This window comes from Nocardia spongicola (assembly GCF_047200775.1).
Lineage (GTDB): Bacteria > Actinomycetota > Actinomycetes > Mycobacteriales > Mycobacteriaceae > Nocardia.
In genome coordinates this window covers 922,339-980,009 of sequence record NZ_JBJZOO010000001.1, presented here as the reverse complement: position 1 = coordinate 980,009, position 57,671 = coordinate 922,339, and the positions used below count along the sequence as shown (strand labels likewise).

Genomic DNA, 57,671 nt, shown 5'->3' with positions numbered 1-57,671 from the left:
GTGCGTGGGGTGAACTCATCGGTATTCACGATGATGGTGGCGCCGTGCGGGAGATCGTCCAGGTTCGCCTCCAGCGCGGCCGGGTTCATCGCGATCAGCACATCGGGCTGGTCGCCCGCGGTGAGAACGTCGTAGTCGGCGATCTGGATCTGGAACGACGAGACACCGGGCAAGGTGCCTTGCGGCGCTCTGATTTCGGCTGGGAAGTCGGGTTGAGTAGCCAGATCATTGCCGAAGGCAGCGGCCTCATGGGTGAAGCGATCGCCGGTCAGTTGCATACCATCGCCGGAATCCCCGGCGAACCGGATGACGACCTTCTCCAGTTTCGCTGTGGCGACATCATCGTGGTGTGAAACCATATGTTTGCTTCACTTCCTCGTTGTGGTGAGGTGTCATCGCCAAACTACTCCGTCGGCCGTGGTATGTCCGTGGAGAAGGTGACCCGCTGCGATTCGGTGGCCGCAGCGGAGTGACCGGATACGCCGATTGCGGATTCCGGCAGCTGTTACGCGATCTGTCTGGCGCCCAGCGGATCCAGCCGGGCGGGATCGTCGAAGAAAGCGACCAGGTCACGAACGGTCTCATCGAGTGGTCGCGGTCGGTAGCCGAGTTCGCGCTCGGCCTTGCCGTGGTCGACGACGGGTGCGGAGATCAGCGCGCCGAGCGCGGCCTTGGAAACGATATCGGAGTTGAAGAGTTTACCGATCGGCGCGAGTATCGGGATCATGCCGGATACCAGCTTCGGTGGTACGGCGAACTTCGGGCCCCGTTTGCCACCGTGAGCGGCGGCCACCCGGCACAGTTCGAGCATCGAAATCATGGATCCGCCGAGCAGGTAGTTCTCCCCGGTCCGGCCCCGTTCCCCGGCCGAGAGCAGACCTTCGGCCACATCGCGTACGTCGACGAGGTCGAAGCCGCCGCCGATCATGGCGGGGATCCGCCCCAGCGCCGCATCCTTGAGCGTCCGGTTGATGCGGGACAGCGGCTTGCTGTAATCCAGTGGCCCGAACACACCGGTGGGATTGCACAGCACCGCGTCGAGGCCCTGGTCGATCACGGTGCGCAAGGCCACCTCGCCCGCCCATTTCGAACGGTCGTAGACCGGTAGCTCTGGATTGGTCGAGCGCGGGGCGCTCTCATCGATCCGGCCGCCACAGTTGTACTGGTCGAAGGCGTGGATGGAGCTGGTGTGCACCATACGACGGGCGCCGACGGCCAATGCCGCCTCGGCGACCACCCGCACGCCTTCGGTGTTCACCCGCCAGGCGAGATCGTTCTTTTCGGCGAGCGTGATCACCGCGACCAGGTGGTATACCACTTCGGCGCCGGCAAGTGCGGTGCGCATCGATAGCGGATCGAGGACATCGCCGTGTACCCAGGTGACGTTCGGTGCTGATCTCTCGTCGGGAAAGGCCCGATCGATGGCGGTCACCTGGTGGCCACGCTCGGCGAGGAGACGGAGCAGATTCGTGCCAAGGTAGCCGGCTGCGCCGGTCACTGCGACCTTCATAACAGAAAGAATATAGAACCTGTTCTAATTTGCAACATGTTCTAACGTGGTTCGCGATATGTTCTGATCGGCGCGGAGCCCGTTGTCCCCCGATGCGCTCGGGTCGAAACAGGACGGTGTCGTCCGCTATATTGAGCGCAGCCGTTGCGGCCCTTGTCGATTGAGCAGGGAACGGGTAGTCGCGACGGCATGTACGGACAGATGTTCATGACGCAGATGCTCATGACGCAGACGTTCACGACACAGACGTTCACAACGATTCGGGGGGAGACTCGATGAAAGATCTCTCGGTAGAGACCGAAGCGGTCCGGGAGTTCGCCGCCACGAACGCGGGTATCGCCGGTGATCTCGCGGGGGCGGGCAATATCGACGCGATGCAGCAAGTGTCCGCCATGGTGCCGGTATTCGGTTTGATCGGCGCCGACTACTTGGCGATGTTCGCCGCGGCCCAGGTACTGCAGGCCAAGGACATCAACGATCTGTCGGCGAAGTACGCCCAGCTCTCGACCGCGGCGTTCAGCGCGGCCGCGGCTTATGACGCCGTCGACGCGACCAACGCGGGCGACCTCGGGGCAGCCGCGGGCCAGATCGGAGGTGCGCTATGAGGCATATGGACAGCGGTGTCATCGCGCCGATGGAGCAGGTGGCTGTCGCCGGGCCGGAGGAGGTCATCGACCGGCCGACGGTGCTGGATGCGCTGCAGAACTCGCCGGTAGGGGCGGTACTCGACCTGCCGTTGCCGCAGCTTCCGGAGGGAATGCCGCCGTTCGAGCCGCCCGCGTTCCTGTTGTCCCGCAAGATTTCCGAGGATCAGCAGTCGACCGGTGCGATGCCCGCGGGCTTGCCAGGACTGAACGGCACACCGAGTGCGGGAGACCCGACCGGCCTGCCGCATGAGGTATCGCCGTTACTCGGCGAGGTGAACACAATGGCCGACCAGGTCGTCGCGCCGATGGCCACGGCGTTCGATCAGGCCGGTGCGGCATTCGCTCAGGCCGGTGCGGCAGCTGGTGCGGCGTTCGACCAGGCCGGTGCGGCATTCGCTCAGGCCGGTGCGGCAGCTGGTGCGGCGTTCGACCAGGCCGGTGCGGCAGCTGGTGCGGTGTTCGACCAGGCGGGTGCCGCTCTCGGTGATGCGTTCGCCACCGCCTCTGATGCGCTGTCCACCGCGATGCGCCCGGCGTCCGGTGCGGCGGCGTTGCCGTCGTTACCGCCGTTGCCCGCCGATCCGGTCGCCGCGTTGCTGAACGGGATCGCCTTGCCCGCGCTGCCAGGGGTGGACCTACTGATAAAGCCGATCCTTGACCTGCTCGGCAGCTTCGGTAGCGGCATCATCGGCGCGTTCGACCCGACCGCGATCCTCAACAAGTCCTCGCAGATCATCGAGATCGCCATGCAGGTGGGCCGGGGCAGCATGGCAACTGTCGACGAGCTGTGGCAGAGTCAGGCCGCTCGCAATGCCCAGGCCGCGAGCAGGCAGGCGAATATCGAGGGGCAGGAGACCGGTCAGCGCGGCATCGATATCTCCGAGCTGACTCAGCGCGCCGCCGCGGTAGTACAGCAGGGCAACGCGCAGCTGCTCGGCATCGCTACCTCGTTCGCCACCGAGGCGACCGCGCTCGCCCCCGCGATCATGACTCCGCCCGCGCAAGCGGCGCTGATCGCCTCGGCCACCCAGCATCTCGGTCGAGCGGTCAGCGTGGTCAACGCGACCCGTGGGGATCTGGCCGGAAAGACCGCCGAGCTCAGCGGCATGGTGCAACAACTGGTAGCACCGGGTGGCGGGCCCGCACCGCATGAAGTCGCCCAGACCTTGGCGCGCAATATCGGCCAGCCGATCCTGGACCAGGTGCAGTCGGGCGCGGCAGAGGCCACGACCAAGGCGGCGAGCCTGGACTCCTCCCTACCAGGGGCGTCGAGCCAAGCGACAGCCCCTGCCTCGGTGCAGACCGCGCAGGTTCCGGGCACGAACTACGGCGCGTCGTCCGGAATCCCGGTAGGCCCCGGCGGGTCGGGTGTCCCTGGCGGGTCCGGTGCCCCCGGTACTTCGGGCGCTCTCGGTGCTTCGGGCCGACCGGGGGCTCCCGGCGCGTTCGCGGGTCCCAAACTCCCGGGTATGCCCGGAGCCGCTGTGGTTCCGCCGGTCCGTCCGTTCGCGGGCATCCCCGGTACGCCACTGGGTGCCGGTGCCGCACCGTACGGTGCGAGTACCTCGTTCGGTACCGCTACGCCGGGCACCACCTCATCCGGTGGTAACGGCTTCATGGGTGGTCCTGGTGGGGCAGCGGGGCATCGGAATAACGACGAAGAACACTCACGTTCGGTGCAGCCCTACTCGAGTCCGCACGGCAGCAACGCCGATCTCACCGGCCCGTTGGGGGAGTCGACGCCGGATGTCATCGGTGTGACGCATCCCGATGAGATCATCAGTTCGGACTACGAACAGGATCAGTTCTAGTCCGGAGCAAGGGTTTCGACTGTCATCTGGTGCGTACGACTACGGCTGTGCGCACCAGATGACAGCTGAGCTGCCGGAGGTCGCCGGTGCGCGGTCCTTCAAGGCGGTGGTACGGCCGGATGTGGGAGCCCGCGCGGCCGTACCGGTCGGAATCTCCTGTCTGTAGACGTCTACAGACAGGAGCGGATGTCACCGCAATGCGGGTGGGTTGCTCAGATCTTGCGCCGAATAGGTATCGCAGGCGCGGACCTGACCGGTCCGGTATCCGGTGAGGAACCACTTCTGTCGTTGTTCGGCCGAGCCATGTGTCCACGCTTCGGGATCCACTCTGCCCTGAGCGGCGCGTTGGATGCGGTCGTCACCTACTGCCGCGGCCGCGGAGAGCGCGTCGTCGATGTCCTTGTCCGACAACGGTGTGAGGAACGGCTGATCACTACCCGGTGCGGGCAGATCGTCCGCGAAATGCGCCCAGATACCCGCATAACAATCGGCCTGCAGTTCGGTGCGTACCGCGCCGGACTCGGGTCCGCGCGGATCACGTTGCGCGCGTCCGATATCGCCGAGCTGGTTCTGGATGTGATGGCCGATCTCATGTGCCACCACGTATTCCTGCGCGAGCGGACCACCACTGGAACCGAAGCCTTCCACCAGTTCCTGGAAGAAGCTGGTGTCGAAGTAGGCGGTCCGGTCGGCCGGGCAGTAGAAAGGGCCCACCGCGCTGGTGGCGTAACCGCAGCCGGTCGAGGTGGCCCCGGAAAAGAGCACGACATCCGGGCGCACGTATCGTTTGCCTGTTTGTTTCGGCAGTTCGGCCGACCATACGGCGTCCAGGCTCTGCGCGGTGAGTGCTACCCGACAGTCGAGGTATTTATTGGCGTCGGCACCGGTCTTGCAATGGCTCGGGGTGCCTGCGGTGTCCGGCGCTGTGTAGTTCTGCTCCGGGGTGCCGCCGAGCAGCAGCGTCAGCACCAGCACGATCAGTCCGCCCGCCCCACCGCCGAGCGCGAGCTTGCCACCCATACCCGGGCCGCCGGACGATACTCGGTCCGGATCGATCTGCATGCCTTCGTTGAAGGTCATCGTCGCTTTCTCCGTTGTCCGCAGCACAGGGCGCACGCCCCTCGGTCACTCACCGTCGATACAGCTTGACACGGGTGCGGCGCTCTCGGTTTCCACTCGGCCGAAGTGTCTCACTACGATGGACCCGCACCTGGTCACACCGTTCGGGTGCCGGAGTCGTCGAAAGGAATCCTGTGCTGCGCACCCACGTGGCTGGTTCGTTGCGAAGCGAGCATGCCGGTCAGACCGTCACTCTCACCGGCTGGGTGGCCCGGCGACGTGACCACGGTGGGGTGATCTTCATCGATCTGCGGGATGCCTCCGGTGTGGCGCAAGCGGTGTTCCGCGAGGGGGTGCCTGCCGAGCAGGCGCACCGGCTGCGCGCCGAGTACTGCGTACGTGTCACTGGCACCGTAGAGCTGCGACCCAGCGGTAACGAGAACCCGGAGCTGCCAACCGGCAGCATCGAGGTGAACGTCACCGAGCTGGAGGTCTTGAACGAGAGCGCCCCATTGCCGTTCCAGCTGGACGAACAGCCCGGTGAGGAAGCGCGCCTGCAGCATCGCTACCTGGATCTGCGTCGTGCGGGCCCGGCGCAGGTCATGCGGCTGCGTTCCAAGGTCAACGCGGCTGCTCGCGCGGTGCTGGCCCGCCACGAATTCGTCGAGGTGGAAACACCGACGTTGACGCGATCCACCCCGGAGGGCGCCCGCGATTTCCTGGTGCCTGCCCGCCTGCAGCCGGGGAGCTTCTACGCATTGCCGCAGAGCCCACAATTGTTCAAACAGTTGCTCATGGTCGGCGGTATCGAACGGTACTACCAGATCGCGCGCTGCTATCGCGATGAGGACTTCCGTGCCGACCGTCAACCGGAGTTCACCCAGCTCGATATCGAGATGAGCTTCGTGCGCCAGGAGGATGTGATCGGCCTGGCCGAGGAGATCCTGGTCGCGTTGTGGCAGCTGATCGGCTATGAGATTCCCACGCCGATCCCACATATGACCTATGCCGAGGCGATGCGGCGCTTCGGCACCGACAAACCGGACCTGCGCTTCGCAGTGGAGATCACCGAGTGCGCCGAATATTTCGCCGACACTCCGTTCCGGGTCTTCCAGGCGCCTTATGTCGGTGCGGTGGTCATGCCGGGCGGTGCGAGCCAGCCGCGGCGTCAGCTCGATGCCTGGCAGGAATGGGCGAAGCAGCGCGGCGCCAAGGGACTGGCCTACGTCCTGGTGAACGAGGATGGCACCCTGGGCGGTCCGGTTGCCAAGAACCTCAGCGACGCCGAGCGGGAAGGCCTGGCCGAACATGTCGGCGCGGTACCGGGTGACTGTGTGTTCTTCGCGGCAGGTCCGGCGAAGGCGCAGCGGGCGCTGCTCGGGGCGGCACGTGCCGAGATCGCCCGCAAGGTCGGGCTGATCGACGAGGATGCCTGGTCGTTCGTGTGGATCGTGGATGCGCCGCTGTTCGAGCCGACCGCCGAGGTGACCGCGAGCGGCGATGTCGCGGTGGGGCACTCCGCTTGGACCGCGGTACACCATGCGTTCACTTCACCGAAGCCGGAGTCGCTGGAGACCTTCGACACCGCGCCGGATTCGGCGCTGGCCTACGCCTACGACATCGTCTGCAACGGCAATGAGATCGGTGGCGGCTCGATTCGTATCCATCGCCGCGATGTGCAAGAGCGGGTATTCAAGGTGATGGGTATCAGCCATGAGGAGGCGCAGGAGAAGTTCGGCTTCCTGCTGGATGCATTCGCCTTCGGCGCCCCGCCGCACGGTGGTATCGCTTTCGGCTGGGACCGGGTCACCGCACTGCTCGCGGGCGAGGAATCGATTCGCGAAGTCATCGCCTTCCCCAAGACCGGCGGCGGCGTCGATCCGCTGACCGATGCGCCCGCGCCGATCACCGAGCAGCAGCGCAAGGAAGCCGGACTGGACGCCGAGCCGGAACGGAAAGCCGCCGCGGACGTCCAGACCGTGTCCTAGATTCTTCGGGCTCTTCGACCGCGCGGATACTCCGCGGGCTCGCTCCGGTCGGTGCCGATCGGCACCGACCGGAGCGAGGTCGGGAACGAGTATGGTGCGACCCCAGAGGACACCGTATTACCCCTGATGGCAGACGCCACCGGTGAGCACCCGGTAGGCGTAGGTCACCGCGATAACGGTGACCGGACCCGCGATCAGCAGGCCGAGGCCACACAGTAGTGCCCCGAGGAAAGTCAGCACCGCTACCGCGAGGGCGAGCAGGAACACCTGTCCGGCATTGGCGAGTACCAGGGCACAGCTGGACTTCAGCGCTTCGAGTGGACCCTGGTTCTGATCGATGACGAAATGCAACGAGAACATGCACAGCCAGCCCACGATCAGACCGGGCAGGATGAACAACGCTAGGCCGAGAAACGACGCCGTGGCCGCGAGTAGCGCGGTGAGCAGGACATTTCCCGCATTCACCGCGCGAAAGTACGCGCCGAAAGGAGGTGGGGTGCCGTCGGTTTCGTATAGCGCGCCGCGCACCATGGCCGCTTGCAGCAGCCATACCGCCGCCATGACCGCAAGGAAAATGAACAGCACCGCCAGCGTCGTCGCCGGGTCGGTGAGCTGCACCACGAGCAGGAAGGCCAGGTAGATGACCATGCCTACCGCCGTCACCGCGATCCATGGCCCCGGATTGGCCCAGAATTTCGTCCAGCCGTAACTGAGCGCTCGCCCCACGTCGAGCGTCGTTGGACCGGGTGCAGCCTGCTGGTAGCCGTAGGCAGGCTGCTGCGGTGCAACGGTGTCTCGGGGCGCCGAGCCAGGTCCTGGATCCGGTGAGCTGTGTCCTGCGTGCGGTGCGCCCATCGGAGCTTGCGGCTGTGACGGTGCGCTGCTGTGTGCCGACGGGCCGTACTCTGCGAATCGGGGATCCGCGAATCCGGGATCCGCCGACCGTGGGTGGTCTGCCGTGTCCCCTGTCTCGTCGGAGCTCCGGCCTGCTCTCTGGTCCGGGTTCGGCGGGTCCTGGCTTTCGTGCTGTCCGGGTCGCGCTGTGAATCGCTCGTCACTTGGGGGAGAAGTGTCGCCGGCCGATCGCTCCGGTGGGGAAGCCGGTGTTCCGGTCACGCATAGACCCTTCCGCTCGGTCGGCTTGCGGTGTGGCGCACGATAGTTGACGATGAGAAAACCCGAAGGACGCACAGGTGTCAAGCGCCCCGCTGACCACTGTCCGGCTGCGCCGGAGACACGCCGGGCGACGCGGAAAGGTTGTGTAACCGCTCGCTAGAAGTGACCCGATGCGAGTAGCTTGAGAGGCGATGACCGCACTATTGGCCGAACGCGCCGCCGAAGTCGTTTCCGCAGCGCAACAGTTGCTCACAAAGCGAATGGGTGCTCCGGTAAAGCTGAGTGATCCGATCGAGCTCAGCGGTAGCGGCAGGACGACAGTCCTCCGTGTGCGGGTAGCCGAGAACGCTTTCTCGTTACCGCGCACGCTGATCATCAAGCAGCTTCGCGGGTCAGCACGGGACCGCAGGGTCGGTGGCTTGGCGCCCGGTGTCGCCAGCGTCGATTCCGCGTTTCTCCGGGAGACCGTGTCGTATCAGTTCACCACCGCGCTCAGCCGGGAACAGCGGCCGGGTGCGTATCTGGTCGCGCACAGCCTCCCCGATCGGTTGCTGATCCTCAGCGATCTCGGTGAGAACTCCCCACTGACCACGGTCCTGCGCTCCGGCGCAGAGCCTGCCGTTCGTAACGCGCTGATGGCGTTCGCGCAGGCACTGGGCCGGATGCACGCCGCGACTGTGGGGCGGGAGGCGGACTTCGTCGCCTTGCTACGCCGGGTCGATGTGGCGCACCGGGTGGACGGTATCGCGCAGCAGGCCGAATCGGCGATCACCGAAGTACCGGGGTTGTTGCAGCGAGAGCTTGGTATCGAGGTGCCAGGTGAGGTCGCCGAGCGGATCGTGCACGGCAATCGGCTGTACTCGGCGGGCCGGTTCCGCGCGTTCAGTCCATCGGATCTGTGCCCGGATAATTTGATCTTGAATGACGAGGGCGCCCGGTTCCTCGACTACGAATGGGGTGGGTTCCGTGATGCCACCCTGGATATCGCCTATGTGCTGGTGTCCTTCCCCGGTTGCCTGTGCGATATCGAACTCTCGCGTGAACGTGCCAAGCAGATGGTGGAGGCCTGGCGCTCGGAGGTCGTTGGGGTGTGGCCCGCGTTGGCCGATGACGACCTGCTCGCTCAGCGCATTCTCGAGGCCAGACTGATCTGGGTGTGGCTGTCGACCTATTGGTTCCTGCCCGCCGATCACACCCGAATCGCGTCGGCGCGGGAACACGGGCTGTCGGTGCCGCGTTCGGCGGCGTTGATCAATCGCTGGGCCGCCCTCGCCGAGGACGCGCGGTGCACGGGTGACGACATTGTCGGAGATTTCGCAGAGGATGTTTCGGCGCGGCTGGAAGAGCACTGGTCGGAATAGGTTCCCGACGCTGTTCTCGTTCGATGCGAAGGTGGATCACCCCGGCTGTGTCGAACCGGGGTGATCGGTATACGGCGTCTGTGGTGCGTCCGGGTGCCGATGGCCGGGAGCCGGGTCCTCGCGGGCGGCTTCGGCCGCACGGTATGCGATGAACTCAGCTGAAGGGGCCGGGACGTTGTTCGAGCCTGCCGCCGGAGCGTGCGGCGAAAGAGGCACCATGGCGTACCGCGGAGTTCGGATCTGTCACGTTCAGCACGTAGTACCAGTCCATCTGCACGTGTTCCGCGGTGACTTCCAGCACACCGTAGCCATGGGAATCCAGTTCGGCATAACGCATGTGCCGGTTGACCGTCTTGACCGATTCGGCGATCGGCGCGGTGCTCGCTCCCAGTATGTCGCCCAGGCTGCTCGAGGTCACCGAGGGAACGACGAATTCGGTACCGACCGTCTCGCCGCCCGGATAGTGCGCTGCCTCGACGGGCAGGTCCGCGGCCCAGGAGGAATGGATATCGCCGGTCAAGAAGACCACATCGGAGATCTGCTGTTCGGTGATGGTGCGGAACAGCCGGGTGCGATCGGCGGTGTAACCGTCCCATTGGTCACCGTTCACCGATAGGCCGGACCGCGGTATGCCCATGGTGCCGGTGATCGCCGCTGTCGTGGTCGGCTCGAGGGGTGGGAAGACCAGCGGGGCGATCATGACCGAGTTGCCGACCAGCTTCCAGCGCACCGGCGCGGAGGCGAGGCCCGCGGTCAACCACTCCATCTGCGCTTTGCCGGTGATTGTGCGCGCCGGGTCGTCGGCTACTCGCCAGCCCGCACCCGGTGTCGCCTCGTGATCGCGGTAGCTGCGCAGATCCAGCATGGACAGTTCGGCGAGGGTGCCGAACCGGAGCCTGCGGTAGAGCTGTACCTCGGCGCCGGATCCGGATCCGGCCGCGCGGACCGGCATCCACTCCAGATATGCCTGCGCGGATGCGGCCCTGCGGCCCGGCCAGCTGCCTTCGGTGAAGGGATTGTGGTTGTTCGCGCCGCCGGACCAGGAGTTGTCCGCGGATTCGTGATCGTCCCAGGTGCAGATGAACGGCACTGTGGCGTGCAGGCCGAGCAGATCCGGATCGGTTTTGTACTGTGCGTGCCGGATGCGGTAGTCGGCCAGACTGATGGTTTCGGTGGCCGGTTCATGCGGGCGCACGGTGCCCGCGCGGCCGCCGTACTCGCCGTTACCGTACTCGTAGAGGTAATCGCCCAGGTGCACGATCGCGTCCAGGTCGCCGCGATCGGCCAGATGACGATAGGCGCTGAAGTATCCGGCTTCCCAGTTCGCGCAGGAGACCACGCCGAATCGGAGGCGGTCGGGGGACTGTTCGGCAGCGGGCGCGGTTGTGGTGCGCCCGACCGGGGAAGTCTGGCCCAGTGTATGGAAGCGGTAGAAGTATTCGACCGCGGGAGCGAGGCCGGACACATCGATCTTGACGGTGTGATCGGCATCCGCTGTGGCCGTCGTGTTTCCGGAAGCGGTGATCGATGCGAATCGTTCATCCGTGGCGACTTCCCAGCGGACTGCCGCCGGGTCGCCGAGGCCGGAGCCGGGGGTGGCCTCATCGGAGACGGTGACCCTGGTCCAGAGGATCACGCCATCGGGAAGCGGATCACCCGAGGCGACCCCGTGCCGGAATACCAGTGGCACCGCACCCGCCTGCCCGGTGCCGAGCACCGCGGTAGCGGCGACGGCTGCCGCACTGCCCTGTAGGAGAGCGCGCCGAGCGAAGCGTCCGGTGGTTCCCTGATTTGAAACGAACACGTTTTCGGTCACGCCAGTGATCTCATAGGAAGTACTGGTGGTGCGCAACTCGAGGTCCCGCGCTGTGGTATCAGGGGCCTGTGCCGGGGAACCGGTCGTCGGCGGGATGTCTGGACAGGACGGAGCGCTGTCCGGGTGGCTGGGTAACGTTCTGCTGGTGAGCGATGGTTTATTCGATGTGCCGGGTACCGCCACGCCTACAGAGTCCGCTATCGACGCCGTGGTGCGCAGGGACCAGGGGGCGCCCTTGGCGGTGCGGATGCGGCCCGCCGAACTGGCGGAAGTGGTCGGCCAGCAGCATCTGCTCGGCCCCGGCTCGCCGCTGCGGAGGCTGATCGAGGGCTCGGGTGCGGCATCGGTGCTGTTGTACGGCCCGCCCGGTACCGGGAAGACGACCCTCGCCGCGCTCGTCTCGCAGGCGACCGGCCGCCGCTTCGAGGCGCTTTCGGCTCTCTCCGCCGGGGTCAAGGACGTGCGCGCGGTCATCGATACGGCCAGGCGCAGGCTGGCGTCGGGTGAGCAGACCGTGCTGTTCATCGACGAGGTGCACCGTTTCTCCAAGACCCAGCAGGACGCGCTGCTGGCCGCGGTGGAGAACCGGATCGTCCTGCTGGTCGCCGCGACCACGGAGAATCCTTCGTTCTCGGTGGTGTCCCCGCTGCTGTCGCGCTCGCTGGTGCTGCAATTGCGGGCGCTCACCGAAACGGATATCCGGCAGGTGCTCACCAGGGCGCTCACCGACCCACGCGGCCTCGGCGGCCGGTATACCGTCACCGAGGCCGCGCTGGAGCACATCGTGCGGATCGCGGGCGGTGACGCCCGTCGTGCACTGACCGCATTGGAGGCCTCGGCCGAATCCGCCTCCGATGGCGTCGTCGATGTGGACCTCGTCGAGGCGAGCTTGGACCGGGCCGCGGTCCGGTATGACCGCGCAGGCGATCAGCACTACGACGTGACCAGTGCGTTCATCAAATCCATCCGTGGTTCGGACGTCGATGCCGCGCTGCACTATCTGGCCCGCATGCTGAGCGCGGGTGAGGACCCGCGCTTCATCGCCCGCAGACTGATGATCCACGCGAGCGAGGACATCGGCATGGCCGACCCGATGGCGTTGCAGACCGCGACCGCCGCCGCACAGGTGGTGCAGCTGGTCGGTCTGCCGGAAGGCAGGCTCGCGCTGGCACAGGCCACGATCCATCTGGCGACCGCCCCGAAGTCCGGTGCCGTGGTGGCCGCGATAGACACCGCGATGGCCGATGTCGCCGCGGGTAAGGCGGGGGCGGTACCCGCACATCTGCGGGATGGCCACTATCAGGGTGCGGCCGCGCTCGGTAATGCCGTGGGATACCGATATCCGCATGACGAGACCGACGGTGTGCTCGCTCAGCAATACCCGCCGGACGAGCTGATCGGTGTCGACTACTATCACCCCACCGGGCACGGTCATGAACGGGAGATCGGTCCCCGAGTCGATAAGTTGCGCCGCATCGTCCGAGGTTGACCACTGTGCCCTCAGCGGTGGGATGGACGCGCCAGGACCGCCGGTCGCTGAATAATCGCGTGCACCGCCCCGGTAGGCTGGACAGTTGTGCAGACCCACGAGATTCGACGGCGTTTCCTGGACCATTTCCTTCGGGCAGGGCATACCGAGGTGCCGAGTGCCTCGCTGATCCTGGCCGATCCGAACCTGCTGTTCGTCAACGCGGGCATGGTCCAGTTCAAGCCGTATTTCTTGGGGCAGGAAGAGCCGCCTTACCCGCGGGCGACCAGTGTGCAGAAATGTGTGCGCACCGGTGATATCGAAGAGGTCGGCGTTACGACGCGGCATAATACGTTCTTCCAGATGGCGGGGAATTTCTCCTTCGGTGACTACTTCAAGGAAAGGGCGATCGCCCTCGCCTGGGAGCTGATCGCCAAGCCGCAGGAGGAAGGCGGTTACGGCTTCGATCCAGAGCGGATCTGGGTGACCGTGTACCAGGACGATCCGGAGACCGCCGAGATCTGGCGGCGGGTCGCGGGCATCCCCGAGCAGCGTATTCAGTTCCGCGACGGCAAGGACAACTACTGGGACATGGGTGTGCCGGGTCCGGGCGGGCCGTGCTCGGAGATCTATTACGACCGCGGGCCGGAGCACGGCCGTGACGGCGGACCGGTCGCCGACGAGGACCGCTACCTCGAGATCTGGAATCTCGTCTTCATGCAGGACGTGCGCGGTGAACTGAGCCCGAAGCAGGGACATTCGCCGGTCGGGTCGCTACCGAAGAAGAACATCGACACCGGTATGGGTGTGGAGCGGATCGCGATGCTGCTGCAGGGCGTGGACAACGTCTACGAGACCGATCTGCTGCGCCCGATCATCGGCAGGGCCGAAGAGCTGTCCGGCCGCAGCTACGGCGTGCGGCACGACGACGACGTGCGCTTCCGGGTGATCGCCGACCATGTCCGCACCGCTGCCATGCTGATCGCCGACGGCGTGAATCCGGGTAATGACGGCCGCGGTTATGTGCTGCGGCGGCTGTTGCGCCGCATCGTGCGCTCGGCTCGCCTGCTCGGCGCCGAGAAGCCGGTGATGGGCGAGTTCATCAAGGTCGTCAGCGATCTGATGGCCCCGTCCTATCCTGAGCTGACCACGGATTTGCGGCGCATCGAGACCGTCGCCGTGGGTGAGGAGACCGCGTTCCTCAAGACACTGAACACCGGTTCCGTCTTGTTCGACAACACCGCTGCCGGGGTGAAGGCCAAGGGGGGCACCACGATCGCGGGGGCGGACGCGTTCACTCTGCACGATACCTACGGATTCCCGATCGATCTGACCTTGGAGATGGCTGCCGAGGCCGGGCTGTCGGTCGACGAAGAAGGCTTTCGCTCGCTCATGGCCGAACAGCGTCAGCGGGCCAAGGAGGACGCTCAGGCCCGCAAGCACGCGCACGCGGACCTCACGGTCTACAGGGAACTGGTCGATCGCGGTGCCACCGAGTTCACCGGTTTCGACGAGCTGGCCACCGAAGCCACCGTGCTCGCCCTGATCGCCGATGGCGTGCGGGTGCCCGCCGCGACCGCGGGCCATGACGTCGAGGTGATCCTGGATCGCAGCCCGCTCTACGCCGAATCGGGTGGTCAGATCGCCGACCGTGGTTCGATCGTCGCCTCCTCCGGCCTGAAACTGCGGGTGAACGACGTACAGAAGATCGCGAAGAAGCTGTGGGTGCACAAGACCACGGTGGAGCAAGGCCAGATCACCGAAGGCGATATCGTGCTCGCTCAGGCCGATCCGGCTTGGCGGCGCGGTGCCACCCAGGGCCATTCCGGTACGCATATGGTGCACGCCGCGCTCCGGCAGGTGCTCGGCCCGAACGCGGTGCAGGCGGGTTCGCTGAACAAGCCGGGCTATCTGCGTTTCGATTTCAACTGGCAGGGGCAGCTGTCCGAACAGCAGAAGGCCGATATCGAAGCCGTGTCCAATGACGCGGTCGGTGCGGACTTCCCGGTGAACACCTTCGTCACCGATCTGCCGAAGGCCAAGCAGATGGGCGCGCTCGCCCTGTTCGGTGAGAACTACGGCGCCGAGGTCAGGGTGGTGGAGATCGGCGGCCCGTTCTCCATGGAGCTCTGTGGCGGCACCCATGTGCAGCATTCCTCGCAGATCGGACCGATCACGGTGCTCGGTGAATCATCGGTCGGCTCAGGGGTGCGGCGGGTCGAGGCGTTCGTCGGTCTGGACTCCTACAAGTATCTGGCCAAGGAGCGGGCGTTGCTGGCAGGCGTCGCCGCCGGTCTGAAGGTGCCCTCGGAGGAAGTGCCTGGCCGGGTGGAACAGCTCGTGGAGCGGCTCAAGGTCGCCGAGAAGGAGCTGGAGCGGACCAAGCGGGCCGCGGTGCTATCCGCGGCGGCCGAATTCGTCGACGCGGCCGAGCGGATCGGGCCTCTGCTGCTGGTCGCCGTGGCCGCGCCGGAAGGGGTGCCCGCGGGCGATCTGCGGACGCTGGCCACCGATATCCGTGGTCGGTTCGGCACCGAGCCCGCGGTAGTGGTGCTGCTCGGCAATGCCGATGGCAAGGTGCCGTTCGTGGTCGCGGTGAACAAGCCCGCCCAGGAACTCGGGATCAAGGCCGGGGATCTGGTCGGTAGTTTCGGCCCGAGCATCGCGGGGCGTGGCGGCGGTAAACCGGAGCTGGCTCAGGGCGCAGGTTCGGACCCGTCCGGTATTCCGGCCGGTCTGGCCGCGGTCCGCGCCCGGGTGGCCGAACTGGCCGGGTGATGGACGACTCCCACGAACAGGAAAGATCCGTGCGGCCCGATGCCGACCACCCGGACCCGGCTACCGATCCCGGGCGCGGCAGGCGGATCGGGGTCGATGTCGGCAGTGTTCGGATCGGGGTCGCCGCATGCGATCCCGACGGCATTCTCGCCACGCCGGTGGAGACCGTGCCGCGCGCGAAACAGCGGCAGCGCTCGCCCGTAGCGCCCGATATCGGAAGAATTGCCGATATTGTGCGGGAATACGAGGCTGTCGAGGTCATCGTCGGACTGCCACGAACATTGCGCGGTGATAAGGGGGTTGCCGCTACGCTGGCCATGGAATTCGCTGATCGATTGCGGAATGCTATTGCACCGGTTCCGGTCCGGCTTTCCGACGAACGTTTGACTACGGTGTCAGCTGCACGTGCATTGCGGGACAGCGGTGTTCGAGCGCGTGGCCGGCGTCAGGTCATCGATCAAGCGGCGGCGGTGGCGATCCTGCAAGGATGGTTGGACGAACGGAGTGCGGTGTTGAGCTCGGTGGAAACGGCCCGTCATACGTCGTCGGGGGACGATATATGACCGATCGGTGGACGCGGGCCGAGGAACTTTTCCGTCAGCGTGAAGCTGATCGGCGGTATCGCAGAGATGAGAGTGCCTGGGCTGGGCACGATGACGACACCACGATCATTCCGCGTTATGTCGAAGACGGTTATGTCGAAGACGGTCATGCGGAAGACGATCATGTCGCGGATGGTTATGCCGAGGGCAGTCATGCGGCGGGTGGTTATGTCGCGGACGGTGGTTATGCCGAGGACGGTGGTTATGCCGAGGACGGCGAGGAGCCGCCTGCGCCGTCTGCCCCGCAGCACGGTGGCCGGCGTCCCCGGGCCGGTCGGCAGCAGGAGACTTCGTCGCGTTCGAAGCACCATCGGACGGAGCGTTCCTCTGGCACGCGGCACGGCAAGCGTTCCCGTGCTGTTTCGCGCAAGGTCGTCGAACGCCAGCGCAAGCGCAAGCACCTGTGGGTCGTCGCCGGTGTGTTCGTGCTGTTGTGCACCGGTGCGGCGGTCTTCGCTGGGATGAAATTGACCGGCGGTCCGAGTGCGCCCGCGGATTACGCGGGTGCGGCCGGACCGCTGGTGGTGGTGCAGGTGCAACCTGGGGAAACCTCTCAGCAGATCGGCGCGACCATGGTCGAGCAGGGGGTGGTCGCGAGCACGGCCGCCTTCTTCCAAGCTGCCGTGAGTAATTCGGATATGAGCGCGGTGCAGCCGGGCTACTATGCGATCCCCAGTCACATCCCTGCCGTGGAAGCGGTGTCCGCGCTGGTCAGCAGTTCCTCGCGGGTGGGCAATGTGGTGGTGTCGGAGGGGCGTCAGCTGCATGATCAGCACGATGTGAACACCGGCGCGCGGAAGGAAGGCATCTATCGCAAGATCGCCGAAGCCAGCTGCATCGGAACCGGGCCTGCACGTACCTGTGTGACCTATGAACAGCTCGACGCCGCGGGCGCAGGCATGGATCTGGCCGCGCTCGGGGTGCCGACATGGGCCGAACAAGATGTCCGCAATGTCCCGGATCGCCGCAGACAACTCGAGGGATTGATCGCTGCGGGCACCTGGAATTTCGATCCGAGCGGTACGCCGGAGCAGATCCTGCGGCAGTTGGTGACCGCGAGTGCGCGCAGTTACGAGGACACCGGCTTGCTGCAGTCAGGGGCGGAGAACACGCTGACCCCCTATCAAACGCTTATCGCGGCCTCGCTGGTCGAACGGGAAGCGCTGCCGCAGGACATGTCCAAGGTGGCCCGTGTGATCGTGAATCGGTTGCGGATCGATCAGCCACTGCAGTTCGACTCGACCGTGAACTACGCCCTGGATACCACCGAGGTCGCGACTACCGACGCCGACCGGACCGAGGTCACTCCGTGGAACACGTACGCCATGGCCGGTCTGCCCGCCACACCGATCTCGTCGCCCTCACTGAACGCGTTGCGCGCCATGGAGAAGCCGGAGCCGGGGCCGTGGCTGTACTTCGTCACGATCGACAAGCGTGGCACCACCTTGTTCGCCGAAAGCTATCAAGAGCATCTGCGCAATACCGAGAAGGCTTTGCAGAGCGGAATTCTCGACAGTGGCCGGTAAACGTAAAGCGGCGGTACTCGGTAAGCCGGTCGCGCACTCGCGTTCCCCGCAGCTCCACTCGGCCGCTTATCGTGCGCTCGGACTGGACTGGACCTATACGCGCATCGAGTGTTCGGCCGAGGAATTACCCGGACTGGTCGATGGACTCGGGCCCGAGTGGGTGGGGCTCTCGGTGACCATGCCGGGCAAGGAAGCCGCGCTGGCCTACGCGCAGGAGCGGACCGAACGCGCTGCCCTGGCCGGATCGGCCAATACTCTGATCCGCACCGCGGACGGCTGGCGGGCCGACTGCACCGATGTGGACGGTGTGCTCGGTGCGCTGCGCGGTGCCGGTATCACCGAGGTGGCCGAGGGCATGGTGCTCGGTGCCGGTGGTACCGCGCGGCCCGCGTTGCTGGCGCTGGCACAGCTGGGTGCGACATCGGTTACCCTGGTCGCGCGCGACGCCCTGCGCGCGCGGGGTGCCCTGGAACTGGCGGAACAACTGGGCATGACCGCGTCCATGATCGGCTTCGAGGCTGCGCCTATCGGTGCGGTCTGCGCGCGAGTGGGGGCGGTCGTGAGTACTATTCCGGCCGCCGCCGCCGCGGCAGTCGCGGACTCGGTGGCAGCGGCCCCGGTGGTTCTCGACGCGATCTATGATCCATGGCCGACGCCATTGGCGCAGGCAGTCGAGCGTGCGGGCCATACAGTGGTCAGCGGATTGCAGATGCTGCTGAACCAGGCATACGGACAGGTCGAGCAGTTCACCGGGCAGCAGGCACCGCGGGCCGAGATGGCTGCCGCGCTGACGGCCTCGGACTAGCGACCTCCCCGCATCGAATGCCGATGCGGGGAGGAAAATTCGGCAGGAAAACCGAGACGAGCTCTAGCTGAGACCCAGGTCTCTCGGGTTATGGTGTTCGGCATGATTGCTTGGGTACTGCGGTCGATTGTGCTCGGCGCGCTGGTGGTGGCGTTGCGTGTCGTGCTCGGGTTCGCGATGGTGTACTGGCCGACGCACGGTGCGCAGATGCGCGCCCTTTCGTTGATCGCGCTGCTCGCGGCCGTTGTGGTGTGGGGGTTGTTCGACGGCCGCCGCAACCGCGCCGCGGACTCCGGTCGCGGCCCTGATCTGACCATGCGCTGGTTGAAGGTCGCTGTGGCAGGTGGGGTCGGCAGCGGCCTGGTTGCCTGGTTGCTGGACTTTCTGCCGCGTTTCGACCTCGGTGACAACGGTCTGCTCTTCGAAGTCACCGCGGGTGCGTCGTTCATCATCCTGTTGATCTTCGTGCCCGCGTCGATCGGTATCGGTATCGGTCGGCTGTTGGCCGAACGGAAGGCAGGCAAGGGCCGTTCGACCCCGCCGTCCCTGCTGTCCGCCGCGGGCACCGCGATCTGATCCGGCGTCACTCACCGGACCACGTGCTATAGCAGAACCGCACTATTTCCTGGATCGTCCGTGCGGGCGACTGCCGCGTACGCGGCGGCCAGCAGGGACGGATCGGGCCCTTCCAGCCGCCCCGGCTTGGCCAGACCGTCGAGTATCACAAAGCGCAGTACCCCGGAACGAGTCTTCTTATCGGTCTGCATGGCATCGAGCAACGCGGGCAGCGCATCGGCATCGTAGCCGGTCGGTAATCCGACAGCGGACAGGATGGTGCGGTGCCGGTCGGCGGTGGCGTCGTCGAGGCGGCCTGCGAGGCGTCCGAGCTCGGCGGCGAACACCAGGCCGACGGCGACTGCCGCGCCGTGCCGCCAGCGGTAGCGTTCCCGCCGCTCGATCGCGTGGCCGAGGGTGTGGCCGTAGTTGAGGATCTCGCGCAGGCTCGACTCTTTCAGGTCGGCGGCGACAACATCGGCTTTCACCTGAATTGCCCGGCGGATCAGCTCGGGCAGCACCTCGCCCCTCGGATCGAGAGCGGCCTCCGGGTCGCGCTCCAGCATATCGAGAATCACCGGGTCGGCGATGAATCCCGCTTTGATGATCTCGGCCATGCCCGCCACGATCTCGTGTCGCGGCACCGTTTCCAGCGTGGCCAGGTCGACCAGTACCGCGGCGGGTTCGTGGAAACAGCCGACGAGGTTCTTGCCCGCCTCGGTATTGATGCCGGTCTTACCGCCGACCGCCGCGTCGACCATAGCGAGCAAGGTGGTGGGTACATGCACGATGCGTACACCGCGCATCCAGGTCGCGGCGACGAAACCGGCCAGGTCGGTGGCAGCGCCACCACCGAGGCTGACCACTACATCGTTACGGGTCAGACCGATACGCCCGAGTACCTCCCAGCAGAACCCGGCAACAGCCAGATCCTTGCCGGCTTCCGCATCCGGAATCTCGATGCGGTGCGCGTCGATACCGTTGTCGGCCAATGCCTTTCGCACTACCTCTGCGGTCTCGGCGAGCGGTGGCTGGTGGAAGATCGCCACGGTGCGCACGCCGGTGCTCGCGCCGCTGACCGACTCGACGAGTTCGCCGAGCAAGCCGCGGCCGATGATCACCGGATACGGGTCGGCGGTCCGGACTTCGAGACGAGTCGGCTCTGTCACGTGGTTCACTCCGATTCTGTTGGTGGTGTCGCCGGCTTCCGCCTGCGTGCTCGTGCGCGGGCCCGCTTGGCTCGGCCGCCTGTTGCTTCCCCGCTGCTCATGTTGTTCTTATCGCTGGATTCACCCGTGGTGACGCCTTGCTGGGCGCGTCTGGATCGGGTAGCCGCGGATACCCCTGGATTCGGTGTGGCGCCGGCCTCGGCGGCCCCGCCCTGCTCGAGCAATCTGCGCCGGGCGGCTGCCCTGGCCCTGGCGCGCCGTCGGGCCCGAGTCCGGCTACCGCCCTGCGAGTTTGTGCCGGACGATGGCCGCAGACCTGGCTTGGGCACGGTGGGTGCCGCGGTCTCCATGCCGAGCTTGGTCATGATCATCCGTACCACCCGCCCCGGGCTGCGACCATCGGTACGTACCCGGACGGTGGCCACTTCCCGGTAGAGCGGGCGGCGGATGCGCATCAGCTCGCGGTATTTCGCGCCGGGATCGGCACCGTTGAGCAACGGCCGCTGCGTGCTCGCTCCGGTACGCCGAAGCCCTTCGGCCACACTGATTTCCAGATACACCACGGTACGGTCGCGCAGCAGTGCCCTGGTGTTCGCGGACAGTACGGCACCGCCGCCGAGCGAGACGATACCGCGCTCGCCGAGCAGGGCTCGGCGTACCACCTGTTCCTCGATCCTGCGGAACTCGGGTTCGCCGTCTTCGGCGAAGATCTCCGGGATCGTTCGACCGGTTTCGTGCTCGATCCCCGCATCGGTGTCGTACAGCTCGACTTGGAGTTCTCTGGCGAGCTTGCGGCCGATCGTGGACTTTCCCGCCCCTGGCGGTCCGACCAGCACCACGCGCGGGGCACGCGGATCGGTCTGCACGATCATTGCGACCGACTACCCGCGGGCACGTGGGGGCGGGCGCCGATGCGATTCAGGTAGCCCGCGATGTTCTCGGATGTCTCCAGCAGCGAGTCGCCGCCGAACTTCTCCAGCGCGGCTTGCGCGACGACCAGTGCCACCATGGATTCGGCGACCACCCCCGCGGCGGGAACCGCGCATACATCCGAACGTTGGTGGATCGCGACGGCTTCGTCGCCGGTGGTCATATCGACGGTGGACAGTGCGCGTGGCACGGTGGAGATCGGCTTCATCGCCGCACGTACCCGCAGCGGCTCGCCATTGGTCATCCCGCCTTCCAGCCCGCCTGCCCGATTGGTGGAGCGCAATACCCCGTCGGGTCCTGGCCGCATCTCGTCGTGCGCCTGGCTGCCCCGCCTGCGTGCGGTCTCGAAGCCGTCGCCGACTTCGACGCCTTTGATGGCCTGGATGCCCATGAGCGCGGCAGCCAGCCGCGCATCCAGCCTGTTCTCACCACTGGTGAACGAGCCGAGGCCTACCGGAAGACCTTCGATGACCACTTCGACCACACCACCGAGCGTGTCACCGTCCTTCTTGGCCGCTTCGATCTCGGCGATCATCGCCGCTTCCGCGTCCTTGTCGAACGCGCGCACCGGACTCTGGTCCACCGTGGCGAGATCGGCTGAGGTCGGTGCGATACCCGTCGAATTGTGCGCGGCGCCGATCGAGACCACATGCGAAACCACTTCCGCGCCGAAGGCTTGACGCAGGAAGTTGCGCGCTACGGTGCCCGCGGCGACTCGGGCCGCTGTCTCCCTGGCGCTGGCGCGCTCCAGCACATTGCGGGCGTCGTCGAAGTTGTACTTGAGCATGCCGGAATAGTCGGCATGGCCGGGCCTGGGCCGGGTCAGCGGGGCGTTGCGCGCCAGATCGGCGAGTTCGGCCGGATCCACCGGATCGGCGGACATCACCGTAACCCACTTCGGCCATTCCGAGTTGGCCACTTCGATGGCCACCGGCCCGCCCATCGTGCGTCCGTGCCGCACGCCACCGATGATGGTGACCTTGTCGGCCTCGAATTTCATCCGGGCGCCGCGGCCGTATCCCAGCCTGCGTCGAGCCAGCTGAGTGGAGATCTCCTCGGATGTCACCTCGACGCCTGCCACCATCCCCTCCAAGAGGGCGACAAGGGCGGGACCATGGGATTCTCCAGCAGTTATCCAACGCAGCACGCCGTTCATCCTCCCATGTGGACCCCGGTGCCCTGGAATGCGGCCCGGCATGACGAAGCGCACGCCGATGGCGATCGGAACTCGGCAGGACGGTCGGCGGACGCTGAGGTCGGAGCAATCCACCGCGCTGCGCTGTGGTGCCGTGGCAGCCGAACAGTGGGCTCCGGTCTCCGAATTCGTGCGCCGTGTGTGTTCTCGGTCCGTGCTCGCCATGAGTTCAGCAGGTAAGCAGGGGCGATGACCACAGTGCAAGCAGGGTCGCCAGACACATCGCGGGTCCGTGCGGCACGGTAACCGAGCGATCGGCCTGCCTGCTGTCGTCGGCGGCGAGTAGGCGCCTGCCTGCCAGCACGCCTACCGCGACGCACGCCGTGAGCACCGGTGCGCCGAGCGCCGCCCAGGTCCATGCCTCGGCGCCGCCGAGCGCAGCCGCCCCGCCGAGTGCCACCGCCAGCTTGACATCTCCCGCGCCGAGCGCGGCGGGCACGACCAGGTGCACCAGCAGGTACGGCACCGACAGCAGTGCCGCACCGAGCAGAGCGCTGGTGAATTGTCCGGTGATCAGGGCATACCCGAGTACGGCCAGCGAACCGAAACCGGTCAGCCGGTTGGGTAGTCGCCGGCTGCGGATGTCCAGCGTGGTCAATACCGTGCACCATACGGCGAAAACGGTGAGCGCGAGCGGGGCCATGCCACCACCTTCGCCCGATCTCGATGTCGCAGGGCCGCGCCCGACCGAAATGTGCATAACACGACCGCTGTGCACAACACCTGCTCGGTGCTGGTGGTGGCACCAGATGAAAAGGACGCCTTCGCTCGGGCATCGCGTGATTCTGGGCCGCTGCACGGCGCGCGGAGCACGTATTGCGCGTCGGCCCGCGCGGCGGCGGTAGTTTTGACGTATGTGTGCTGATCGCCAGGACCATGTGCCCGACTACGCGGCTCGACGTAGCGCGCTGCGCGGCCTGTTGGTGGAGAACCGGGTGGATGCCCTGCTGGTCACCGATCTGGTGAACATCAGATATCTGACCGGATTCACCGGCTCCAACGCCGCGTTGCTCGTGCACTCCTGGGATACGCGCGCCGCAGAGGACCGCACGGTGATCGGCACCGACGGCCGGTACCGGACCCAGGTCACCGAGCAGGTTCCCGACCTGAGATCGGAGATCGCGCGGGCCACCACCCGCCGCATCTTGCAACTGGCGGGGGAGTGGCAGCTCGGCCGGGTCGGTTTCGAAAGCCAGGTCGTCACGGTCGAGCAGCACCGCGGCTTTCTCGAACAGCGCACCGGTCTGGAGTTCGTCGCGACTCCAGGACTGGTCGAGCAATTGCGCATGGTCAAGGACGCTTATGAGGTCGAGCAGTTGCGCGCGGCCTGCGCCGCGGGGGATGCCGGCCTCGCCGCGCTGCTGGAGCGGGGCGGGTTGCGTCCCGGTCGTACCGAGCGCCAGGTGGCCAGAGACTTGGAGTGGGCCATGTTCGAACACGGCGCCGAAGCGGTGTCGTTCGAGACCATCGTGGCGGCCGGGGTGAATTCGGCTGTTCCGCATCACCGCCCGACCGGTGCGGTGCTGGCGGCGGGGGATTTCGTCAAGCTGGACTTCGGCGCGGTAGTGGGTGGCTACCACTCCGATATGACCCGCACCTTTGTGCTCGGTGCACCCACCGACTGGCAGCGCGAGGTGTACGCGCTGGTCGAAGCGGCGCAGCGCGCGGGGTGCGCGGCACTGCGGCCGGGAGCGCCGGTGGCTGATGTCGATGCCGCCTCGCGGTCGGTCATCGAGGAAGCCGGACACGGCAAGCTGTTCGTGCACGGTCTCGGACACGGGGTCGGGTTGCAGATCCACGAAGCACCTGGAATCGCGAAAACCGGAACCGGTACACTCCTTCCTGGCGTGGCGGTGACCGTCGAACCAGGTGTGTACTTTCCCGGCCGCGGCGGGGTCCGGATCGAGGACACGCTCGTGGTGCGCGAAGGGGGCCCGGAGTTGCTCACCCACACCAGTAAAGACCTGACCGTCGTCGACTGACGCCGGTATGCCGAGGCGCGGTAGCGGCAACGACAGTAAGAGAACCACCAAGCGGTAGAACACCGGGCGGTAGCACACCGAACGGTAGAACAAGGAGATCCGAAGACAGTGGCGGACACCAGCGACTTCAAGAACGGCCTTGTGCTGAAAATCGACGGTCAGCTCCAGCAGATCACCGAGTTCCAGCACGTCAAGCCGGGCAAGGGCCCCGCCTTCGTGCGGACCAAGCTGAAGAACGTGGTGTCCGGCAAGGTGGTCGACAAGACCTTCAACGCCGGTGTGAAGGTGGAGACCGCCAATGTCGACCGGCGCGATATGACCTACCTCTACCACGACGGCACGGACTACGTCTTCATGGACGGCCAGACCTTCGACCAGATCTCCATCGCGGAGGAGACCATCGGCGCGGGTGCCCGCTTCTTGCTGGAGAACATGACCGTGCAGGTCGCCACCCATGAGGGTGTGCCGCTGTACGTCGAGCTGCCGGTCTCGGTGGAACTGGAGGTCACCCACACCGATATCGGTCTGCAGGGCGACCGCTCCACCGGCGGCACCAAGCCCGCCACCCTGGAGACCGGCGCCGAGGTGCAGGTTCCGCTGTTCATCAACACCGGTGACAAGCTGCGTATCGACTCGCGTGACGGCAGCTACCTCGGCCGGGTCAACGCTTGATCGCCGGATCAGGCGATCCGGGGATGAGGTGACCGTGGCGGACCAACCTGTGGACAAGAAGTCCACGTACAAGAAGCTCGGTACACGGCACAAGGCGCGCCGTCGCGCAGTCGATCTGCTGTTCGAGGCAGAAGCCAGAGATGTCGACGCCGCCGAACTACTCGGCGAGCGTGTTGAGCTGGCCACCCGGGACCAGGCGGTCGCACCGGTGCACGCCTACACCCGCACCCTGGTCGAAGGCGTTGCCGACGATCTGGACCGGGTGGACGGCACCATCGAATCCTATTTGCAGGACTGGACTCTCTCGCGGCTTCCTGCCGTAGATCGCGCGATCCTGCGTATCGCCGTATGGGAGCTGTTCCACGCGACCGACGTTCCCCCGGTTGTCGCCGTAGACGAGGCAGTGGAGCTGGCCAAGGAGCTGTCCACCGACGACTCGCCTTCCTTCGTCAACGGGGTGCTCGGACAGGTTGTCCTGGTGGCGCCGCAGGTGCGTGCCGCGGCGGCCGCGACACGTGCGCCGCGACAGGAGCCGGAGGCGTGAACAAATATCTCGTGCTGGCGATGCGCACACCACGCTTCGACGCCGCCGTGATCGAACCGCACCGGGAGTTCCTGCGGTCGCTGCAGGACCGTGGGCAGCTGCAGGAGAGCGGCCGATTCACCGACGGCACCGGCGGCGCGTATATCGTCTACGCCGATAATCTGGACGCCGCGAGAGAGATCGTGCTCGCTGATCCCGTGCACACGACAGGCGCTTCGGAACTCACCGTTCACGAGTGGGAAGTTACCGCTGTGCACTGAACACGGTTCTGCCACAGGCGCTTCCGTGGTCATTCAGCTGCGGTCCGCGCACTGCTCTGTGTTCGTGCCCCCGGATGTGCTTTCGGGCGCGTTGGTCCCGTCCACAGGTATGCTCCGGTTCATTCCGGAGTGTGGCGTTCGATCCGGAGCAGGAAGTGCCGCAGCGTTGTTCGGTACACTGCGGGTTGTTCCTGTGGGGTGGGTATATGGATGACCAGCGGGAGCGGACCGGGAACCGGGTGGCTCCGTAAGAGCATCCACCTTCGCGCACAGTACTTCTCGTTTCCGTCCTTCTCCGTGCGACACTGCCTTTATCCTGGTGGAGACCACAGGTGAGGGTGGAGCTGTGTGGCACGATTGCTGAGCTGGACGCGGGACAATATCGATGGTGTCGCCGCATTGGTCCTCGCCCTGGTGGTGGGCCTGTTCGCGGTACTCGGTCTGATCGATGCCGACATAGTGGGCGGGGCTGTGCTACTGGTGCTCGGCCTGCTGGTGACCATGGCACTGCGCGATCGGCGTCTATCGTCGAAAGCGATGCGTGACGCGTCGTCGGTGCGATTGCTCTACGGATCGGCGATCGAGCACGAGCACGCACTGGCTCGCCGCAACACCGAGCAGTGGATCTTCAAGGGCGGGACCGGCATCTCCATTCGGACGGTGACGTTGCCCGACTGCGTGGAGAACGCGCGGCGGGAACAGCGTCCGCTGCGCGTACAGGTGGAGATCCTGGACCCGGCCGACGACATGCTCTGCAAGACCTACGCGCAATTTCGTTCCACACTGGTCCCGGAGGCGGATCGCACCGGGGAACAGTGGACCACCGAGCGCACCAGGAAGGAAGCATTCGCGACGGTACTGGCCGCCTGCTGGTATCGGCAGCGCTTCACCTTCCTTACCGTCGATGTGGGGCTTTCGTCGGTGATGACGACTTTCCGTTGGGATCTGTCGTCCAGCTGCGCGATCATCACCCAGGCGAATCCGAACACACCCGCGCTGCTGTTCGAGCGAGACAAGCCTTATTACCGGGACCTTCATCGTGAGCTGGTGGCCGGTTTCAAGCAGAGTCGCCAGATTCAGCTGAGCCGCGGCGAGGAACTGCCGCTATCCGATAAGCCGACCGTCGAGCAGGTGCGCAGGCTGTTCGACGAACTCGCCCTGCCGCTTCCGGATTCCTTCACCGATCGTGATGTCGCCGATATCGCGCGCCGCGCACTGCAACCGAGGAATCCGCACTAGGTCGTGGCCAGCAGTGCCGCGACGGCGGTGGCCGTGGCGACGACAGCGAGGGCGAGGCCGGTCGACACGAAACGCATCATCGGGACGCGGATATGGTGGGTGCGGCAGAACTCCAGGCACAGCAGGGTGGCCAGCGAAGCCCACGGGGTGATGATCGGGCCGATATTGGTTCCGATCAGCAGCGCAAGCAGCTGCTCCTCGTTCTGTGTCGGGACCACCGCCTCACCCGCGGTGTAGGTGGGGAGGTTGTTGGCGAGGTTGGACAGGGCGGCGCCCGTCGCGGCGGCCCGGTAGGCGCCGGACCCATCCGGCTCGGTGCCGATCAAAGTGCGCATCAGGTCGGCGAGACCGAATCGGCTCAGGGTGGGCACCACGAGGAACAGGCCGATCACGAAGACGAGCAGTCGCCACGGGATGAGTGACAGCCGTAACGCACCGCGGTCGAAGACCGCGAAGGCTGTCACCGCGACAGCCGCGGCGAGGGTGGCCGCGAGACCGATCCGGTCGCCGACCAACGGGATCGCGACGATGAACAACAGGCACGCCCCCGCGGTGGCGAACCGCAGCGCGCGTTCTGGAAAGTTCGCCGGGTGGATCGGTTCGGGCAGTAGGTAGCGGTCGGTCTCGCGGTGCCTACGCCGCCAGTAGCACAGCCACAGGAATACCATTGTCGTGCCGATCGAAACCAGCTGCGGTGCCCACATTTTCGCGGCGAAATCGGTTGCGGACAGGGCTATCCGATCAGCGGCGAGCAGATTGGTGAGGTTGGATACCGGCAGCAGCAGACTGGCGGTGTTGGCCAGCCAGAGCGTGGTCATGGCCAGTGGTAGTGGTGGAATCCGCGCTGGACCGGCCAGCGCCAGCATTACCGGGGTGATGAGCACCGCCGTGGTGTCCAGATTCAGCAGGATAGTGGTGGCCGAGGCGAACAGTACGCACAGGAAGAACAGCACCGGGTAGTGACCTCGACCCAGAATCGCCAGGCGATGGGCGATGGCGTCGAAGACCCTGGCCTGCCTGGTGAGCTCGGCCAGCACGATCACGCTGCTGAGAAACAGCAGCAAGGGGCCGATGCGGCGCATATTCGCGACCGCTTCGTCCCGGGGCAGCAGCCCTGTGACCACGCACAGCAGACCGGCCAGCAACAATGCCAGCCGGACCCGGTCCAGAACGCTGAGCCGTCGTCGGGCGCAAGCTACCGGCATCCGGCCAGGTGTGGGTGGCTGCCGGTCGGCGGGCTCGATCTGTTCGGGCACATCCGCCATCATGGCAAGGCGATGGGACGTGGTTACCGCTCTGGCGTCGAGTGCGCCGCTCGAGTCGGCCGGTGGATGGCGGTCCTTCACCTCATAGCGCCGCGACAGGCGCGGTGGCGACCCAGCCGGCGACGACCGCAGAACCGGTCGGCCGGTGCACGGCGAGAAAGCCGAACGGCCGGTCGAACGCAACGGAAATGACAGTCGCATGGTGCTGCCGCAGCGGCGCGCTCACCGCGCGTACGGTCAACGCGGTCACCGCCGCGGCCTCGAAACCCTCATGGCTGAACCGGGCGAGGACCTCTTGGGTTCCTCGGCCGACACAGAGCGGTACGGGTGAGATCGCGGGAAAATGACCACGAGTGCAGTCGGTGGCGGCGGCCAGGCCGAACAGCTCGGCTCCGGCGAGCAGATCGTGGGTGGAGCGGAGCTCGAAGGAGGGCAGCCGAACCCGCAATTCGTCGGCGTTCGAGCGGACTACCGCGGTACGTACCGTGAGCCCGGGGCCTTCGGTTCCGACGGGAAGGTCGGTGCGGATCGGTACCGTCGCCGATAAGGCGTCCAGACCCGTGCCGAGCACCGTGCCCGGCGTACCCGTACCGAGCAGCAGGTGGACATCGAGGTCATCGACCCCTTCGACGACGACCCGAGTGACAGGCGCAGGGGCATCCACTATCGCGACGGCCGACAGGTCGGCGCTCGTGCGGAACAGCCCGTGGCAGTGCTGCCCCCGCCACGGACCGTCTTCCGGCAGCAGCGTCCCGACATCGAAGGGTGCGCGCCAGCGGGTCTTCGCGACAAGTGCGGTGGCGAGTACCAACAGCGTGTCGGGGTCGACCGTGAGCGGAAACCGTTCGACGAGACCATCGGTATGCCCGGCCGCCCAGCGATCCAGCGCGACCTGCCCGGTCAACCGTTCGACGATCCCCGAGGGCAGCCGGTCGGACCACGTCTGGTGCAGCGGGAGATCGCGGTGCACCCATATGCCGAGTGCCGCTGCTACCGAATCCGCGCGGTCGAGATCGCGCAGCAACCGCAATGCCGCCTCCTCCCCGGACGCCGCGGATATCCCGAGCGCCGCCGCCAGCTCCTCCCGTGCCGGTCCCTCTGCCGCGGTGGCGAGCATCGCCGGCAACGGCCACACCCCCGGGCCGGACACCACGAAATCACGCTCACCCAGTTCCGCGCACCACCGCGCGGTGAGCGCGTTGGCCGCCAGGACCTGGGGCTCCAGGGTGGTTCGCATCGCCCCACCCTAGCCACGGCCGGGCTGGTCGGCGGTGGCTATGACGCGGCAGGCTCCGGGCGTAACACGATTTTTCCCAGCGGGTCCGCTCTTCGAGCAGGCGGTGCGCGTGGCTCACTCGGCCCAATGGCAGCACCGCCTCGACACTGCTCACCGCATGGCCTGATCCGCCTGTGTCACAGGCGTGGACCCGCGATCAGCTGTGCGACAGGATGGCGTCGAAGCGCTCGTCCGCGCGGTCGAGCTGGTCGAGAATGTGTTGTCGTACGTGGTTGGCCAAGGGGGTATCCGGCCGGGTGACCAGGTCGCGGTATACCGCGGTGAGCGGCCGATATTTGGCGGCGAGCTTGGGCATCGCGGGCCCGGTGGCGTAGAGGATGCCCACGCCGTTGTCGGTGAAATCGGACAGCTTGATGATCCGAGCCCACGGGTTGCGGTCCAGATTGGTCGCGACGTGCTCGCGATACTGGGTCTGCCGATCGCGTGCCGGATCGGGTGCCGGATTGGTCACCGCGGCGACGAGCTCGGCCACTCGTGGACCGAACCGGTCGGTGAGCGTGCCAAGCGCGGCGTCGACGGTCGCGCCGGGGCGGTCGGCGGCCAGTTCGGTGGCGTGATCCTCGACCGAATCGTGCAGCAGGCTCGCCGCGACTACATCGGGATCCTGGATCTCGTAGTGGCTGATGACCCGAATCGCCACCCGGAGCAGATGGCTGAGATACGGTTCGCGCCCGTATCGATCGTCGCGGTGCAGTTCGGCCGCGAGATCGAGCGCCTCGGTGAGTCGTGTGGTATCGGGCAGCTCGGCGATTTCCAGCAGTAATCGTTCCCGAAGCCCGGTCTCGCCGTAGACCTCGCTGATCGTGTGCAGCGGCATGACCGCCAAGACTCCCGCCCCTGGATTGCTCATGATGCCAGGCTACTGGGGTGTGCCGCCCGGCATCGCGGTATGCGCCGTGGCTTCCCGGTGGTTCCGCTCACAGTGCGATATGCCTGGTGAAAGCAGGGGTCGGCGCGCTGCTAGGCTGCTTGCCGTAAGACATCCTTTAACGGACCGTCCGGTGAGGCGGGGAAGGAGGTCGGCATGGCCGTGCCCGAAGGAAGGGCCGCCAAGCCGGGTGCTGCCGAGGTATCGCAGCGACATTCCCGAGAGTGGGCGGGACGAGAGCTGTTGTCGGCCTCGGACGTCGGCCGGACCATCGCGCGCATCGCGCACCAGATCATCGAGAAGACCGCGCTGGACGCGGGCGATCCGGACGCGCCGCGTGTGGTGCTCATCGGCATCCCCACCCGCGGCACCACACTGGCTGCCCGGCTCACCGACAAGATCGAGGAGTTCTCCGGCGTCCGCCCGGCACTCGGTTCGCTTGACATCACGCTCTATCGCGACGATCTGCGCAGTCGTCCACATCGGCCGTTGGAGCGTACATCGGTTCCCGAGGGCGGTATCGAGGACGCGCTGGTGGTTCTGGTCGACGATGTGCTGTTCTCCGGTCGCACGGTCCGCTCCGCGCTCGATGGACTACGCGATCTGGGGCGTCCCCGCTCCGTGCAGCTGGCGGTGCTCATCGACCGCGGCCACCGGGAACTGCCGATTCGCGCCGATTACGTCGGCAAGAATGTGCCGACCAATCGGTCCGAGGACATCTCGGTACTGCTCACCGAGCACGACGGTCGCGACGGCGTCTATCTGCACCAGGAGGAAGCGTGATGTCCTTCCCCTGCGGCCTGGTATGCCGGTCCGATTCGGAGCGGGGGACGGGCGTATGAGGCATTTGTTGTCCGTCACCGATCTCGATCGGGCCGCCGCGACGGAACTGCTCGACGAGGCCGAACGGTTCGAGCAGGCGCTACTCGGCCGTGAGGTGCACAAGCTGCCTACCCTGCGCGGTCGCACCGTGATGACCGTCTTCTACGAGAATTCCACTCGTACCAGGGTCTCCTTCGAGGTCGCAGGCAAATGGATGAGCGCGGATGTGATCAACGTCAGCGCGAGCGCTTCCTCGGTCGCCAAGGGGGAATCGCTGCGTGACACCGCGCTGACGCTGCACGCCGCGGGCGCCGACGCGCTGATCGTCCGGCACCCGGCCTCCGGCGCCGCGCACCAGATCGCCCGCTGGATGGACGAATGGGCGGTCGCGACCGGAGGTACCTCAGGGGCGGCGGTCGTGAACGCGGGCGACGGTACTCACGAGCATCCCACCCAGGCCCTGCTCGACGCACTGACCCTCCGGCAGCGGCTCGGCGATATCGAGGGCAAACGAGTCGTCATCGTCGGCGATATCCTGCACAGCCGGGTAGCGCGGTCCAATGTCTTCCTGCTGGCCACCCTCGGCGCCGAGGTCGTACTGGTCGCCCCGCGCACGCTGTTGCCGGTCGGTGTGGCGACCTGGCCCGCTCGCGTCTCCCACCACTTGGACGCCGAGCTGCTCGGCGCCGACGCGGTGCTGTTGCTCCGGGTACAGGCCGAGCGGATGAACGGCGGATTCTTCCCGTCGGCCCGCGAATACTCGATCGCCTACGGCCTCTCCGAGCGCAGGCTCGCCCTACTGGAGGATCACGCCGTGGTACTGCACCCGGGTCCGATGCTACGCGGTATGGAGATCGCGGCCTCGGTCGCTGACTCACCGAAAGCCGCTGTACTGCAACAGGTTACCAACGGTGTGCATATGCGCATGGCCGTTTTGTTCCGCCTGCTCGTCGGAACGCAAGAGGCAGTGGCATGAGTGGCGTGAGCGGTCAGGCCTGGAGGCGGCAGCGGAGCGTGACCACGGAGGGGCCCGCTCATGCAGGAAAGGACTTCTGCGTGAGCGGTCAGGCCTGGAGGCGGCAGCGGAGCGTGACCACGGAGGGGCCCGCTCATGCAGGAAAGGACACAGCAACAGCATGAGCCAGGATCCCGCAATACTGATCAAAGGCGTACTGCGTTACGGCGAGGGTGAGCCGGTCGATGTGCTCGTCGCCGACGGTGAGATCCGCCGGATCGGCACCGATCTGGACGCGGTAGACGCCGATGTCATCGACGCGCGGGGGCAGATCCTGCTTCCCGGTTTCGTCGACCTGCACACCCATCTGCGTGAGCCTGGCCGGGAGGACACCGAGACCATCGAGTCCGGTTCCGCCGCCGCGGCGCTCGGTGGCTACACCGCGGTCTTCGCGATGGCCAATACCGACCCGGTGGCCGATTCTGTGGTGGTCACCGACCATGTGTGGCGGCGCGGCAGAGAGGTCGGCCTGGTCGACGTATACCCGGTCGGCGCGGTCACCGTAGGGCTGGAAGGTAAACAGCTCGCCGAGATGGGCACCATGGCCGCGGGGGCAGGCGCGGTGCGCATGTTCTCCGATGACGGCCACTGCGTCTACGACCCACTGGTCATGCGCCGCGCCTTGGAGTACGCGAATTCGCTCGGGGTGCTGATCGCCCAGCATGCCGAGGAGCCTGGGCTGACCAAGGGCGCGGTCGCCCACGAGGGGCCGAATGCGGCCCGGCTCGGCCTGGCCGGATGGCCGCGCGCGGCCGAGGAGTCCATCGTCGCCCGCGACGCCTTGCTGGCCAGGGACGCGGATGCCAGGGTGCATATCTGCCATGCCTCCACGGCGGGCACCGTGGAGTTGATCAAATGGGCGAAGTCCCAGGGAATCTCGATCACCGCTGAGGTCACGCCACATCATCTGCTGCTCGACGATTCCCGGTTGGCGACCTATGACGCGGTCAACAAGGTCAATCCGCCGCTGCGCGAAGCCTCCGATGTCGCCGCGCTGCGGCAGGCCCTGGCCGAGGGGATCATCGACTGTGTCGCCACTGACCACGCCCCGCATGCGGAACAGGACAAGTGCTGTGAGTTCGCCGCGGCTCGGCCCGGCATGCTCGGGCTGGAGACCGCGCTGTCGATCATCGTGCAGACCATGGTCGAGCCGGGGCTGTTGGACTGGCGCGGTGTCGCTCGCGTGATGAGCGAACGCCCCGCCGGGATCGTCGGTCTCGATGAACACGGCAGACCGCTCGAGGTGGGCGAGCCTGCGAATCTGACACTGGTCGACCCGGCCGCGAGCTGGACGGTGCGCGGGAACGAACTCGCGAGCATCTCGAACAACACCCCGTTCGAGGCGATGGTTCTGCCCGCTCGGGTAACAGCGACGCTGCTGCGTGGCCGGGTGACCGCGCGCGAGGGCAAGGCGAGTGGCACCCGTGCGAAGCCTTAGACGTGCGGAGGCGTGGATGAGTGGGCCCGGTGCGTCCCTTCGGCGGGGCCGGTCGGGCGCGGATATCCCGCAGGGCACCGCGGTGGGTCCGGAGTCGGGCGCGGCGTGCGCCCGCTGCCGAAGGCATGGGGAGCGCCGTAGATCGAGCACGGGAGGTCCGTGAATGGAAAGAATACTCTGGGTTGCCGGGCTGCTCGTGCTGTTCGTGGCGTGCCTCTGGTTGATGTATCGAGGCTGGCGCAACCGCGCGGCGCGCCAGGCGGAGCGTATCGGTGTGCTGCCAAGCGTGCCCGCCGAGTTCGGGGCGCAGTTGCTGGAGCCGACCACCGGCCTGTACCTGGGCAGCACCATCGCCCCCAGTTGGCAGGACCGGATCACGGTGGGCGATCTGGGTTTTCGAGCGACAGCGGAGCTCACCCGGTTCGAACGGGGAATTCTGCTCGAACGCCACGGTGCGGCGGTGATCTGGATTCCGCAGGAGTCCATCACGGCGGTGCGCACCGAACGTGGTCATGCGGGCAAAGTGATGACAGAAGACGGTGTGCTGGTCATTCGCTGGATACTGCCGACAGGAACCGAGATCGATACCGGTTTCCGTGGTGACGACAAGTCGGTCTACCCGGCATGGCAGCAGTTTTCGACGGCGGATCAGGCCGGGACAATGACGGGAGATGACGAAGGATGACGCGCGAAACGGGCGGGGTCGGGCTGGGCACGGACCCAGCCGGGAACAAGGGGGGAGCAGAAGCGGCCCTCGTGCTGGAGGACGGTCGGGTATTCCGCGGCCTTGCCTACGGCGCGGTGGGCCAGACGCTCGGTGAGGCGGTGTTCTGCACCGCGATGACCGGGTACCAGGAAACCCTCACCGACCCGTCCTACCATCGGCAGATCGTGGTGGCCGCCGCACCGCAGATCGGCAACACCGGCTGGAACGACGAGGACGACGAGTCCGCGAAGATCTGGGTCGCCGGATACGCGGTACGCGACCCGGCGCGGCGCGCGTCCAATTGGCGCGCGACGACGACCTTGCCGGAGGAGTTGGAGCGCCAGAGCGTCGTCGGTATCGCGGGCATCGACACTCGTGCGCTGGTGCGCCACCTGCGTACCCGCGGGTCGATGAAAGCGGGCATCTTCTCCGGGGCCGCACTCGCGGCCACCGACGAGCTGGTGGCCAGAGTCAACGGCCAGCCGTCGATGCTCGGCGCCGATCTGGCGGGTGAGGTGAGCACCGACGCGCTCTACACCATCGAGCCGGACGGTGAGCATCGGTGCACCGTGGTCGCGGTCGATCTCGGTATCAAGACCAATACCCCGCGCATGTTCGCCCAGCGTGGTATGCGGGTGCATGTGGTGTCCTCGGCTACGACGCTGGAGCAGATCCTGGAGCTGAAGCCCGACGGGGTCTTCCTGTCCAACGGTCCCGGCGATCCGGCCACCGCCGATAGCGCGGTCGAGCTGACCCGCGGTGTGCTCGGCGAGGGCCTGCCGCTGTTCGGTATCTGCTTCGGTAACCAGATCCTCGGCCGCGCGCTCGGCCGCAACACCTACAAGATGAAGTTCGGCCACCGCGGTATCAACATCCCGGTGGTGGAGCACGAGACCGGCCGGATCTCGATCACCGCGCAGAACCACGGTTTCGCACTGGAAGGCGAGCGGGGCGAGCGGTTCGACACCCCCTTCGGCACAGCCGAGGTGAGCCACGTCTGCGCCAACGACGGCACCGTCGAAGGTGTCCGGCTGGTCGACGGCCGCGCCTTCTCGGTGCAGTACCACCCAGAGGCCGCCGCAGGCCCGCACGACGCCGCATATTTGTTCGACCGTTTCGCCGGTCTCATGGAAGGAGCCTGATGCCTCGCCGCGAGGATCTCGAGCACATCCTGGTGATCGGCTCTGGCCCGATCGTTATCGGCCAGGCGTGCGAATTCGATTATTCCGGCACGCAGGCGTGCCGGGTGCTGCGGGCCGAGGGCCTGCGGGTGTCGCTGGTCAACTCGAACCCGGCGACGATCATGACCGATCCTGAGTTCGCCGATTCCACCTACGTCGAGCCGATCACACCGGAGTTCGTGGAGAAGGTCATCGAGAAGGAGCGCCCGGACGCGATCCTGGCCACGCTCGGTGGGCAGACCGCGCTGAACACCGCGGTCGCGCTGCATGAGCGCGGGGTGCTGGAGAAGTACGGTGTCGAGCTGATCGGCGCCGATTTCGACGCCATTCAGCGTGGTGAGGACCGGCAGAAGTTCAAGGACATCGTCGCCGAGGTGGGCGGGGAGAGCGCGCGGTCGCGGGTCTGCTTCACCATGGACGAGGTCCGCGAGACGGTCGCCGAACTGGGCTTCCCTGTCGTGGTGCGCCCTTCGTTCACCATGGGTGGGCTCGGCTCCGGTATGGCCTACAACGATGACGATCTCGACCGCATCGCAGGCGGCGGGCTGGCTGCCTCGCCCACCGCGAATGTACTCATCGAGGAGTCCATCCTCGGGTGGAAGGAATACGAGCTCGAGCTGATGCGCGACGGCCGCGACAACGTCGTTGTGGTCTGCTCGATCGAGAACGTCGACCCGATGGGCGTGCACACCGGTGATTCGGTCACCGTCGCCCCTGCCATGACGCTCACCGACCGCGAGTACCAGAAGCTGCGTGATCTCGGCATCGCCATCCTGCGGAAGGTCGGCGTCGACACCGGTGGCTGCAATATTCAGTTCGCGGTGAACCCGCAGGACGGCCGCCTGATCGTCATCGAGATGAACCCGAGGGTGTCACGCTCGTCCGCACTGGCTTCCAAGGCCACCGGTTTCCCGATCGCGAAGATCGCCGCCAAGCTGGCCATCGGTTATACGCTCGACGAGATCGTCAACGACATCACCAAGGAAACCCCGGCCTGCTTCGAGCCGACCCTGGACTATGTCGTGGTCAAGGCGCCGCGGTTCGCGTTCGAGAAGTTCCCCGGTGCCGACCCCACGCTGACCACCACCATGAAGTCGGTGGGCGAGGCGATGTCGCTCGGGCGTAACTTCACCGAGGCGCTGGGCAAGGTGCTGCGTTCGCTGGAGACCAAGGCCACCGGCTTCTGGACCGAGGACGACGGTGAATGGACCGACGTCCAAGCGATTCTCGACGATCTGCGTACCCCGACCGAGGGACGTATCTATCAGGTCGAGCGGGCGCTGCGCCATGGCGCGAGCATCGAGGAGGTCGCCGCCGCTTCCGGCATCGATCCGTGGTTCGTCGCCGAGGTGGCCGCTTTGGTCGAACTGCGCCGCGAGATCCTCGACGCGCCGGTGCTGGACGAGCCGCTACTGCGCCGGGCCAAGCACTACGGGCTGTCCGATCGGCAGCTGGCCGCGTTGCGTCCGGAGCTGGCTGGGGAGAGCGGAGTGCGGGCCCTGCGGCACCGGCTCGGTATCCGCCCGGTCTTCAAGACCGTCGATACTTGCGCTGCCGAGTTCGAGGCGAAGACCCCGTATCACTACTCGGCCTATGAGCTCGATCCGGCAGCCGAATCGGAGGTCGCGCCGCAGCGCGAACGCGAGAAAGTGATCATCCTCGGCTCCGGGCCGAACCGGATCGGCCAGGGCATCGAGTTCGACTACTCGTGTGTGCACGCGGCGCAGACGCTGTCGCGGGCCGGATACGAGACGGTGATAGTCAACTGCAATCCCGAGACCGTCTCCACCGACTACGACACCGCCGACCGGCTGTACTTCGAGCCGCTCACCTTCGAAGATGTGCTCGAGGTCTACCACTCCGAATGCGAGTCGGGTACGGTCGCGGGCGTTATCGTGCAGCTGGGTGGCCAGACTCCGCTCGGCCTCGCCCACCGGCTCACCGAGGCCGGGGTGCCGGTGGTCGGCACCAGCGCGGCCGCCATCGACCTGGCCGAGGACCGCGGCGAGTTCGGCGATGTACTGGTCGCGGCCGGGCTGCCCGCACCGAAGTACGGTACGGCGACCACCTTCGCGCAGGCGAAGAAGATCGCCGCGGATATCGGTTATCCGGTGCTGGTGCGCCCGTCCTATGTGCTCGGCGGGCGCGGTATGGAGATCGTCTACGACGAGAGCTCCCTCGAGGGCTATATCTCCCGCGCGACCGAGCTGAGCCCGGAACATCCGGTGCTGGTCGACCGGTTCCTGGAGGACGCGATCGAGATCGATGTCGACGCATTGTGCGATGGCGAGGAGGTCTACCTCGGCGGTGTGATGGAGCATATCGAGGAGGCAGGCATCCATTCCGGCGATTCCGCCTGCGCGCTGCCACCGATCACACTCGGCCGCAGCGATATCGAGGCAGTGCGCCGGTCCACCGTCGAACTGGCCAAGGGCATCGGTGTCAAGGGCCTGCTCAATGTGCAGTACGCGCTCAAGGACGATGTGCTCTACGTGCTGGAAGCCAATCCACGGGCCAGCCGTACGGTTCCGTTCGTCTCCAAGGCCACCGCGGTGCCGCTGGCCAAGGCTGCCGCGCGGATCATGCTCGGTGCAACCATCGCCGAGCTACGCACCGAGGGAATGCTCCCGAGCGAAGGCGACGGCGGCCATGTGCCGCTGGACGCTCCGGTCGCGGTCAAGGAAGCCGTGCTGCCCTTCAACCGGTTCCGTCGCGTCGACGGCAGCGGGGTGGATTCGCTGCTGTCGCCGGAGATGAAGTCCACCGGTGAGGTGATGGGCATCGATGTCGATTTCGGCACCGCTTTCGCCAAGAGCCAGGCCGCGGCCTACGGTTCGCTGCCGATCGACGGCACGGTCTTCGTCTCGATCGCCAACCGGGACAAGCGCGCGATGGTCTTCCCGGTGAAGCGCCTCAACGATCTGGGGTTCCGGATTCTGGCCACCGAGGGCACCGCGGAGATGCTTCGCCGCAACGGTATCCCGTGCGAACAGGTGCGCAAGCACTCGGATCCGGAGGAGGCGGACGACCCGCGTCCCTCGATCGTGGACCAGATCAGGGACGGCGAGATCGATATGGTGTTCAACACCCCGTACGGTAATTCCGGTCCTCGGGTGGACGGTTATGAGATCCGCAGTGCGGCAGTGGGCGCGAATATTCCGTGCATCACCACCGTGCAGGGTGCCGCTGCCGCGGTGCAGGGGATCGAGGCCAGCATCAACGGTGGGATCGGGGTGCGTTCGCTGCAGGAACTGCACTCGGTGCTCCGTGGGTGAGCCGCCACTGGACGGGGTGAGTGCGATGAAATCCTTCGGCAGCAGGCTGCGGCACGCGATGCGGCATTTCGGCCCGGTGTGCGTCGGTATCGATCCGCATCCGGAACTGCTGCGGTCCTGGGGCCTGACCGAGGACGCGGAGGGGCTCGAGCGTTTCGCCGAGATCTGTGTCGAGGCATTCGACGGCCGGGTCGCGCTGGTCAAACCGCAGGTCGCGTTCTTCGAGGCCTATGGCTGCGGTGGAATCGCTGTCTTGGAGCGCACCATCGAGGTGCTGCGCGCATCGGGAACCCTGGTGCTCGCCGATGCCAAGCGCGGCGATATCGGCTCTACCATGGCGGCCTATGCCCGTACCTGGCTGGCCGACGGTCCACTCGGATCGGATGCGGTGACGGTCTCGCCGTACCTCGGCTTCGGTGCCCTGGCACCGGCTCTGGATCTGGCCGAGGCCGAGCACCGAGGGGTGTTCGTGCTGGCGGCCACGTCGAACCCGGAAGGGGCGCTGGTGCAGCGGGCAGTCGCGGCGGACGGGCGCACGGTCGCCCAGACGATGGTCGACGAGGCCGCGGCGCGCAATGCGGGCGCTCAGTTCGGTTCGGTGGGTGTCGTGGTCGGTGCCACGCTGACCGAGGCGCCGGACCTGTCCGCGCTCAACGGACCGATCCTCATGCCGGGTGTCGGTGCTCAGGGCGGTGCTCCGGAGACCGTTCGTGATCTGGTTCCCGAGTCGGTCCTGCGAAATGTCGTACCGAATGTCTCACGTGAGGTGCTTCGGGAAGGACCTGATATCCCGGCACTGCGTGCCCGCGTGCACGCGATGCAGGACGCGTTCGCGTTTCTGCAGAAATAATCCGGCGCAGTGATACGGAGGCCGACCGCACCCGCGGTCGGCCTCCGGTCGTTTCCTGCGTCGGTCGGCTCGGCCACATGCCCTGTACCGGGGCCTGTTCGCGCTTCTGCGCCGGTTTCACGGGCATCTGGTGGACGGCTATGGCCTGATTGTCCGAATGCCGTACCCGGCCTGTTGTCGCGGCACTGGATGCCGTATTCGGCGCACGGGAGCCGGATGTGATGCCCGACACGCACAAGGAATGCGCGACACGCGGAGAATTTCGAGAAAGTTCCTGGTCGAGCGGGTGCGTGATTGCCGAAGCGGCGCGTGCCGCTACCGCAACCTTTCCGCAATCCATCGCTGCGGCGGAAATGCCCTGATAGCGGGGCATTTCGTGGCAGAGGCGGTACGATCTGCACAGCGGCGCGGATTGCCCCACGGTGCGTCGTGTGTACGCCGGCGAAATCCGGAAAGCGTCCGGAATCATGCGCTGACCTGGGGGGTGGGTTCGCAATTGACGGACGTCGTGGGTACGGTCGCTGGGACTGCCGGGTTACCGGCGGGAGTTGATGCAATGAACGATGAGACGGAGGAACCGTGGCCCTTCCCCAGCTGACTGACGAGCAGCGCGCCGCTGCTTTGGAGAAGGCGGCTGCCGCTCGCCGCGCTCGGGCGGAGCTCAAGGAGCGCTTGAAGCGTGGCGGCACCAATCTGAAGCAGGTCCTCACCGACGCCGAGACCGACGAGATCCTCGGCAAGATGAAGGTGTCGGCGTTGCTGGAGGCCCTGCCGAAGGTTGGCAAGGTCAAGGCGGCGGAAATCATGAGCGAACTGGAGATCGCCCCCACCCGCAGGCTGCGCGGACTCGGCGATCGGCAGCGCAAGGCGCTGCTGGCTCGGTTCGATTTCGACGCCTGACGAGAGTGACCGAACACACGCGGAAGGGTCGACTGGTCGTACTGGTCGGCCCCTCGGCCGTGGGCAAGTCCACCGTGGTCCGCTGTGCCCGCGAGCGATTGCCCGATCTGGTCTTCAGTGTGTCGGCAACGACGAGGGCCCCACGGCCGGGTGAAGTCGACGGTCGTGACTACCACTTCGTATCCCGTGCGCAGTTCGACGAGATGATCGAGGCGGGCGAACTACTCGAGTGGGCGGATATCCACGGTGGGTTGCAGCGGTCGGGCACGCCGGCAGGGCCGGTGCGCGCCGCTATGGCGCAGGGCAGGCCGGTACTGGTCGAAGTGGATCTGGCGGGCGCGCGGTCGGTGCGCCGGGCGATCCCGGAGGCGATCCTGGTGTTCCTCGCTCCGCCGAGCTGGGACGAACTGGTGGCGCGGCTGCGCGCTCGCGGTACCGAATCGCCCGAGGTGATCGAACGCCGGTTGGAAACCGCCAGGATCGAACTGGCGGCCTGTGACGAGTTCGACATCGTCATCGTCAACAGCGAGGTGACCAGTGCATGTGAGCAGTTGGTATCCTTGTTCGTTAGCACAAATTCGAGTTCGTGACCCCCATCTGCGCATGAGTGACCAGGGCCGGAGTGATCAGGGCCGAGTAGAGGCAGCCCGCGTGACTGCCCGGCCCCTCGCTCATGCGACATCCGATACAGCAGGAGCCCCTAGTGAGCAGTACGGACACCAAGGCCACGCCCGCCTACGACACGCCGGTCGGCCTCACCAACCCGCCGATCGATGAGTTGCTGGAGCGCACCTCGTCCAAGTACTCGCTGGTCATCTACGCGGCCAAGCGGGCACGTCAGATCAACGACTACTACAACCAGCTCGGCGATGGCATCCTCGAGTACGTCGGTCCGCTGGTCGAGCCGGGGTTGCAGGAGAAGCCGTTGTCGGTCGCATTGCGCGAAATCCACTCCGACCTGCTCGAACACTCCGAGGGCGAATGAGGCGAGCCGGGTAGCGGTGACTACGACCAGGCCGGAGGGACAGTGACTACCGGAGGGGCAGGGACCAGCGGAGGAGCAGTGACTGCCGGAGGGCAGGCGACCACTCGGGTCGTCGTCGGTGTAGGCGGAGGGATCGCCGCCTACAAGGCGTGTTCGCTGGTCCGGCGATTCACCGAGACCGGACATGATGTCCGGGTGATCCCCACCGAATCGGCGCTGCAATTCGTCGGCACGGCGACTTTCGAAGCGTTGTCGGGGAACCCGGTGCATACCGGGGTCTTCGCCGATGTGCCCGCGGTCCCGCACGTGCGGCTGGGACAGGAGGCGGATTTGGTGGTCATCGCCCCGGCAACCGCCGATCTCATGGCTCGTGCCGCGATGGGCCGGGCCGATGACCTGCTCACCGCTACGTTGCTGACGGCACGATGTCCGATCCTGTTCGCGCCTGCGATGCATACCGAGATGTGGGAGCATCCGGCGACGATCGCCAATGTGGCGACACTGCGCGCGCATGGCGCGATCGTCATGGAGCCGGCCGCGGGCAGGCTCACCGGAGCCGATACCGGTCCTGGCAGACTCCCCGAACCGGAGGAGATCTTCGGCCTCGCCACGCTGCTCTTGGAGCGCGCCGACGCGATTCCACGCGATCTGGCCGGGCGTAGGGTGGTCATCACCGCGGGCGGAACCAGAGAGCCGTTGGATCCCGTGCGGTTTCTCGGTAACCGTAGTTCCGGTAAGCAGGGCTACGCCCTCGCCAGAGTCGCGGCGCAGCGCGGCGCGCAGGTCACATTGATCGCGGGCAACACGATCGAAATGGCCGCACCAGCCGCCGTCGAGCTGGTGCACGTCACCACCGCCGAACAGTTGAAGACCGCTGTCGACAAACACGCGGTCGGTGCCGACGCGGTGATCATGGCCGCGGCTGTCGCCGATTTCCGGCCTGCCAATGTCGCCGCGGCCAAGATCAAGAAAGGTGCGGGTGAGCCCGACGGTATCGCACTGACCAAGACCGACGACATCCTCGCCGGACTGGTGCAGGCGCGACGCGACGGACAGCTGCCAGGCACCGCTATCGTCGGTTTCGCCGCCGAGACCGGTGACGAGCACGGCGACGTTCTCACCCATGCGCGGGCCAAACTCGAGCGCAAGGGTTGCGATCTGCTTGTGGTCAACGCTGTGGGCGAAGGCAAAGCATTCGAAGTGGATACCAACGACGGTTGGCTGCTCGGGGCGGACGGCACCGAACAGGCGCTCGATCACGGTTCGAAGGCATTGCTCGCGAGCCGGGTGCTCGACGCGTTGAGCGCGTTGTTGGGCTGAGCGCTGAGCGCGTTATCGGGCTGAGCACCGTTGTCGAACCGAGCACTGAGTGTGCTGTCGCGTCGAGTGTGTTGCTGCCCGGTGTTCGGCCGAGTCCCTGTCAGGATTGTCCTTTGATCAGCCGGTATCGGTGATGTCGTCGCTCAGGGCCTGCGGCGCGGGGCGGGGTTCGCCGCGGCAGCGGTATGGGAATAGTCTGAGATAAGAGGGTTGTGGGGTAGTGGATCGCGCTACTGTCGCAAGCTGATACGAGTAACCCGTTGAGGGAGAGGAAGAACTGTGGGCACTTCCGGCAGCCGGCTTTTCACCAGTGAGTCTGTGACCGAGGGTCATCCGGATAAGATCTGTGATGCCATCAGCGATTCCATTCTCGACGCGTTGCTCGCGGAAGATCCGCGTAGCCGGGTCGCGGTGGAGACCCTGGTGACCACCGGTCAGGTCCATGTCGCCGGTGAAGTCACCACATCGGCTTACGCGGATATCCCGCGCATCGTCCGGGAGAAGGTCCTCGAGATCGGATACGACTCTTCCGCAAAGGGTTTCGACGGTAATTCGTGCGGTGTGAATATCGCGATCGGTGCGCAGTCACCGGATATCGCGCAGGGCGTGGACACCTCGCACGAGGCGCGTGTCGGTGGCTCCGATGATCAGATCGAACGACAGGGTGCGGGCGACCAGGGTCTGATGTTCGGTTACGCCACCAAAGATACTCCTGAGCTGATGCCATTGCCGATCGCGCTCGCGCATCGGCTGTCGCGTCGGCTGACCGAGGTGCGTAAGTCCGGGGTGCTGCCCTATCTGCGGCCGGATGGCAAGACACAGGTCACCATCGAGTACGACGGCGACCGTCCGGTCCGTCTCGATACGGTGGTGATCTCCACGCAGCACGCCGCCGATATCGACTTGGACAACCTGCTCGCACCCGATATCCGGGAGAAGGTCGTCGACGCGGTGCTCGCCGACCTCGAGGTGCCCTCCCTGGACATCTCGCAGGTCCGGCTGTTGGTCAACCCGACGGGCAAGTTCGTGCTCGGTGGTCCCATGGGCGATGCGGGCCTGACCGGCCGCAAGATCATCGTCGATACCTATGGCGGGATGGCCCGTCACGGTGGTGGTGCCTTCTCCGGCAAGGACCCGTCGAAGGTGGACCGTTCGGCCGCGTACGCCATGCGTTGGGTCGCCAAGAACGTGGTCGCCGCCGACTTGGCCGATCGGGTCGAGGTACAGGTGGCTTATGCGATCGGTAAGGCGGCTCCGGTCGGTCTGTTCGTCGAGACCTTCGGTACCGAGCGGGTCGATCCGGCACGTATTTCCACCGCGATCACCGAGGTATTCGACCTGCGCCCCGGCGCGATCATCCGCGATCTCGACCTGCTGCGCCCGATCTATGCGCCGACCGCCGCGTACGGTCATTTCGGCCGCACCGATGTCGATCTGCCGTGGGAGCACACCGACCGCGCGGATAAGCTGCGCGCGGCCGTCGGCCTCTGACCCGATCGGACGGAGTGAACGAGCCCGCGGTGGGCGCCCCCGCCGAACCCGCGGACGGTCCGGTCGCGGGCTCGACAGTAATACGATGCCCGATCGCGCGGGTGCTTCCGCTGCTGGCGCCGGCGCACCTCGACCGCGATTTCGATTATCTGGTTCCCCCTGAGCTGGATGAAATCGCCCAGCCGGGAGTACGGGTGCGGGTGCGTTTCGCGGGCCGTCGCGTCGACGGCTATCTACTCGCCCGGCTCGAGCGCAGTGAACACGGTGGCAAGCTGGTCGAGCTGGAGCGGGTTGTCTCCGGCGAGCGTGTGCTGACGCCGGAGATTCTCCAGCTGGCCACTGCGGTGGCCGCGCGGTATGCGGGTACCCGCGCTGATGTGCTGCGGCTGGCCATTCCCCCACGTCATGCTCGCACCGAAAGCAAGGAAACCGGAAGATCTGCTGCGGTACAGGTTTTTTCGTCTATCCACGGGGAAACCGCACTCGCCCCCTCGATGCTGGCAGGCGAGCTCGGTACCGAATCTCGGGAAATGCCGGAGCATTCGGTGCGAGCCGACCATGCGAGCATGGACCAGCGGATATCGCCGTCATCCGTGACCGAAGTGGAATCGTCTGTCGCGCAGGGTTCTTCAGCTGTATCGGCCGATCCGCAGGAGGCTCCGGAACGCTCGGACGGCGCTGTGGACAGCGCGGCGTGGGAGCGATACATCCACGGCAGTGCCTTTCTCGGCGCGCTGGCACAAGGGAAAGGCGCGCGTGCGGCTTGGCAAGCGCTGCCGGGCGAGAACTGGCCGCGGCGACTGGCGGAACTCGCCGCCGTGGTGGCCGGGCATGGGCGTAGTGCGATCCTCATCGTTCCCGATCAGCGCGATCTCGATCGCGTGCTGGCGGAATGTATTCGGCTGGTCGGGGATTCGGCGGTCGGACTGGCGGCTGGCCTCGGCCCAGCGGCCAGATACCGGCGCTGGCTCGCTGTGCTGCGTGGTACCGCGCGGGTGGTGGTCGGTACCCGTAGCGCCGTCTTCGCGCCTGCGGCGAACCTCGGGCTGATCGCCCTCTGGGACGATGGTGACGACACCTACGCCGAACCGCGCGCCCCCTATCCGCATGCGCGGGAGGTGGCATTGCTGCGCGCACACGAGACCGGGGCGGCATTCGTGGCGGCGGGTTTCGCGCGGAGCGCGGAAATCCAAGCAGTGGTCGATTCCGGCTGGGCGCATGATGTGATCGCCGATCGTGCGGTGCTGCGTGCGGCCGCACCGAGAATCAGTGCTCCCGGCGACAGCGATATCGCGCTGGAACGTGATCCGGTCGCGCGGGCGGTCCGGATTCCCGGCGTCGCGTTCGCGGCGGCTCGCGCCGCATTGCGCGAGGGCGCGCCGGTATTGGTGCAGGTGCCACGCCGTGGCTACATCCCGGCACTGGCCTGTGCCGGCTGCCGCACCTCTGCCAGGTGCAGGCGCTGCCATGGGCCGCTCACCCTGCCGCAAGCACGTGGATCGGCAGCAGGGGCCGGTGCGATCGCTCAGCCCCCTTCCTGCCGCTGGTGTGGTGTCGCCGAGACCGGATTCCGGTGTGCTACCTGCGGATCGCGGGCCTTGCGCGCGGTGGTGATCGGCGCGGCTCGCACGGCCGAGGAACTCGGCCGTGCGTTTCCCGGCGTACCGATTCGTGGTTCCGGCGGGGGAGCCGTGCTGGATACCGTGGAGCCGGGGCCGCAGGTCGTTGTCGCCACAGTGGGTGCCGAACCCGTGGTCCCTGGTGGTTACGGGGTCGCCTTGCTGCTCGATGGCTGGGCCTTACTCGGCCGTGCGGATCTGCGGGCCGCCGAGGACGCTTTGCGTCGCTGGATGGCCGCCGCCGCATTGGTCCGTGCGCATGGCCAGGTCATTGTGATGGCCGAGCCTTCTCTCCCTACCGTGCAGGCGTTGGTCCGCTGGGATCCGGTGGGCGCGGCGCGCGCCGAGGTGGCTGCGCGCGCCGAGGTCGGTTTTCCGCCTGTGGTCCGCCTCGCCGCGATCGATGGCACTACCGAGGCCATCGCCGAACTGCTTTCCGCGGCCGATCTTCCCGATACCGTCGACCGGCTCGGACCGGTGTCGCTGCCGAGCGGCGCGCGCAAGCCCTTCACTTCCGGTGATTCTTCTGCCGAGGTCGAGCGCATGCTGTTGCGGGTCGAGCGCACCGCAGGGGCAGCGCTGGCGCGCCTGCTGCGCGCCGCTCAGGCGGTGCGAAGCACGCACCGCTCCGATGCTCCTTTGCGGGTCCAGATCGATCCGATCGATATCGGCTGACGGACGGCGCTCGCCGACAGTGGGTGATGCCGCTGCTCGAAGGGTGTCGGCCTGTCGTGCTCGTGGGCCCACGCTTTTCGCGATCGGGATTCGGTAGGTGCCCTGGATGCGCAGTGCCCTTGACGCATCGCCGAGGGGCGGGTGGCGCTGGATCGACACCGTCGAGTTTCTCGGACTTACCCTTGAATTCGATGTATTGCCGATATATCGTCGATAAGGAAATCGAATACACCATCCTGAGGAGGTAGGTATGGGATACGGCGGACATCGGAAATCCGAACGGCGAGCTGGAGGGCTGCTGCCCGGCGAGGCGGACGCGGAGCGTGGGCGGCGTTTTCGTCGCGGAGGCCGCCATGGCTTCGGCCCAGAGTTCGGTCCTGGCTTCGGGGCAGAGTTCGGTTCGTCCGGATTCGGTCCACATATGGGTCGTGGTCGTGGGCGTGGTCGCGGCGGCCGGGGCAGGCGCGGTGATGTCCGCGCGGCGGTACTGCTGCTGCTCACCGAGCGGCCGATGCACGGATACGAACTCATTCAGCAAATCGGTGCGCGCAGCGACGACCTCTGGCGGCCGAGCCCTGGGTCGATCTACCCAGCGCTGGCGCAGTTGGAGGACGAGGGGCTGGTGCTCATCGAAAAGATCGCAGGTCGTAAGACCGCGAAGCTCACAGCGGCAGGTGTCGAGTATGTCGCGGCCCATCGGGAGGAGCTGGGCGATCCATGGGCGGAGGTTACCCATGGCATCGGTGCCGAGGGGATGGACCTGCGCCGGCTCATGGGGCAATTGGCCGGTGCGGTCGCCCAGGTCGCCACGGTCGGTACCGCGGAGCAGGCGGTACGTGCCGCGGAACTGCTCACCGAGACCCGCAAATCGCTCTACCGGATTCTCGCCGAAGACGAGACCCCGGAGCCGCGGGAAATGTGAAACATACCGCTGCGGCAGGAAGTTCGATCCGATTAGCGGGATCATTGTGAGATGCGACAGCGGAGTGGTTCGGGAGTTCGGAGTTGTTCACCCTTGCGCCGGGTTGCGCTGGTTTGTCTGCTCGCCGGAGCCACCGCGTTCGGTTCCGGTACAGCGTCGGCGGAGCCCGCGGGCTTCCGTATGCCCGATATACCGATGAACCCAGGGCCACCGCAGTCCGATCATCTGGCCGCAGCGCGATATCAGAAGACTCATCCGGATGTGGCCCCGATAGGTACCAACGACTTCGATTGCGTACCGAGCGCCGAGCATCCCCGGCCGGTAGTGCTGGCGCATGGGACCGACTCAACGGCCTACTCCGACTGGTCGGCCATCGCACCGCGTTTGACCGCGGCCGGATTCTGCGTGTTCGCGTTGAACTACGGCGGTAGTCCCGGTGCGGACAGCTACGGCACCGAGGACTTGGTGCTGAGTGCCCATCAGGTGGGCGCGTTCGTCGATCAGGTGCTCGCGGCGACCGGTGCGACCAAGGCCGATCTGGTCGGATTCTCGCAGGGGGCTGTCGTGACCCGCTACTACGTCAACAAGCTCGGCGGCGCGCCCGAGGTCGAGCAGTGGGTCGGTCTCGCCTCGCCCAGTTACGGCGGTGTGATGTACGGACTTGTGCCCATCGCCGAGGCGATTCCCGGCGCTCTGCCCGCATTCGCGCGGGTGACCTCGCTCGCCGCGGTGCAACAGGCCGAAGGGTCACCGATCATGCTCGATCTCAACGCGGGCGGCGATACCGTCCCCGGGGTGCGGTACGTGACTATCGGCAGCCGAGTCGACGAGATGATCCAGCCGTTCGAAAACATCGCGTTGCACGGGCCCGGTGCGCGGAATCTCGTCCTGCAGGACATGTGCCCCGCCGACCTCACCGGGCACTTCCACATGGTGTACGACCCGTTCGTGCAGGAACTGCTGCTCACGGTACTCGATCCGAGCAGTCCGGCCCCGGTGTGCCGCCCGGTTCCACTCGGCACCGGTATCCCAGAAGTGGTCATCGCCGGGAATTCCTGAACCGAACTCGGAGCAGTCGGGCGGGATGGGTATCGCGGCCGGCGCGGGGAACTGCAGGGCCTCGCCGATCCTTCCCGACGCTCCTCGGCGATGCCGAGGAGCGGATGGGCGGTGGTACGAGATGGTGTAGTCCTCATCGCGGGGCGGCGGCTCATGGATTCTGTCGAACGTCTCGGTTGTCTCGTTCTCTGGATTCGGTCGGTTGTTCACTCGGTTGCACAACCATGTGGGTGCCGTTTCTGCTTCGATTCGGTGTCCGGGTAACCGGGTGTACGGGAGGTCGATGTGGTGAAACCGGTGGAATCGTCGAGGCGAAGAGCCCCATCGCGACCTATCGCCTCGGTTGTCGGTGTGCAATCGGCCGGATTCCGAGTCGAGAGCCGCCGCGCCGGTGTCGCGCTGATGCCGCGGTGTGCTCTGCTATCGGTAACGGCTCGTGTGCGGGCGATGACACTGACGATGGTCGCCGTGATTGTCTGGGCGGCGCCGATGGGGTGGGTGCCGTTCGCGATGGCAGGCCCATCGGCGGATATCGCATTGCCGCGTGCACATGCCCACAACGACTACATCCACGATCGCCCCTTGCGCGATGCGCTCACACAGCGGTTCACCAGCGTCGAGGCCGATGTGTACCCGGGATATACCGGTTCCGGCGGCGGCCTGCGGGTCGCGCATTTCCCCTGGGAGATCCGCCATGGCCGGACACTCGACACCATGTATCTGCAGGAGCTCGACAAGATCGTCCACGATAACGGCGGAACAGTGCTCTCGGGATACCAGGGGGAATTCCAGTTGATGATCGAGTTCAAGTTCGATCCGATGACGTGCTACCGGGAACTGGAGGCCTTGTTGCACAAGCCCGAGTACGCCGACCTCTTCACACGATTCGTCGACGGCCACGTGGTACGTGGTCCTGTCACTGTGGTGATTCTGCCCGCCTTCGTCGACGGAAGCGAGTTGCGGGACGTGATGGCCGCACAGCCGTCTCGGCAAGCCTTCCTGGTGGGCTCATTCGGCGATCTCGGCAAGGGGTACTCCAGGGATCTCATGCCCGAAGTGAACGCCGATTGGGCCGCAGAGTTCTCCTGGAACGGTGTGGGACCGATGCCTGCTGCCGAGCATCAGAAGCTTGTCGCTCTCGTCCAGCGGGCACATGCCGAGGGTAAGCGAGTGCGCTTCTGGGGCGCACCCGACGATCCAGGCGCGGCACGACAGGCGGTCTGGGACGAGCTCTTCGATGTCGGTGTCGATCGGATCGCCACCGACCATCTATCCGACCTCGCCGAATACCTGTCGAGACGCTCATAGGCGGTTGTCGACCAGTTCTCAGGGCGGTCGGCGGCGGGAGCGATACCCGCTCCGGTCGTAGGAAGCCGATGGGGGACCAGCGTGTTCTTCCGCTACTGCCGAGGAATTGATGGCAAGCGCCCTCAATCTTCGGAATCCTACGGTGGATGTCCCTTGGTCCCGATCCCGCTGCTCTGATCGGCCGGATCGGCATCGAAGTGGGGCAACGTCGTGCGATTCGGGCTGCGGGCAGGAACGGGTATACCCCCTTGGGGTGAGTGCGTAGGGTGCGCGAGGCGCGCTTATGATTGCGGTGTGATTGTTCGGCGCCTCCCGTCCCTGATACCAGGGGTATCCCGGGTGCCGGGCCTGTTGGTGCTGCTGCTCGGCATTGTCGCTATGCATATCGGCGTGCTCTGGAGTCATTCCGACGCGGGCCCCGGCGCGCACGGGGCGGCCGAACCCGCTGCCGCGGTGATGCGAATGGCTGATCACGGCTTGCCTCCTGATCCGGCGCCGAGGAACGATCACTACGACGTCGGGCACGAAGTGATGCACGCGTGTGTGTTCATTCTGTCCCATATGACCCTGGCGATCGGTCTCGCGCTGCTCTACTGGTTCGGGACCGGTGCCGAAGGCAGTCGTCTTCCGGGGCCTCATTACCGTCGAGTGGACCACGAGCGTTCACCACCATGGACGGTGCCCTCCCTGGCCGAGTTATCGATCCTGCGGATCTGACAGAGCCCATCGCTTCCACGCGCCGAGCGCTGTGGAGGCGATTTCTCCTGTCCTGAGCCGGTATACCGGCGAATTTTCCGCGGAAAGCGGCCGCTGCCGGCCCGCGGCGATCGGTGCGGAGCATGTACCGATCCGCCCGCTGGACCTGGCTGTGCCGACGATCCCGATACCCATGGCATCGAGCCATCGCATCGAACGGGATCCCGCACGCCCGTCGTCCCGAATGACGAGGGCGCAGCACTCGAACATCAGAAATCAGGGAGAACTCACCATGCTGTCCAGTCAGTCCCCGGACTCGACCCCGATGACCAGGCGCGGATTCCTTGCCCTCGGCGCTGGTGCCACTGTGGCCACCGCTCTCGCCGCCTGTGGTAAAGATGCGCAGACCCCGGCCACCCTTGTCCAGCCCGATTCCGATGCGGTCCTGACCGCGGAGAACAACCGCCGAGCTGCTTCGGCGGCAGTCAGGGAAGTCGCACTCCGTGCCGAGCGAACCACGGTGGATCTCGGTGGCATTCAGGTGCCGACCTGGACCTATGACGGTCTGCTCCCCGGCAGGGAGATCCGTCTTACGCGCGGTGAAGTGCTGCGGGCAGAGTTCACCAACGCGTTGCCCGCCCCGTCGACGATCCACTGGCACGGCATCGCACTGCGCAATGATATGGACGGTATGCCCGGCGTGACCCAGCCGCCCGTGCTGCCTGGCAGCGGCTTCCGTTATGAGTTCACCGTGCCCGACGCCGGTACCTATTTCTTCCATCCGCACGTCGGGGTCCAGCTCGACCGAGGGCTCTACGCACCGTTGATCGTCGAAGATCCCGCGGACGGCGCCGACTACGACCTGGAGGCCGTCCTCGTCTTGGACGATTGGCTCGACGGCATCGATGGCCGCGATCCGGACGAGCAACTGCGGCAGTTGCGGGCCAAGGGCATGTCGGGAATGAGTATGGGCGGCGGGATGAGCCACAGCGGTATGCATACGGACGGTTCGTCGGGGATGTCGATGCCCACCGGCCCCCGTGCACCGCTGGGGCCGGACACCGGTGACGTGAGTTACCCGCTCTACCTGATCAACGGCCGGATCGGTATCGATCCGGTGACCTTGACCGGACGACCGGGGCAGCGGATGCGGCTGCGGATCATCAACGCCGCCGCGGATACCGCCTTCCGGGTGGCGGTCGGTGGCCACCAGCTGCGTGTCACCCACAGCGACGGCTTCCCGGTGCAACCGGTCACAGGTGCGAACCTGCTGCTCGGCATGGGCGAACGGTATGACGCGATCATCGACTTGGCCGACGGGGTATTCCCGCTGATCGCCTCCGCCGAAGGAAAGTCCGGCCAAGGATTCGCCCTGATCCGCACCGGCGGTGGTACCGCACCCGCAGCGGATATCCGTCCGGTCGAACTCGATGGTCGTCCGATCACTGCCGACGAGCTGGTCGCCGTCGAAGAGGTACGGTTGCCGAATCGTGAACCGGACAAAACGCTCGACCTCACACTCGGTTCCGATACCGACAAGTATCTCTGGACCATCGACGGAAAGGCGTTCCCCGAGCATACGGAGCTGAATGTCACCGCGGGGCAAAGGATCCGGTTGCGCTTTGTCAACAACACGATGATGTTCCACCCGATGCATCTGCACGGCCACACGTTCCAAGTGCACAACTCCGCAGGTAACGGACCACGTAAGGACACTTCGCTGGTATTGCCGATGCGAACCGTCGAAGTCGATGTGGACACCGATAACCCGGGGCAGTGGATGGTGCACTGCCACAATGCCTACCACGCGGAAGCGGGGATGATGAGCGTGCTGTCGTACGTGCGTCGACCTTGAAACGGCTGCCACCGCCCCGCGCCGCTGTTCGTAGTCCCTATCGCACTGCCTACCCCGAGATCGATCTCGCCGCTGCCCGGCGGCGAGATCGCTCGGGGCCGGTAGCCAGCCGCAGGCGATAGTCGGCCACGGGCCAGGTGGCAGCCGCCGTAGGCGAGGATGCCGATCGCCTGCCCGGAGCAGCTCGATCTATGGCTACGAGTCGCTGATCAGGGTTGTTTCCGGGCGGCCGGGCGGGGGGATCGACACCCCACCCGGACCGCATAGGAGTTCTATCAGCTTCCGGTCGGCGAATCAGGGATTTCCGGTCGTCTCACTAGAATGAGGCGACCGTATTCGTTCGCTTCCGGGAGTCAGTCGTGACCATTCAGCCCGTTCGCCTGTTCGGCGACCCGATCTTGCGTGCCCGCGCCGCGGAGGTCACCGTGTTCGACCGTGAGCTGCGGCAGCTGGTCACCGACCTGACCGAGACCATGCACGACGACGGTGGGGTCGGTATGGCCGCGCCACAGATCGGGGTCGGCCTGCGGGTATTCGTCTACGACACCGGAGATGCCGCCGGGCACCTGATCAACCCGCAATGGGAAGTTGTCGGCGATGAGGAACAGGTCGGCCCGGAGGGGTGTCTGTCGATCCCAGGCCTGCGCTATGACACGCGGCGGGCGTTGCGTGTGCGCGTGTCCGGCGTCGATCTCGACGGCACCGCGGTCACATTCGAGGCCGAGGGGTTGCTGGCACGGTGCGTGCAGCATGAGACCGATCACCTGGACGGTGTGCTGTTCATCGATCGGCTCGACCCGGCCCAGCGTAAGGAAGCGATGCGGGTCATTCGGGAATCCGATTGGTTCGCGGCGGGGCCGACGATGCGCCCGACGCGCGCGCTGAGCGATGCGGGCCGATCCGATCTGTTCGGACTGGGGCGCTGATGCGCGTCGTCTTCGCGGGCACCCCCGAACCGGCAGTACCGTCGCTGCGGTGTTTGCTCGAATCGTCACGCCATGAGGTGATCGCGGTGCTGACCCGGCCCGACGCGGTGGCCGGACGCGGCAGGAAGGTGACTCGGTCACCGGTCGCCAGGCTGGCCGACGAACACGGCATTCCGGTGTTCACCCCACAGCGTCCGACAGATCCGGAGTTCATCGCGCAGCTCACCGAACTGGCCCCGGACTGCTGTCCGGTCGTGGCCTATGGTGCGCTGCTGCCACAGCCGGTGCTCGATATCCCGCGCTTCGGCTGGATCAACCTGCACTTCTCGCTGCTGCCTGCCTGGCGAGGGGCCGCGCCGGTGCAGGCGGCGATCGATGCGGGCGATGAGATCACCGGAGCGTCCACTTTCCAGATCGAGGCCGGATTGGACACCGGCCCGGTGTTCGGCATGGTGACCGAAAAGATCTCGGTCACCGACACCGCCGGGATACTGCTGCAACGGCTGGCCGACAGTGGGGCCGGGCTGCTGGAAGCGACGCTGGACGGAGTGGAGGACGGCACCGTGCGAGCGATCGCGCAGTCGACGGAGGGAGTGTCGTACGCGCCTAAGCTCGGCGTCGAGGACGGGCATATTCGGTGGGATCAGCCCGCGCTGGCCATCAGCAGGCGGATCCGTGCGGTGACCCCGGCGCCAGGTGCGTGGACCGAGATCGGTGGAACTCGGGTGAAGCTCGGCCCGGTCGAGTTGGTCGAAGAGGTATTGCCGGAGCGAGTGGTCGAAGTCCGCAAGTCGGGCGTCTACCTCGGCACCGCGACTACCGCGGTGCGGCTAGGCCAGGTACAGCCGCAAGGCAAGCGGATGATGGCCGCGCTCGACTGGGCGCGTGGCGCCCGGCTGCAGCCGGGCACGGTGGGCGAATGAGCTCGCGTGGCAATCGTTCCGGCGCGGACGACGAGCGCGGCGGACGACGGGATGAACAGACCGGCGCACCGGAGCGCGCGACTCGATCCGGCCGGCCGAACCGGTCCACCGAGCCGGGGCGAGTCCGTGCGCGGGATGCCTCGCCGCGCGCGGCACGGCAGCAAGACCGCGGCGGTACGGGCCGGTCGCAGCCCACTGAGCAACGGTCCACGAACGGTAGGGATAAGCGCGATCGTGCGGAGCAGCGCGCACCGGGGGGACAGCAACGCTCGGAGGCGGGCAGGCGGGATCGTGCTACGCAGCGGCGCTCGGCTCGTACCGGATCGAAAGCGGTAACGCGACAAGGACCACGGGCTACCGGCGGATCGGCCCGTGGGGAAGCGGTCGATCCGCCGCGGTCGGTCGCGTGGGAGGTGCTGCGCGCGGTCCGCGAGCGGGACGCCTACGCCAATCTCGTCCTGCCCGTACTGCTGCGGGAACGGGGATTGTCCGGACGCGACGCGGCATTGGCGACCGAACTCGCCTATGGCGCGTGCCGGTCGCTCGGTCTGCTCGACGCGGTGATCGCGGAAGGGGCAGGCAGGCCGATCGACGAGATCGACGGACCGCTGCTCGACGTATTGCGGCTCGGTGTCTATCAGCTGTTGCGGACCAGGATCGGCGCACATGCCGCTGTCGATACCTCGGTGGCCTTGGCCCGCACCGAATTCGGCGCTGGTAAGGCGGGTTTCGTCAACGCTGTACTGCGGCGGGCGGGGGAGAAGAGCATCGAGCAGTGGATCGAGGCGCTCGCTCCTGCCGACCCGGTAGGTCGATCGGCCTTCGAATACGCGCATCCGGTGTGGATCGCGCAGGCGTTCGCCGATGCCCTCGGCGCACGGGCGGGAGAACTGCCCGAGGCGCTCGCCGCCGATGACGCTCGTCCGCTGGTGCATCTGGTAGCCAGACCCGGCGACATCACTGCGGAGGAACTCGCGCTGGTGACCGGCGGTACGGAAGGACAGTGGTCGCCGTATGCGGTGTATCTGGACGGTGGCGACCCCGGCAAGCTAGAGCCGGTGCGGGCCGGGATGGCAGCCGTCCAAGACGAAGGCAGCCAGTTGGTGGCGCTCGCGCTGACCCGGGCTCCGCTCGACGGCCCCGATACCGGCCGGTGGCTCGATCTGTGTGCGGGACCAGGGGGTAAGGCCGCGTTACTTGGAGCGATCGCCGCGATCGACGGTTTCCGGGTGGATGCGGTCGAGCCCGCCGAACATCGTGCTGAACTGGTGCGTAAGGCGGTACACGAGCTCCCGGTCGATGTCCATATCGCCGACGGCAGGGACAGCGGGTTGTCTCCCGGATACGACCGCATCCTGGTGGATGCCCCGTGCTCCGGTCTCGGCGCGCTACGACGCAGACCGGAAGCACGGTGGCGGCGTACTCCGGCTGATGTTCGCGAGCTGGTCGTATTACAACGTGAACTGCTCAGCGCCGCGTGGGACCTGCTGCGCCCCGGCGGGGTCGTGGTGTACTCCACGTGTTCACCGCATCTCCCGGAGACCGTGTCGATCGTCGCCGACGCCGTGCGCAGACTCGGTGCGCAGCAGGTGGATACCAGGGAGCTGCTGCCAGGTGTCACCGATGTGGGAGACGGACCAGGAGCACAGCTGTGGCCGCACCGACACGGCACCGATGCCATGTTCCTTGCCGCGTTGCGTAAGCCACGCTGAGTTCACGTCGGCTGCGCGGCTCCAGCCGCGCAGCCGGGTCCGGTTATTCCCGGCTGGACTGTTCGCGCAGGCGAGCAAGTGTTTTCGCGAGGATACGCGATACGTGCATCTGGGAGATGCCCATCTGCTGGGCGATCTGGGTCTGGGTCATCGATTCGAAGAACCGCATGGTGAGAATGCGGCGTTCCCGCTCGGGCAGCCCGGCCAGCAGTGGCCGGATCGCGACATACTCCTCGACCCGGTCGAACTGGGACTCTTCCTCGCCGAGGGTATCAAGCAGTGAGGCCTCGGTTTCGCGGCCGAGTGCGGCCGCATCGATCGAACTGGGCTGGTACGCGTTGCCCGCGATAACAGCCTGGGTCACCTCGTCCGGTTCTACTCCGAGTTCCGCCGCGATCTCTTTGGCGGTCGGTGAGCGGCCGAGGGACTGGGAGAGCGAGTCGATCGCCGCGCCGATGCGCAGATGAGTCTCCTTGACCCGTCTCGGCACACGCATAGCCCACGTATTGTCGCGGAAGTACCGGCGGACTTCGCCCATGATGGTCGGCACCGCGAAGGACAGGAAGTTGGAACCCCGCTCGACATCGAAGCGGTCCACCGCGTGCACCAGACCGACTCGGGCCACCTGGGTCAGATCGTCGAACGGCTCGCCACGCCCGCTGAACTTACGGGCGATGTGATCGGCGAGCGGAATACAGCGATTGATCAGTTCCGCGCGCAGTGCGGCATGCCGTGCTGTCCCGGACTCCGCGGCAGCGAGCTGCTGGAAGAGTACGCCGACATCGTCGTAACCGGGTACCGCGTCGGAATCCTCCAGGGTTTCGCCGTCCTCGGTGTCCGCTGTTGTGGTCGGCGTATCGGCATCGTCTTCTTGCCGGGGGTCGAACACGGTATTCTCGTCCGCCACTACGCTTTCCCTCGAGCCCGACGGAACTGCACCGTCGTCGGATATCCGGAAACTGCCGTATCGAACGAATCCTGGGTCGCGTCCACCGTGTCGGTGAGCGTGCGCAGTACATGCCAGCCGAAGCTGTGCTGGTCGGGTAGCCCCTGCTTGTCCGCAACGCCGTCGACCCGGACGAGGAGTTCGGTATCACCCACGGTGAACCGGCAGTTCAGACTGGTTTCCGGAGCGGCGAGGGCGATCAGCGTCGAACAGACCTCATCGACGGCCAAGCGGATGTCGGCTACCTCGTCCAGCGTGAAATCGCTGAGTAGGACCAGGGTTTCGGCGAGCCCACGCACAATGGGCAGTTGTGTCACCGACGCAGCCACCCGAATCTCTACCGGAGTGCTGTAGAGCCCCTGTTCCGCCGAAATATTGATCACCCTATGCAGGCTACCCACTCTCGCGCCGGACAATCTCGACGCCCACTAGACTTCCGCGTTGTGCCCACCCAGAGCTACCCGCGCCCGCCCGCGCCGATGATCGCCCCGTCCATTCTGTCCGCTGATTTCGCGCGCCTGGCCGATGAGGTGGCGGCCGTGGCAGGCGCCGACTGGTTACATGTCGACGTGATGGACGCGCAC

At 66.3% G+C, this 57,671-nt stretch carries 50 protein-coding genes and 1 pseudogene (2 of these 51 only partly in view); 37 read left to right on the top strand and 14 right to left on the bottom strand.

Annotated features, from left to right (window positions below; genetic code table 11):
* Positions 1-359, bottom strand: the beginning of a protein-coding gene (locus tag ACL02S_RS04220; protein WP_412800918.1) for a 2-oxoacid:acceptor oxidoreductase subunit alpha. 1,573 nt of this gene lie to the left of the window's left edge; the window shows 359 of its 1,932 coding nt (coding positions 1-359); the start codon lies at positions 357-359; its stop codon lies off the left edge, out of view.
* A gap of 146 nt (positions 360-505) precedes the next feature.
* A complete protein-coding gene (locus ACL02S_RS04215) occupies positions 506-1,510 on the bottom strand; it encodes an NAD-dependent epimerase/dehydratase family protein (protein WP_412800917.1) in 1,005 nt (334 codons plus the stop codon).
* A 275-nt stretch (positions 1,511-1,785) separates the two neighbouring features.
* Between ACL02S_RS04215 and ACL02S_RS04210 the strand changes: the two genes are divergently transcribed.
* Entirely contained in the window at positions 1,786-2,115 is a 330-nt protein-coding gene (locus ACL02S_RS04210) for a type VII secretion target (RefSeq protein ID WP_412800916.1), read from the top strand.
* Positions 2,112-3,968, top strand: coding sequence for a hypothetical protein (locus ACL02S_RS04205; RefSeq protein WP_412800915.1), 1,857 nt, complete (start codon positions 2,112-2,114; stop codon positions 3,966-3,968). Before ACL02S_RS04210 ends, ACL02S_RS04205 begins: the two co-directional genes overlap by 4 nt.
* A 189-nt stretch (positions 3,969-4,157) precedes the next feature.
* Here ACL02S_RS04205 and ypfJ read toward each other — a convergent pair whose 3' ends face one another.
* A complete protein-coding gene (gene ypfJ / locus ACL02S_RS04200) occupies positions 4,158-5,048 on the bottom strand; it encodes a KPN_02809 family neutral zinc metallopeptidase (protein ID WP_412800914.1) in 891 nt (296 codons plus the stop codon).
* Between the two features lie 173 nt (positions 5,049-5,221).
* Here ypfJ and aspS point away from each other — a divergent pair, with 173 nt between their 5' ends.
* Complete coding sequence (aspS, locus tag ACL02S_RS04195; RefSeq protein WP_412800913.1) at positions 5,222-7,015, top strand: aspartate--tRNA ligase; 1,794 nt, start codon at positions 5,222-5,224, stop codon at positions 7,013-7,015.
* Positions 7,016-7,132: 117 nt separating this feature from the next.
* Here aspS and ACL02S_RS04190 read toward each other — a convergent pair whose 3' ends face one another.
* The gene (locus tag ACL02S_RS04190) at positions 7,133-7,870 is read right to left on the bottom strand and encodes a hypothetical protein (protein WP_412800912.1); all 738 of its coding nucleotides are present in this window, start codon (positions 7,868-7,870) and stop codon (positions 7,133-7,135) included.
* Positions 7,871-8,322: 452 nt separating this feature from the next.
* Here ACL02S_RS04190 and ACL02S_RS04185 point away from each other — a divergent pair, with 452 nt between their 5' ends.
* On the top strand, positions 8,323-9,492 hold the full coding sequence (locus ACL02S_RS04185; RefSeq protein WP_412800911.1) for a phosphotransferase family protein: 1,170 nt from the start codon (positions 8,323-8,325) through the stop codon (positions 9,490-9,492).
* 154 nt (positions 9,493-9,646) lie between these two features.
* Here ACL02S_RS04185 and ACL02S_RS04180 read toward each other — a convergent pair whose 3' ends face one another.
* Complete coding sequence (locus ACL02S_RS04180; RefSeq protein ID WP_412800910.1) at positions 9,647-11,308, bottom strand: alkaline phosphatase D family protein; 1,662 nt, start codon at positions 11,306-11,308, stop codon at positions 9,647-9,649.
* Between the two features lie 94 nt (positions 11,309-11,402).
* Between ACL02S_RS04180 and ACL02S_RS04175 the strand changes: the two genes are divergently transcribed.
* From ACL02S_RS04175 to ACL02S_RS04150, 6 genes are all read left to right on the top strand, one after another.
* A complete protein-coding gene (locus ACL02S_RS04175; RefSeq protein WP_412800909.1) occupies positions 11,403-12,797 on the top strand; it encodes a replication-associated recombination protein A in 1,395 nt (464 codons plus the stop codon).
* An 87-nt stretch (positions 12,798-12,884) separates the two neighbouring features.
* On the top strand, positions 12,885-15,554 hold the full coding sequence (gene alaS, locus ACL02S_RS04170; protein WP_412800908.1) for an alanine--tRNA ligase: 2,670 nt from the start codon (positions 12,885-12,887) through the stop codon (positions 15,552-15,554).
* A complete protein-coding gene (gene ruvX / locus ACL02S_RS04165; protein ID WP_412800907.1) occupies positions 15,554-16,117 on the top strand; it encodes a Holliday junction resolvase RuvX in 564 nt (187 codons plus the stop codon). The genes alaS and ruvX overlap by 1 nt, the downstream gene beginning before the upstream one ends.
* Entirely contained in the window at positions 16,114-17,682 is a 1,569-nt protein-coding gene (gene mltG / locus ACL02S_RS04160; protein WP_412800906.1) for an endolytic transglycosylase MltG, read from the top strand. Before ruvX ends, mltG begins: the two co-directional genes overlap by 4 nt.
* Positions 17,672-18,487: a shikimate dehydrogenase gene (locus ACL02S_RS04155; protein WP_412800905.1), complete on the top strand. Its 816-nt coding sequence runs from the start codon at positions 17,672-17,674 to the stop codon at positions 18,485-18,487. The genes mltG and ACL02S_RS04155 overlap by 11 nt, the downstream gene beginning before the upstream one ends.
* 102 nt (positions 18,488-18,589) lie before the next feature.
* Entirely contained in the window at positions 18,590-19,063 is a 474-nt protein-coding gene (locus tag ACL02S_RS04150) for a B-4DMT family transporter (RefSeq protein WP_412800904.1), read from the top strand.
* A gap of 26 nt (positions 19,064-19,089) precedes the next feature.
* Here ACL02S_RS04150 and aroB read toward each other — a convergent pair whose 3' ends face one another.
* From aroB to ACL02S_RS04130, 4 genes and pseudogenes are all read right to left on the bottom strand, one after another.
* Positions 19,090-20,211, bottom strand: coding sequence for a 3-dehydroquinate synthase (gene aroB / locus ACL02S_RS04145; RefSeq protein ID WP_412800903.1), 1,122 nt, complete (start codon positions 20,209-20,211; stop codon positions 19,090-19,092).
* Between the two features lie 353 nt (positions 20,212-20,564).
* Positions 20,565-21,083 (bottom strand): annotated as a pseudogene (locus ACL02S_RS04140) (shikimate kinase); the annotation flags it as partial.
* A complete protein-coding gene (gene aroC / locus ACL02S_RS04135; RefSeq protein WP_412800902.1) occupies positions 21,080-22,288 on the bottom strand; it encodes a chorismate synthase in 1,209 nt (402 codons plus the stop codon). The gene aroC and the pseudogene ACL02S_RS04140, both read right to left, overlap by 4 nt.
* A gap of 217 nt (positions 22,289-22,505) precedes the next feature.
* The gene (locus ACL02S_RS04130; protein WP_412800901.1) at positions 22,506-22,979 is read right to left on the bottom strand and encodes a prepilin peptidase; all 474 of its coding nucleotides are present in this window, start codon (positions 22,977-22,979) and stop codon (positions 22,506-22,508) included.
* Between the two features lie 211 nt (positions 22,980-23,190).
* Between ACL02S_RS04130 and ACL02S_RS04125 the strand changes: the two genes are divergently transcribed.
* The 5 genes from ACL02S_RS04125 (at position 23,191) to ACL02S_RS04105 (ending at position 27,033) form a co-directional block, all read left to right on the top strand.
* Positions 23,191-24,318, top strand: a complete 1,128-nt coding sequence (locus tag ACL02S_RS04125) for a M24 family metallopeptidase (protein ID WP_412800900.1) — start codon at positions 23,191-23,193, stop codon at positions 24,316-24,318.
* Positions 24,319-24,426: 108 nt separating this feature from the next.
* The gene (efp, locus tag ACL02S_RS04120; RefSeq protein ID WP_412800899.1) at positions 24,427-24,990 is read left to right on the top strand and encodes an elongation factor P; all 564 of its coding nucleotides are present in this window, start codon (positions 24,427-24,429) and stop codon (positions 24,988-24,990) included.
* Between the two features lie 34 nt (positions 24,991-25,024).
* A complete protein-coding gene (nusB, locus tag ACL02S_RS04115; RefSeq protein ID WP_412800898.1) occupies positions 25,025-25,534 on the top strand; it encodes a transcription antitermination factor NusB in 510 nt (169 codons plus the stop codon).
* On the top strand, positions 25,531-25,794 hold the full coding sequence (locus tag ACL02S_RS04110) for a YciI family protein (protein ID WP_412800897.1): 264 nt from the start codon (positions 25,531-25,533) through the stop codon (positions 25,792-25,794). Before nusB ends, ACL02S_RS04110 begins: the two co-directional genes overlap by 4 nt.
* 348 nt (positions 25,795-26,142) lie before the next feature.
* Positions 26,143-27,033, top strand: a complete 891-nt coding sequence (locus ACL02S_RS04105) for a hypothetical protein (protein WP_412800896.1) — start codon at positions 26,143-26,145, stop codon at positions 27,031-27,033.
* On the opposite strand, the gene ACL02S_RS04100 is transcribed toward ACL02S_RS04105, so the two are convergent.
* The 3 genes from ACL02S_RS04100 to ACL02S_RS04090 form a co-directional block, all read right to left on the bottom strand.
* Positions 27,030-28,298 carry an SLC13 family permease gene (locus ACL02S_RS04100; RefSeq protein WP_412801100.1) on the bottom strand — a complete coding sequence of 423 codons (1,269 nt, stop codon included), beginning with the start codon at positions 28,296-28,298 and terminating at the stop codon, positions 27,030-27,032. The genes ACL02S_RS04105 and ACL02S_RS04100 overlap by 4 nt on opposite strands.
* 82 nt (positions 28,299-28,380) lie before the next feature.
* A complete protein-coding gene (locus ACL02S_RS04095) occupies positions 28,381-29,535 on the bottom strand; it encodes a serpin family protein (protein ID WP_412800895.1) in 1,155 nt (384 codons plus the stop codon).
* A gap of 196 nt (positions 29,536-29,731) precedes the next feature.
* Positions 29,732-30,445, bottom strand: a complete 714-nt coding sequence (locus ACL02S_RS04090; RefSeq protein WP_412800894.1) for an HD domain-containing protein — start codon at positions 30,443-30,445, stop codon at positions 29,732-29,734.
* 174 nt (positions 30,446-30,619) lie between these two features.
* Here ACL02S_RS04090 and pyrR point away from each other — a divergent pair, with 174 nt between their 5' ends.
* From pyrR to ACL02S_RS03985, 21 genes are all read left to right on the top strand, one after another.
* A complete protein-coding gene (gene pyrR, locus ACL02S_RS04085; RefSeq protein WP_412800893.1) occupies positions 30,620-31,246 on the top strand; it encodes a bifunctional pyr operon transcriptional regulator/uracil phosphoribosyltransferase PyrR in 627 nt (208 codons plus the stop codon).
* Between the two features lie 55 nt (positions 31,247-31,301).
* Positions 31,302-32,261 carry an aspartate carbamoyltransferase catalytic subunit gene (locus ACL02S_RS04080; protein WP_412800892.1) on the top strand — a complete coding sequence of 320 codons (960 nt, stop codon included), beginning with the start codon at positions 31,302-31,304 and terminating at the stop codon, positions 32,259-32,261.
* A gap of 160 nt (positions 32,262-32,421) precedes the next feature.
* A complete protein-coding gene (locus tag ACL02S_RS04075; RefSeq protein ID WP_412800891.1) occupies positions 32,422-33,738 on the top strand; it encodes a dihydroorotase in 1,317 nt (438 codons plus the stop codon).
* 163 nt (positions 33,739-33,901) lie between these two features.
* Positions 33,902-34,423, top strand: coding sequence for a PH-like domain-containing protein (locus tag ACL02S_RS04070; RefSeq protein WP_412800890.1), 522 nt, complete (start codon positions 33,902-33,904; stop codon positions 34,421-34,423).
* Positions 34,420-35,586 (top strand): glutamine-hydrolyzing carbamoyl-phosphate synthase small subunit, encoded by a 1,167-nt coding sequence (gene carA, locus ACL02S_RS04065; protein WP_412800889.1) that lies wholly within the window; start codon positions 34,420-34,422, stop codon positions 35,584-35,586. Before ACL02S_RS04070 ends, carA begins: the two co-directional genes overlap by 4 nt.
* Positions 35,586-38,900 (top strand): carbamoyl-phosphate synthase large subunit, encoded by a 3,315-nt coding sequence (gene carB, locus ACL02S_RS04060; RefSeq protein WP_412800888.1) that lies wholly within the window; start codon positions 35,586-35,588, stop codon positions 38,898-38,900. Before carA ends, carB begins: the two co-directional genes overlap by 1 nt.
* Before the next feature lie 25 nt (positions 38,901-38,925).
* A complete protein-coding gene (gene pyrF, locus ACL02S_RS04055; RefSeq protein WP_412800887.1) occupies positions 38,926-39,750 on the top strand; it encodes an orotidine-5'-phosphate decarboxylase in 825 nt (274 codons plus the stop codon).
* Positions 39,751-40,329: 579 nt separating this feature from the next.
* Positions 40,330-40,650 carry an integration host factor, actinobacterial type gene (gene mihF / locus ACL02S_RS04050; RefSeq protein WP_028476708.1) on the top strand — a complete coding sequence of 107 codons (321 nt, stop codon included), beginning with the start codon at positions 40,330-40,332 and terminating at the stop codon, positions 40,648-40,650.
* A 5-nt stretch (positions 40,651-40,655) separates the two neighbouring features.
* The gene (gene gmk, locus ACL02S_RS04045; protein ID WP_412800886.1) at positions 40,656-41,240 is read left to right on the top strand and encodes a guanylate kinase; all 585 of its coding nucleotides are present in this window, start codon (positions 40,656-40,658) and stop codon (positions 41,238-41,240) included.
* A 113-nt stretch (positions 41,241-41,353) separates the two neighbouring features.
* On the top strand, positions 41,354-41,635 hold the full coding sequence (gene rpoZ, locus ACL02S_RS04040; RefSeq protein WP_412800885.1) for a DNA-directed RNA polymerase subunit omega: 282 nt from the start codon (positions 41,354-41,356) through the stop codon (positions 41,633-41,635).
* 78 nt (positions 41,636-41,713) lie between these two features.
* On the top strand, positions 41,714-42,955 hold the full coding sequence (coaBC, locus tag ACL02S_RS04035; protein WP_412800884.1) for a bifunctional phosphopantothenoylcysteine decarboxylase/phosphopantothenate--cysteine ligase CoaBC: 1,242 nt from the start codon (positions 41,714-41,716) through the stop codon (positions 42,953-42,955).
* A 279-nt stretch (positions 42,956-43,234) separates the two neighbouring features.
* Entirely contained in the window at positions 43,235-44,446 is a 1,212-nt protein-coding gene (metK, locus tag ACL02S_RS04030) for a methionine adenosyltransferase (protein WP_412800883.1), read from the top strand.
* Between the two features lie 29 nt (positions 44,447-44,475).
* Positions 44,476-46,740 (top strand): primosomal protein N', encoded by a 2,265-nt coding sequence (locus ACL02S_RS04025; protein WP_503129044.1) that lies wholly within the window; start codon positions 44,476-44,478, stop codon positions 46,738-46,740.
* A gap of 250 nt (positions 46,741-46,990) precedes the next feature.
* Complete coding sequence (locus ACL02S_RS04020) at positions 46,991-47,662, top strand: PadR family transcriptional regulator (protein ID WP_412800882.1); 672 nt, start codon at positions 46,991-46,993, stop codon at positions 47,660-47,662.
* A gap of 51 nt (positions 47,663-47,713) precedes the next feature.
* The gene (locus ACL02S_RS04015; protein ID WP_503129041.1) at positions 47,714-48,721 is read left to right on the top strand and encodes an esterase/lipase family protein; all 1,008 of its coding nucleotides are present in this window, start codon (positions 47,714-47,716) and stop codon (positions 48,719-48,721) included.
* Between the two features lie 447 nt (positions 48,722-49,168).
* Positions 49,169-50,029, top strand: coding sequence for a PI-PLC domain-containing protein (locus ACL02S_RS04010; protein WP_412800880.1), 861 nt, complete (start codon positions 49,169-49,171; stop codon positions 50,027-50,029).
* Between the two features lie 294 nt (positions 50,030-50,323).
* Complete coding sequence (locus ACL02S_RS04005; protein ID WP_412800879.1) at positions 50,324-50,746, top strand: DUF6153 family protein; 423 nt, start codon at positions 50,324-50,326, stop codon at positions 50,744-50,746.
* A 271-nt stretch (positions 50,747-51,017) separates the two neighbouring features.
* Positions 51,018-52,580 carry a multicopper oxidase family protein gene (locus tag ACL02S_RS04000; RefSeq protein WP_412800878.1) on the top strand — a complete coding sequence of 521 codons (1,563 nt, stop codon included), beginning with the start codon at positions 51,018-51,020 and terminating at the stop codon, positions 52,578-52,580.
* 359 nt (positions 52,581-52,939) lie between these two features.
* Positions 52,940-53,506, top strand: coding sequence for a peptide deformylase (gene def, locus ACL02S_RS03995; RefSeq protein ID WP_412800877.1), 567 nt, complete (start codon positions 52,940-52,942; stop codon positions 53,504-53,506).
* Entirely contained in the window at positions 53,506-54,429 is a 924-nt protein-coding gene (fmt, locus tag ACL02S_RS03990; protein ID WP_412800876.1) for a methionyl-tRNA formyltransferase, read from the top strand. Before def ends, fmt begins: the two co-directional genes overlap by 1 nt.
* Positions 54,426-56,141 (top strand): RsmB/NOP family class I SAM-dependent RNA methyltransferase, encoded by a 1,716-nt coding sequence (locus tag ACL02S_RS03985; RefSeq protein WP_412800875.1) that lies wholly within the window; start codon positions 54,426-54,428, stop codon positions 56,139-56,141. Before fmt ends, ACL02S_RS03985 begins: the two co-directional genes overlap by 4 nt.
* Positions 56,142-56,184: 43 nt before the next feature.
* Here ACL02S_RS03985 and ACL02S_RS03980 read toward each other — a convergent pair whose 3' ends face one another.
* Positions 56,185-57,048 carry an RNA polymerase sigma factor SigF gene (locus ACL02S_RS03980; protein WP_412800874.1) on the bottom strand — a complete coding sequence of 288 codons (864 nt, stop codon included), beginning with the start codon at positions 57,046-57,048 and terminating at the stop codon, positions 56,185-56,187.
* On the bottom strand, positions 57,048-57,470 hold the full coding sequence (locus ACL02S_RS03975; protein ID WP_412800873.1) for an ATP-binding protein: 423 nt from the start codon (positions 57,468-57,470) through the stop codon (positions 57,048-57,050). Before ACL02S_RS03975 ends, ACL02S_RS03980 begins: the two co-directional genes overlap by 1 nt.
* 96 nt (positions 57,471-57,566) lie before the next feature.
* Between ACL02S_RS03975 and rpe the strand changes: the two genes are divergently transcribed.
* Positions 57,567-57,671 carry the 5' end (the start) of a ribulose-phosphate 3-epimerase gene (gene rpe, locus ACL02S_RS03970; protein ID WP_412801098.1) on the top strand. The gene runs 552 nt beyond the window's last position, so the window shows 105 of its 657 coding nt (coding positions 1-105); it begins with the start codon at positions 57,567-57,569; the stop codon falls past the right edge of the window.

Bases quoted from the DNA above. Each gene is read 5' to 3' on its own strand.
- ACL02S_RS04190 (WP_412800912.1), bottom strand. From the start codon at position 7,870: ATGGGCGCACCGCACGCAGGACACAGCTCACCGGATCCAGGACCTGGC.
- pyrF (WP_412800887.1), top strand. From the start codon at position 38,926: ATGAAATCCTTCGGCAGCAGGCTGCGGCACGCGATGCGGCATTTCGGC.
- ACL02S_RS04080 (WP_412800892.1), top strand. From the start codon at position 31,302: ATGAGGCATTTGTTGTCCGTCACCGATCTCGATCGGGCCGCCGCGACG.
- ACL02S_RS04150 (WP_412800904.1), top strand. From the start codon at position 18,590: ATGATTGCTTGGGTACTGCGGTCGATTGTGCTCGGCGCGCTGGTGGTG.
- ypfJ (WP_412800914.1), bottom strand. From the start codon at position 5,048: ATGACCTTCAACGAAGGCATGCAGATCGATCCGGACCGAGTATCGTCC.
- fmt (WP_412800876.1), top strand. From the start codon at position 53,506: ATGCGCGTCGTCTTCGCGGGCACCCCCGAACCGGCAGTACCGTCGCTG.
- ACL02S_RS04185 (WP_412800911.1), top strand. From the start codon at position 8,323: ATGACCGCACTATTGGCCGAACGCGCCGCCGAAGTCGTTTCCGCAGCG.
- carB (WP_412800888.1), top strand. From the start codon at position 35,586: ATGCCTCGCCGCGAGGATCTCGAGCACATCCTGGTGATCGGCTCTGGC.
- ACL02S_RS04205 (WP_412800915.1), top strand. From the start codon at position 2,112: ATGAGGCATATGGACAGCGGTGTCATCGCGCCGATGGAGCAGGTGGCT.
- ACL02S_RS04010 (WP_412800880.1), top strand. From the start codon at position 49,169: ATGACACTGACGATGGTCGCCGTGATTGTCTGGGCGGCGCCGATGGGG.
- pyrR (WP_412800893.1), top strand. From the start codon at position 30,620: ATGGCCGTGCCCGAAGGAAGGGCCGCCAAGCCGGGTGCTGCCGAGGTA.
- ACL02S_RS04070 (WP_412800890.1), top strand. From the start codon at position 33,902: ATGGAAAGAATACTCTGGGTTGCCGGGCTGCTCGTGCTGTTCGTGGCG.
- ACL02S_RS04100 (WP_412801100.1), bottom strand. From the start codon at position 28,298: ATGGCGGATGTGCCCGAACAGATCGAGCCCGCCGACCGGCAGCCACCC.
- ACL02S_RS04175 (WP_412800909.1), top strand. From the start codon at position 11,403: ATGTCTGGACAGGACGGAGCGCTGTCCGGGTGGCTGGGTAACGTTCTG.
- mltG (WP_412800906.1), top strand. From the start codon at position 16,114: ATGACCGATCGGTGGACGCGGGCCGAGGAACTTTTCCGTCAGCGTGAA.
- ACL02S_RS03985 (WP_412800875.1), top strand. From the start codon at position 54,426: ATGAGCTCGCGTGGCAATCGTTCCGGCGCGGACGACGAGCGCGGCGGA.
- carA (WP_412800889.1), top strand. From the start codon at position 34,420: ATGACGCGCGAAACGGGCGGGGTCGGGCTGGGCACGGACCCAGCCGGG.
- ruvX (WP_412800907.1), top strand. From the start codon at position 15,554: ATGGACGACTCCCACGAACAGGAAAGATCCGTGCGGCCCGATGCCGAC.
- ACL02S_RS04000 (WP_412800878.1), top strand. From the start codon at position 51,018: ATGCTGTCCAGTCAGTCCCCGGACTCGACCCCGATGACCAGGCGCGGA.
- ACL02S_RS04130 (WP_412800901.1), bottom strand. From the start codon at position 22,979: ATGGCCCCGCTCGCGCTCACCGTTTTCGCCGTATGGTGCACGGTATTG.
- ACL02S_RS04210 (WP_412800916.1), top strand. From the start codon at position 1,786: ATGAAAGATCTCTCGGTAGAGACCGAAGCGGTCCGGGAGTTCGCCGCC.
- ACL02S_RS04090 (WP_412800894.1), bottom strand. From the start codon at position 30,445: ATGAGCAATCCAGGGGCGGGAGTCTTGGCGGTCATGCCGCTGCACACG.
- ACL02S_RS04015 (WP_503129041.1), top strand. From the start codon at position 47,714: ATGCGACAGCGGAGTGGTTCGGGAGTTCGGAGTTGTTCACCCTTGCGC.
- ACL02S_RS04215 (WP_412800917.1), bottom strand. From the start codon at position 1,510: ATGAAGGTCGCAGTGACCGGCGCAGCCGGCTACCTTGGCACGAATCTG.
- ACL02S_RS04095 (WP_412800895.1), bottom strand. From the start codon at position 29,535: ATGCGAACCACCCTGGAGCCCCAGGTCCTGGCGGCCAACGCGCTCACC.
- ACL02S_RS04075 (WP_412800891.1), top strand. From the start codon at position 32,422: ATGAGCCAGGATCCCGCAATACTGATCAAAGGCGTACTGCGTTACGGC.
- ACL02S_RS04020 (WP_412800882.1), top strand. From the start codon at position 46,991: ATGGGATACGGCGGACATCGGAAATCCGAACGGCGAGCTGGAGGGCTG.
- ACL02S_RS04125 (WP_412800900.1), top strand. From the start codon at position 23,191: ATGTGTGCTGATCGCCAGGACCATGTGCCCGACTACGCGGCTCGACGT.